The sequence below is a fragment of the Cupriavidus gilardii genome (assembly GCF_008801915.1).
Classification (GTDB): Bacteria; Pseudomonadota; Gammaproteobacteria; order Burkholderiales; family Burkholderiaceae; genus Cupriavidus; species Cupriavidus gilardii.
The window spans coordinates 56,917-113,670 of sequence record NZ_VZOV01000005.1 but is presented as its reverse complement, the minus strand read 5'-3'; the positions used below and the strand labels follow the sequence as shown (position 1 = coordinate 113,670).

General features: G+C 67.6%; 49 protein-coding genes. 12 read left to right on the top strand and 37 right to left on the bottom strand.

All coding sequences use genetic code 11. The annotated features are described in order from the left end of the window. Positions 1–67: 67 nt before the first annotated feature. The 4 genes from ku (at position 68) to F7Q96_RS09080 (ending at position 4,198) form a co-directional block, all read left to right on the top strand. The gene (gene ku / locus F7Q96_RS09095) at positions 68–949 is read left to right on the top strand and encodes a non-homologous end joining protein Ku (protein WP_053823792.1); all 882 of its coding nucleotides are present in this window, start codon (positions 68–70) and stop codon (positions 947–949) included. Continuing rightward, positions 946–1,809: a tetratricopeptide repeat protein gene (locus F7Q96_RS09090; protein ID WP_053823791.1), complete on the top strand. Its 864-nt coding sequence runs from the start codon at positions 946–948 to the stop codon at positions 1,807–1,809. The genes ku and F7Q96_RS09090 overlap by 4 nt, the downstream gene beginning before the upstream one ends. A gap of 839 nt (positions 1,810–2,648) precedes the next feature. Next, a complete protein-coding gene (locus tag F7Q96_RS09085; protein WP_151022514.1) occupies positions 2,649–3,509 on the top strand; it encodes a DUF342 domain-containing protein in 861 nt (286 codons plus the stop codon). Between the two features lie 17 nt (positions 3,510–3,526). Further along, entirely contained in the window at positions 3,527–4,198 is a 672-nt protein-coding gene (locus tag F7Q96_RS09080) for an N-acetyltransferase (RefSeq protein ID WP_226995076.1), read from the top strand. Positions 4,199–4,252: 54 nt separating this feature from the next. Here the strand turns inward: F7Q96_RS09080 and F7Q96_RS09075 are convergent, their stop codons facing one another. The 3 genes from F7Q96_RS09075 to hppD form a co-directional block, all read right to left on the bottom strand. After that, positions 4,253–5,455, bottom strand: coding sequence for an amino acid aminotransferase (locus tag F7Q96_RS09075; RefSeq protein ID WP_053823788.1), 1,203 nt, complete (start codon positions 5,453–5,455; stop codon positions 4,253–4,255). A 104-nt stretch (positions 5,456–5,559) separates the two neighbouring features. Beyond that, a complete protein-coding gene (locus tag F7Q96_RS09070) occupies positions 5,560–6,945 on the bottom strand; it encodes an amino acid permease (protein WP_053823787.1) in 1,386 nt (461 codons plus the stop codon). Between the two features lie 196 nt (positions 6,946–7,141). Beyond that, positions 7,142–8,215: a 4-hydroxyphenylpyruvate dioxygenase gene (gene hppD / locus F7Q96_RS09065; RefSeq protein ID WP_053823786.1), complete on the bottom strand. Its 1,074-nt coding sequence runs from the start codon at positions 8,213–8,215 to the stop codon at positions 7,142–7,144. A 262-nt stretch (positions 8,216–8,477) separates the two neighbouring features. On the opposite strand from hppD, the gene F7Q96_RS09060 reads away from it, so the two are divergent. Both F7Q96_RS09060 and F7Q96_RS09055 read left to right on the top strand, forming a co-directional pair. Further along, positions 8,478–8,951 (top strand): Lrp/AsnC family transcriptional regulator, encoded by a 474-nt coding sequence (locus F7Q96_RS09060; protein WP_006576330.1) that lies wholly within the window; start codon positions 8,478–8,480, stop codon positions 8,949–8,951. Between the two features lie 169 nt (positions 8,952–9,120). Next, a complete protein-coding gene (locus F7Q96_RS09055; RefSeq protein WP_053823785.1) occupies positions 9,121–9,819 on the top strand; it encodes an SDR family NAD(P)-dependent oxidoreductase in 699 nt (232 codons plus the stop codon). Between the two features lie 35 nt (positions 9,820–9,854). Here F7Q96_RS09055 and F7Q96_RS09050 read toward each other — a convergent pair whose 3' ends face one another. The 3 genes from F7Q96_RS09050 to F7Q96_RS09040 form a co-directional block, all read right to left on the bottom strand. Next, positions 9,855–10,805 (bottom strand): tripartite tricarboxylate transporter substrate binding protein, encoded by a 951-nt coding sequence (locus tag F7Q96_RS09050; protein ID WP_053823784.1) that lies wholly within the window; start codon positions 10,803–10,805, stop codon positions 9,855–9,857. Positions 10,806–10,866: 61 nt separating this feature from the next. Continuing rightward, positions 10,867–11,763 (bottom strand): isocitrate lyase/PEP mutase family protein, encoded by an 897-nt coding sequence (locus tag F7Q96_RS09045; protein ID WP_053823783.1) that lies wholly within the window; start codon positions 11,761–11,763, stop codon positions 10,867–10,869. Continuing rightward, a complete protein-coding gene (locus tag F7Q96_RS09040) occupies positions 11,760–12,941 on the bottom strand; it encodes a TauD/TfdA family dioxygenase (protein WP_053823782.1) in 1,182 nt (393 codons plus the stop codon). Before F7Q96_RS09040 ends, F7Q96_RS09045 begins: the two co-directional genes overlap by 4 nt. Before the next feature lie 103 nt (positions 12,942–13,044). Here F7Q96_RS09040 and F7Q96_RS09035 point away from each other — a divergent pair, with 103 nt between their 5' ends. Then, positions 13,045–13,941 carry a LysR family transcriptional regulator gene (locus F7Q96_RS09035; RefSeq protein WP_053823781.1) on the top strand — a complete coding sequence of 299 codons (897 nt, stop codon included), beginning with the start codon at positions 13,045–13,047 and terminating at the stop codon, positions 13,939–13,941. 28 nt (positions 13,942–13,969) lie between these two features. On the opposite strand, the gene F7Q96_RS09030 is transcribed toward F7Q96_RS09035, so the two are convergent. The 15 genes from F7Q96_RS09030 to tcuA form a co-directional block, all read right to left on the bottom strand. Further along, entirely contained in the window at positions 13,970–14,905 is a 936-nt protein-coding gene (locus F7Q96_RS09030) for a LysR family transcriptional regulator (protein ID WP_151022557.1), read from the bottom strand. Positions 14,906–14,965: 60 nt separating this feature from the next. Next, positions 14,966–15,499: a DoxX family protein gene (locus tag F7Q96_RS09025; protein ID WP_053823780.1), complete on the bottom strand. Its 534-nt coding sequence runs from the start codon at positions 15,497–15,499 to the stop codon at positions 14,966–14,968. A 14-nt stretch (positions 15,500–15,513) separates the two neighbouring features. After that, positions 15,514–17,682, bottom strand: a complete 2,169-nt coding sequence (locus F7Q96_RS09020; protein ID WP_151022512.1) for a xanthine dehydrogenase family protein molybdopterin-binding subunit — start codon at positions 17,680–17,682, stop codon at positions 15,514–15,516. Continuing rightward, entirely contained in the window at positions 17,679–18,146 is a 468-nt protein-coding gene (locus F7Q96_RS09015; RefSeq protein WP_344233078.1) for a (2Fe-2S)-binding protein, read from the bottom strand. The genes F7Q96_RS09020 and F7Q96_RS09015 overlap by 4 nt, the downstream gene beginning before the upstream one ends. 212 nt (positions 18,147–18,358) lie before the next feature. Next, on the bottom strand, positions 18,359–21,523 hold the full coding sequence (locus F7Q96_RS09010) for a CusA/CzcA family heavy metal efflux RND transporter (RefSeq protein ID WP_053823779.1): 3,165 nt from the start codon (positions 21,521–21,523) through the stop codon (positions 18,359–18,361). A gap of 14 nt (positions 21,524–21,537) precedes the next feature. Further along, positions 21,538–22,776 (bottom strand): efflux RND transporter periplasmic adaptor subunit, encoded by a 1,239-nt coding sequence (locus F7Q96_RS09005; protein WP_151022508.1) that lies wholly within the window; start codon positions 22,774–22,776, stop codon positions 21,538–21,540. Between the two features lie 18 nt (positions 22,777–22,794). Beyond that, on the bottom strand, positions 22,795–24,087 hold the full coding sequence (locus F7Q96_RS09000; RefSeq protein WP_151022506.1) for a TolC family protein: 1,293 nt from the start codon (positions 24,085–24,087) through the stop codon (positions 22,795–22,797). Between the two features lie 80 nt (positions 24,088–24,167). After that, entirely contained in the window at positions 24,168–24,602 is a 435-nt protein-coding gene (locus F7Q96_RS08995) for a cobalt-zinc-cadmium resistance protein (protein ID WP_151022504.1), read from the bottom strand. A gap of 97 nt (positions 24,603–24,699) precedes the next feature. After that, positions 24,700–25,707 carry a D-2-hydroxyacid dehydrogenase gene (locus F7Q96_RS08990; RefSeq protein ID WP_151022502.1) on the bottom strand — a complete coding sequence of 336 codons (1,008 nt, stop codon included), beginning with the start codon at positions 25,705–25,707 and terminating at the stop codon, positions 24,700–24,702. Between the two features lie 25 nt (positions 25,708–25,732). Next, positions 25,733–26,713: a Bug family tripartite tricarboxylate transporter substrate binding protein gene (locus F7Q96_RS08985; protein WP_053823777.1), complete on the bottom strand. Its 981-nt coding sequence runs from the start codon at positions 26,711–26,713 to the stop codon at positions 25,733–25,735. Between the two features lie 30 nt (positions 26,714–26,743). After that, the gene (locus F7Q96_RS08980; RefSeq protein ID WP_053823776.1) at positions 26,744–27,637 is read right to left on the bottom strand and encodes an amidohydrolase family protein; all 894 of its coding nucleotides are present in this window, start codon (positions 27,635–27,637) and stop codon (positions 26,744–26,746) included. Positions 27,638–27,671: 34 nt separating this feature from the next. Beyond that, positions 27,672–28,649 (bottom strand): Bug family tripartite tricarboxylate transporter substrate binding protein, encoded by a 978-nt coding sequence (locus F7Q96_RS08975; RefSeq protein ID WP_244959181.1) that lies wholly within the window; start codon positions 28,647–28,649, stop codon positions 27,672–27,674. Between the two features lie 45 nt (positions 28,650–28,694). Next, positions 28,695–29,483: a class II aldolase/adducin family protein gene (locus F7Q96_RS08970; RefSeq protein ID WP_053823775.1), complete on the bottom strand. Its 789-nt coding sequence runs from the start codon at positions 29,481–29,483 to the stop codon at positions 28,695–28,697. Between the two features lie 32 nt (positions 29,484–29,515). Next, positions 29,516–30,688 carry a tricarballylate utilization 4Fe-4S protein TcuB gene (tcuB, locus tag F7Q96_RS08965; protein ID WP_053823774.1) on the bottom strand — a complete coding sequence of 391 codons (1,173 nt, stop codon included), beginning with the start codon at positions 30,686–30,688 and terminating at the stop codon, positions 29,516–29,518. After that, complete coding sequence (tcuA, locus tag F7Q96_RS08960; RefSeq protein ID WP_053823773.1) at positions 30,675–32,117, bottom strand: FAD-dependent tricarballylate dehydrogenase TcuA; 1,443 nt, start codon at positions 32,115–32,117, stop codon at positions 30,675–30,677. Before tcuA ends, tcuB begins: the two co-directional genes overlap by 14 nt. Positions 32,118–32,506: 389 nt before the next feature. Here tcuA and F7Q96_RS08955 point away from each other — a divergent pair, with 389 nt between their 5' ends. Both F7Q96_RS08955 and F7Q96_RS08950 read left to right on the top strand, forming a co-directional pair. Next, entirely contained in the window at positions 32,507–34,687 is a 2,181-nt protein-coding gene (locus F7Q96_RS08955) for a DUF6351 family protein (protein ID WP_144425940.1), read from the top strand. A gap of 158 nt (positions 34,688–34,845) precedes the next feature. Next, on the top strand, positions 34,846–35,769 hold the full coding sequence (locus F7Q96_RS08950) for a tripartite tricarboxylate transporter substrate binding protein (RefSeq protein WP_170265857.1): 924 nt from the start codon (positions 34,846–34,848) through the stop codon (positions 35,767–35,769). Between the two features lie 107 nt (positions 35,770–35,876). Here the strand turns inward: F7Q96_RS08950 and pcaD are convergent, their stop codons facing one another. The 7 genes from pcaD to F7Q96_RS08915 form a co-directional block, all read right to left on the bottom strand. Beyond that, positions 35,877–36,659 (bottom strand): 3-oxoadipate enol-lactonase, encoded by a 783-nt coding sequence (gene pcaD, locus F7Q96_RS08945; protein WP_006576473.1) that lies wholly within the window; start codon positions 36,657–36,659, stop codon positions 35,877–35,879. A gap of 138 nt (positions 36,660–36,797) precedes the next feature. Then, the gene (catC, locus tag F7Q96_RS08940) at positions 36,798–37,082 is read right to left on the bottom strand and encodes a muconolactone Delta-isomerase (RefSeq protein WP_006576472.1); all 285 of its coding nucleotides are present in this window, start codon (positions 37,080–37,082) and stop codon (positions 36,798–36,800) included. 45 nt (positions 37,083–37,127) lie between these two features. Beyond that, positions 37,128–38,183 carry a cyclase family protein gene (locus tag F7Q96_RS08935; protein WP_053823770.1) on the bottom strand — a complete coding sequence of 352 codons (1,056 nt, stop codon included), beginning with the start codon at positions 38,181–38,183 and terminating at the stop codon, positions 37,128–37,130. A gap of 78 nt (positions 38,184–38,261) precedes the next feature. Continuing rightward, positions 38,262–38,558, bottom strand: a complete 297-nt coding sequence (locus tag F7Q96_RS08930) for a YciI family protein (protein WP_053824597.1) — start codon at positions 38,556–38,558, stop codon at positions 38,262–38,264. Between the two features lie 55 nt (positions 38,559–38,613). After that, the gene (locus tag F7Q96_RS08925) at positions 38,614–39,957 is read right to left on the bottom strand and encodes a short-chain fatty acid transporter (protein ID WP_053823769.1); all 1,344 of its coding nucleotides are present in this window, start codon (positions 39,955–39,957) and stop codon (positions 38,614–38,616) included. 300 nt (positions 39,958–40,257) lie between these two features. Next, positions 40,258–41,169 carry an IclR family transcriptional regulator gene (locus F7Q96_RS08920; RefSeq protein ID WP_226995058.1) on the bottom strand — a complete coding sequence of 304 codons (912 nt, stop codon included), beginning with the start codon at positions 41,167–41,169 and terminating at the stop codon, positions 40,258–40,260. After that, a complete protein-coding gene (locus F7Q96_RS08915) occupies positions 41,166–41,951 on the bottom strand; it encodes an IclR family transcriptional regulator (RefSeq protein WP_053823768.1) in 786 nt (261 codons plus the stop codon). The genes F7Q96_RS08920 and F7Q96_RS08915 overlap by 4 nt, the downstream gene beginning before the upstream one ends. Before the next feature lie 229 nt (positions 41,952–42,180). Between F7Q96_RS08915 and F7Q96_RS08910 the strand changes: the two genes are divergently transcribed. Next, complete coding sequence (locus F7Q96_RS08910; protein ID WP_053823767.1) at positions 42,181–43,335, top strand: acyl-CoA dehydrogenase family protein; 1,155 nt, start codon at positions 42,181–42,183, stop codon at positions 43,333–43,335. 39 nt (positions 43,336–43,374) lie between these two features. Beyond that, positions 43,375–44,352, top strand: a complete 978-nt coding sequence (locus F7Q96_RS08905; protein ID WP_053823766.1) for a Bug family tripartite tricarboxylate transporter substrate binding protein — start codon at positions 43,375–43,377, stop codon at positions 44,350–44,352. Between the two features lie 232 nt (positions 44,353–44,584). Here F7Q96_RS08905 and F7Q96_RS08900 read toward each other — a convergent pair whose 3' ends face one another. Next, positions 44,585–45,022, bottom strand: coding sequence for a PRC-barrel domain-containing protein (locus tag F7Q96_RS08900; protein WP_053824595.1), 438 nt, complete (start codon positions 45,020–45,022; stop codon positions 44,585–44,587). Positions 45,023–45,190: 168 nt separating this feature from the next. Here F7Q96_RS08900 and F7Q96_RS08895 point away from each other — a divergent pair, with 168 nt between their 5' ends. Beyond that, positions 45,191–46,795, top strand: a complete 1,605-nt coding sequence (locus F7Q96_RS08895; protein ID WP_053823765.1) for an alkaline phosphatase D family protein — start codon at positions 45,191–45,193, stop codon at positions 46,793–46,795. A 194-nt stretch (positions 46,796–46,989) separates the two neighbouring features. Here F7Q96_RS08895 and F7Q96_RS08890 read toward each other — a convergent pair whose 3' ends face one another. From F7Q96_RS08890 to F7Q96_RS08855, 8 genes are all read right to left on the bottom strand, one after another. Further along, positions 46,990–47,820 carry a M55 family metallopeptidase gene (locus F7Q96_RS08890; protein ID WP_053823764.1) on the bottom strand — a complete coding sequence of 277 codons (831 nt, stop codon included), beginning with the start codon at positions 47,818–47,820 and terminating at the stop codon, positions 46,990–46,992. Between the two features lie 40 nt (positions 47,821–47,860). After that, positions 47,861–48,922 (bottom strand): DmpA family aminopeptidase, encoded by a 1,062-nt coding sequence (locus tag F7Q96_RS08885; RefSeq protein WP_053823763.1) that lies wholly within the window; start codon positions 48,920–48,922, stop codon positions 47,861–47,863. Positions 48,923–48,937: 15 nt separating this feature from the next. Next, positions 48,938–49,861 carry a glutathione ABC transporter permease GsiD gene (gene gsiD, locus F7Q96_RS08880; protein WP_053823762.1) on the bottom strand — a complete coding sequence of 308 codons (924 nt, stop codon included), beginning with the start codon at positions 49,859–49,861 and terminating at the stop codon, positions 48,938–48,940. Between the two features lie 8 nt (positions 49,862–49,869). Continuing rightward, the gene (gene gsiC, locus F7Q96_RS08875; RefSeq protein ID WP_053823761.1) at positions 49,870–50,790 is read right to left on the bottom strand and encodes a glutathione ABC transporter permease GsiC; all 921 of its coding nucleotides are present in this window, start codon (positions 50,788–50,790) and stop codon (positions 49,870–49,872) included. A gap of 168 nt (positions 50,791–50,958) precedes the next feature. Next, positions 50,959–52,515, bottom strand: coding sequence for a glutathione ABC transporter substrate-binding protein GsiB (gene gsiB, locus F7Q96_RS08870; RefSeq protein ID WP_053823760.1), 1,557 nt, complete (start codon positions 52,513–52,515; stop codon positions 50,959–50,961). A gap of 114 nt (positions 52,516–52,629) precedes the next feature. Next, positions 52,630–54,540 (bottom strand): dipeptide ABC transporter ATP-binding protein, encoded by a 1,911-nt coding sequence (locus tag F7Q96_RS08865; protein ID WP_053824594.1) that lies wholly within the window; start codon positions 54,538–54,540, stop codon positions 52,630–52,632. A gap of 31 nt (positions 54,541–54,571) precedes the next feature. Then, a complete protein-coding gene (locus F7Q96_RS08860) occupies positions 54,572–55,576 on the bottom strand; it encodes an isoaspartyl peptidase/L-asparaginase family protein (RefSeq protein ID WP_053823759.1) in 1,005 nt (334 codons plus the stop codon). A 49-nt stretch (positions 55,577–55,625) separates the two neighbouring features. Then, positions 55,626–56,651, bottom strand: coding sequence for a MurR/RpiR family transcriptional regulator (locus F7Q96_RS08855; protein WP_082371722.1), 1,026 nt, complete (start codon positions 56,649–56,651; stop codon positions 55,626–55,628). Positions 56,652–56,754: the final 103 nt, after the last annotated feature.

Genomic DNA, 56,754 nt, shown 5'->3' with positions numbered 1-56,754 from the left:
GTCCGTGTCGTCTATTCTTTAGCAATGTGCTAAATCCTTTAGCAATGCGAACCCGAAAGGTGACGACATGGCCGCACGCTCCATTGCCTCCCTCTCGCTGAGCTTCGGCTTGGTTTCCATCCCGGTCCGAGTCTTTTCGGCGACCGAAAGCAAGTCTGGCGTCGGTTTCAACCTGCTGCACAAGGGCTGCGGCTCGCGGCTGCGGCAGCAGTACGTGTGCCAGCGCGAAGGCGTGGTGGTCGAACGCGCCGACATGGTCAAGGGCTACGAGTTCGAGAAGGACCGCTACGTCGTCTTCACGCCCGAGGAGCTCGATGCGCTGGAGACCGGGGCGCGCCACACGATCGACATCGTCGCCTTCATGCCGACCGGCGCCATCGATCCGATCTATTTCGACAAGGCCTACTATCTGGCCCCCGACAAGCGCGGCGCCAAGCCGTACAGCCTGCTGACGGAGGCGATGCGCAAGACCGGGACCTGTGCGCTGGCCACCTGGGTGTGGAAAGGCAAGCAGTACATGGTGCAGGTGCGCGCCAACGACGACGGCCTGGTGCTGCAGCAATTGCTCTATGCGGACGAGGTCCGCTCGATGGCCGATCTGAACGTCGAGCGCACCGACATCCGTCCCGCCGAACTGACGCTGGCCGAGCAGCTGATCGAGCAGAGCACGGTCGAGGCCTACGACCCCGCGGCGTATCAGGACGAGGAGAAGCAGCGCGTGCTGGCCGAGATCGACAAGAAGATCGAGGGCAAGAAGATCACGGTATCGGCGACGGCCGAGCGGCCCAGCGAGGGCGGCGAGGTGATCGACCTGATGGCGGCGCTGAAGGCGAGCCTGAGCAAATCGCAGGCTGCGGCGAAGAAGCCCGCCCGCGAGGCGGCGCCGCGCAAGGGCGCCAGGCGCGCCGCGGAGCCCGCGACCCCGATCCGACGTACCGCCAGGAAATGAGCGCGGTCGGCAAGGACAGCTTCACGCTGAAGGACATCGAAGGCAAGTTCGGCGTCTCGCGCGGGACGGTGGCGAGCCTGACACGCGCGGGTTTGCTGGAACCGGCCAAGGGCAGCCGCGGCGAACGCAAATACTCGTTCCAGGACGTGGTGCTGATCCGCACCGCGGATTCGCTGAAGAAGGCGAATGTCCCGCCGCGCCGCGTCACTCGTGCGTTGCAGCGATTGAAGGCATGGTCGCAGGACCGGCCGCTGTCGGGGGTCCGTGTTGCGGCGGTCGGCAATGGCGTGGTCGTCTCGGAAGCGCATCGCCAGTGGGAGGTGGAAACCGGCCAGCTGGTGATGGAGCTGCAGCCGAGCCGGTCGCAGCCGGGCGCGGTGCTGTCGATCCAGTCGGCGAGGAAGGCGGAGGACCGCGCGGACGACCGCGCCGACGTTGGGACCGATGCCGGCACCGACGCGGGCACGTGGTTCCAGCTCGGCTGCCAGCTCGAAGCGCAGGACATGCGCGAGGCCGAGCAGGCCTACCGCCGCGCGATCGCGATCGCGCCCGACTACACCGATCCCTACCTGAACCTCGGCTGCCTGCTGACCGAGGCCGGGCGCGTGCAGGAGGCCGAATCGCTGTATCGGGACGCGGTCGCCGCCATCGGCGACGAACCCCTGCTCCATTTCAATCTCGGCGTCACGCTCGAAGATCTGGAGCGATACGAGGACGCACTGCGCAGCTATCACCGCTGCATCGATATCGCGCCCGACATGGCCGACGCGCATTTCAACGCGGCCCGCCTGCACGAGCAACTGGGCGACGCGCATCGCGCGATCCGGCATTTCAATCAGTACCGGAAGTACTGCCGCTGAGGTCCTGTTGCCGGTGCGTGGTGCGCCGCAAGGTTGAGACTTCTCGACGGCTATGGGATACTTGCCCCGCTTTCGCCCCTTTTTTCAGGGCCGATGGAGCAAACGCTCCACCGAAAGCCCGCCATTCGCGCCTGCGTCTGGCCAATCTTCCTTCCTTCAAATTCGCGACCGAATGCAAACTGTCCTGCGCCGCACCGCCCTTTACCAGCATGCCCTGCGTGCTGTGGCGGCACGCGCGTACGGCGACGCTTGCGGCTTTGCCGCGCGCCAGGCCATGGTCGCCCGCACATCCCATATTCCCGCCGTGCTTCTCTCAGCCGTGCGGGGAGACAGGGACTAAGCCACACCACAGTCCCACACCGGTCTCCCTGGCACGGCACATTGCCCGGGGATCGCCATCCATCGATGGCGGTCCACTGTTCAACGTGCAAATGGGAGAGCGCATGTCCGCCAAGACCAAAAAATCCGCCGCCGTCTATTACCGGGCCGTGCTTGCCATGGCCGGGATTGCCGCGCTTTATCTGGCGGTTGAATTTCTCGTGCTGAATCCGCTGTAGGCGGTTTGGGCGTGTTGCCCTCTCCCCCAGCCCTCTCCCGCGAGCGGGAGAGGGAGCAGGTCGTCGCGGCTTCGAAGGCGTACGCGCTCGTGCTCGCTGACGGCTCCCTCTCCCGCTTGCGGGAGAGGGAGCAGGCCGTCGCGGCATCGATCCCCTACGCACCCGTGCTCGCTGATGGCTCCCCTCTCCCGCTTGCGGGAGAGGGGGTGGGGGAGAGGGCAACTCCTACCGCCTGCTGCACGCCAGCCCTCCCTTTCACCGACTACCGAGGTCCCGATGTCCATGGAACTCACCCAGAATTTCGTCAAGGCGAAACGCCCCTGCGCGGACGGCTACAAATGGTTCCTGCGCAACCGGCATGACGGCAGCGATTACCAGCGGCTGCTCGATGCGCTTGTCGATGCCGGCCGCGTCGGCGACGCGTGCTGGCTGCTGGACCAGTTCGGTCCCACCGATGCCGTGCTGACGCTCGATGCGCTGAACGCCGGCGCGCTGGTCTTCGCCGGCACGCTGGTCGTGCGCGGCGCCATCGACGTCGATTCGGTAGTCCGGGCCGGACGCACGATCCGCGCCGGCGGCGGCATCCGCGCCGGCACCGCGATCATCGCCGGTGAAGATATCGATTGCGCGGGCAATCTGTACAGCGGCGGCGCCATCGAAGCCGGCGGCGACATCAAGGCCGCATGGGGCATCGACGTCGCGACCTTCCTCGATGCCAAGGGCAGCGTGCGCGCGGGCTGGGACATCAGCGCCGGCGAACACATCCACGTCGGCCGCAACCTGCGCGCGGGCGACAGCATCGCCGCGCAGCACGCGATCCGCTGCGGCGGCACGCTGAAGGCCGACGGCGATCTGCAGGGCCACGGCATCAGCGCCGGACAGGGCATCGAGGCCGGCGGCGCGATCCGCAGCAGCCACCATATCGAAGCCGGCTGGGGCATCAAGGCAACCGGGTCGATCGTCGCCGATAGCGCGATCAAGGCCGGCGAAGGCGTGCAGACCGACGAAGAGATCATCACCGGACCGGGATACGGCATTCATGCGGGACTGAACGTGCGGATCGATATCTGGGACGTCAGCGCGCGCATCGTTGCCCGCAGCAAGCCGCAGAACCTGGTCAGCGGCGCCTGGCAAACCGGTTGAGCACCGCCATGTCATCGATGCTGACTCACGCGGCAATGGGCGCTGCTTCATGGCACGACGCCCCGCTTCGGCGGCTCCCGAGCCGCCCTGCCCTCGCCCGCCTGCTGCGCGCCATCGAACTGCGCATCGACGTCGAGCACGCGCCCGATGCGCTCGAGGCCGAATTGCAGGCGCTGTACGACCGGCTCTACCTGCCCGGCGACTGCCTGCACGGCATCGCGGCCACGCCATCCGCGCAGCCGGGCCTGGTCCTGCGCTACCGCGAGGCCGATGGCGAGTATTACTTCTACGTGGAAGACACCGTGCGGCGCCGGCTTGCCGGCTATACGGTCTTCAACCGGCTGGTCGAGCTGGACCGCCGCGCCGACCGCCATCTGCGCGCACCGCATTCGAAATTCGCCCCGCCCTACCAGCGCCGCGGCCTGGCCTCGGCGATCTATCGTTCGTATCTGGACGCGGGACACTGCCTGATCACCGGCGCACGGCAATCGCCCGGCGCGCATGCGCTATGGGAGGCCCTGGCACACAACTACGAGCGCGGCTATGTCGATCTGCGCAGCAAGACGCTGTGCTATCTGGGACCGGAGGTCTACGAACCGGTGCTCAGCGAACTGCATACCCGGATGGTGCTGCTGGGAAGAGGATGGACAATTCCGGCGCTGGCTTCCGCGACCGGGATGGTGATGTAAACGAAGAAGGGCCAGCGCACTTCCGTACGCTGGCCCTTCCCTGGCGCTGCAGGATCAGCCCTTCGCCCCCATCACGCCGGCGATCGCCTTCGCGACCACCGCCACGTTGCCGTGGTTCAGGCCGGCGACGCACATGCGGCCCGAGCGCACCAGATAGACGCCATGCTCGGCGCGCAGCGTGTCGACCTGCTCGGCCGACAGGCCGGTGTAGGTGAACATGCCGCGCTGCGCGAGATAGCGCGACAGGTCCGCACCGCCGGCCAGGCGCTGCAGATTGTCGTGGATCGCCGTGCGCATTGCCGCGATGCGGTCGCGCATGGCGGCCAGTTCGGCCTCCCACGACTGGCGCAGCGCCGGGGTCGTCAGCACCTTGCCGACGATGCGCGCGCCGTGCGTCGGCGGGTTGCTGTAGTTGGCGCGCACCGCGCCGGTCAGCTGGCCCAGCACGCGGCCGGCTTCCTCGGCGTTCGCGCAGACCACCGACAGGCCGCCGCAGCGTTCGCCGTACAGCGAGAAGTTCTTCGAAAACGAATTGGCCACCAGGCACGGCACGCCTTCGCGCACGAGCTCGTGGATCACGAAGGCATCGTCGTCCAGGCTGGTGCCGAAGCCCTGGTAGGCCATGTCGACGAACGGCAGCAGGCCGCGCGACTTGACCACGGCGATGACCTCGCGCCATTGCGATTCGTTCAGGTCCACGCCGGTCGGGTTGTGGCAGCAGGCGTGCAGCAGCACCACATGACCCTTCGGCACCTGGCGCAGCGCATCGATCATCGCGTCGAAGCGCAGCCCGCCGGTGGCGTCGTCATAGTAGGGATAGCTGTTGACCTGGAAGCCGGCGCGCTCGAACACCACGCGATGGTTGTCCCAGCTCGGATCGCTGATCCAGACCTGCGCCTCGGGGAAATAGCGCTTCAGGAAGTCGGCGCCGACGCGCAGCGCGCCCGAGCCGCCCAGCGTCTGGATCGTGGCCACACGGTTCTCGGCCAGCGCGGCGCTGTCCGCGCCGAATACCAGCTGCTGCACGGCCTGGCGATAGCCGGGGATGCCGGCCATCGGCAGATACGGGCGCGGCCCCTGGTCGGCGACCAGCGCGGCTTCGGCCTCGCGCACCGCGGCCATCAGCGGCAGGCGGCCTTCGTCGTCGAAGCAGACGCCGATCGTCAGGTTGACCTTGTCCTGACGCGGGTCTTGCGCGAAGTTCTCGTTCAGGGACAGGATGGGGTCGCCAGGGTAGGCGTCGATATGAGCAAACATGAAAACCTCAGGCCAGATTGAGACCGATGCAAATTCAGTGATGACGCGCGGCGTGGCTAGCGGCGCCGGGCGCCGCTCGCATTGCCGTCACCGCCATTACTGGTTCAGCGTACCGGCGCGCCTTGCGGCAGCGCCTGCGCGGCGTCCTTGTTCCGCAGCCGGTAGCACACTGCCAGCACACCGAGCCATACCGGGATCAGATAGACCGAGAGGCGCAGGTCCGGCGTCAGATACATGATCACCAGGATGCCGGCCATGAAGACCAGGCACAGATAATTGGTCAGCGGATAGCCGAAGCTCTGGAAGCGCGTGGTCACGCCGGCGCTGCGCTTGTGGGCGCGGAACTTCAGATGGATCACGCTGATCATCGCCCAGTTGATGATCAGGGCCGACACCACCAAGCCCATCAGCAGCTGGAACGCCTTGCCGGGAATCAGGTAGTTGATCAGCACGCAGACCGCGGTGGCGGCCGCCGAGGCGCCCAGCGCCACGACCGGAATACCGCGCCGATTGACCTTCAGCAGCGCCTTGGGCGCGTTGCCCTGGCGCGCCAGGCCGAACAACATGCGGCTGTTGCAGTAAACCCCGCTATTGTAGACCGACAGCGCCGCGGTCAGCACCACCACGTTCAGCACGTTGGCGACCCAGTTGCTGTTCAGCGCATGGAAGATCAGCACGAAGGGGCTGCCGCCGCTGGCGACGTTTTCCCACGGATACAGCGACAGCAGCACGCCGAGCGCGCCGACATAGAAGATCAGGATGCGATAGATGACCTGGTTGGTCGCCTTGGGGATGGTCTTCTCCGGCGAATCGGCTTCGGCAGCGGTAATGCCCACCAGTTCGAGGCCGCCGAACGAGAACATGATCACCGCCATCGCCATCACCAGGCCGGACACGCCGTTCGGGAAGAAGCCGCCGTGCTGCCACAGGTTGGCCACCGTGGCTTGCGGGCCGGCCTCGCCGGACACCAGCAGATAACCGCCGAAGCCGATCATGCCGATGATCGCCGCGACCTTGATGATCGAGAACCAGAACTCGGCCTCGCCGAACGATTTGACGCTGGCCAGGTTGACCGCGTTGATGATCAGGAAGAAGGCCAGTGCCGACGCCCAGGTCGGAATCTCGGGCCACCAGTACTGGACGTAGATGCCGACCGCCGACAGCTCGGCCATGCTGACCAGGATATACAGCACCCAGTAGTTCCAGCCCGACATGAAGCCGGCGAAATTGCCGTAGTACTTGTTGGCGAAATAGCTGAAGGAGCCCGCCACCGGCTCGTCGACCACCATTTCGCCGAGCTGGCGCATGATGAAAAAGGCGACGATGCCGGCGATCGCATAGCCCAGCAATACCGAGGGGCCGGCCATCTTGATGGTCTGGGCGATACCCAGGAACAGGCCCGTGCCGATGGCACCGCCCAGCGCGATCAGCTGGATGTGCCGGTTCTTCAGGCCGCGGTGGAGCGCGCGGTCCGTGTTGTCTGCATGCATGAAGTGTTTCCTCTACCCATTCTTTTGGAATGATAGCCGGGCGCCTCTATCGGACGGGCGCTTATGGCTGTGCGCTGCCGCGGCGCGGGTAGCGCCGGGCAGTCGGTGGATATGACCCTGTGAATAGTCCCGACGCGATCGTCGGGGTCGCTGCCGATCCGCGGAATCAGACCGGCCCGACCGATCGATCAGACGATCAGACGGTCAACACGCCCCGCTCGATCTGGTCGCGCTCGAGCGATTCGAACAGCGCCTTGAAGTTGCCTTCGCCGAAGCCTTCGTCGCCTTCGCGCTGGATGAACTCGAAGAACACGGGGCCGAGCAGCGGCTTGGAGAAGATCTGCAGCAGCAGGCGGCGCTGGCCGCCTTCGGTGGTGCCGTCGAGCAGGATGCCGCGAGCCTGCAGCTGGTCGACCGGCTGGCCATGGCCCGGCAGGCGCTTTTCCAGGTTCTCGTAGTAGTACTGGTTCGGCGCGGTCGCCAGCGGCACGCCCGACATCTGCAGGTTGTCGATGACCTCGATCAGGTTGTCGCACAGGAAGGCGATGTGCTGGATGCCTTCGCCGTTGAACGCCATCAGGAATTCCTCGATCTGGCCGCCGCCCTTCTGCGATTCCTCGTTCAGCGGAATGCGGATCTTGCCGTCCGGCGCGGTCATCGCCTTCGAGGTCAGGCCGGTGTATTCGCCCTTGATGTCGAAGTAGCGGATCTCGCGGAAGTTGAACAGCTTCTCGTAGAAGTCAGCCCAGTACGCCATGCGGCCACGGTAGACGTTGTGCGTCAGGTGGTCGATCAGCTTCAGGCCATGGCCGACCGGGCGGCGGTCCACGCCTTCGACGAATTCGAAGTCGATGTCGTAGATGCTCTTGCCGTCTTCGAAGCGGTCGATCAGGTACAGCGGCGCGCCGCCGATGCCCTTGATCGCCGGCAGGCGCAGCTCCATCGGGCCGGTCGGGATCTCGATCGGCTGGGCGCCGAGCTCGAGCGCACGGGCGTAGGCCTTGTGCGAGTCCTTGACGCGGAACGCCATGCCGCAGGCGCTCGGGCCGTGCTCGGCCGCGAAGTACGCGGCCAGGCTGTTCGGCTCGCGATTGACGATGAAATTGACGTCGCCCTGGCGATACAGCACCACGTCCTTGGAGCGGTGGCGGGCCACCAGCGTGAAGCCCATCTGTTCGAACAGGGGCTCGAGCACGTTCGGCGTCGGCGAGGCGAATTCGACGAATTCAAAGCCCATCAGCTGCATCGGGTTGTCAAAGAGATCGCTCATATCGTCTTCTGGCAAGTGGGTTGTGGGTCCGGGATGCCGGGGCATCCCCCGGGGAAATATTATTTCGGCTTCGCATGCGTCCGGCGGCACTGGCGGGCGTCGGTCCCTGGGGAGCCTCGGCATGTAGCCTGGACAGCCGGTGGCATGCAGCGATGCGATGCAGTTTATATTTCGAGGCGCCAAATTGGATTTCGTTAAAACCACAGGGAAACCCTAGGATGTGAGATAACATTTCATCCATCCGCGCCTTGGAGAAATAAAGATGCATTCGATCGAACTGGACCGTACCGACCGCCGGCTGCTGGACGTTTTGCAGGAGCACGGCCGCGCCTCCAACCTGGAACTGGCCGAGGCGATCAACCTCTCGCCGGCGCAGACTTTGCGGCGCCACCGGCGCCTGGAGGAAAGCGGCATCATCAAGCGCTACGAAGCGCGGCTCGACGGCGCCATGCTCGGCTTCGGCGTGGTGGCCTTCATCCATGTGACGATGGAGCGCGGCCATATCCGCGACCTGTCGAAGTTCAAGGGCTTGGTCACCGAGCTGGCCCAGATCCAGGAGTGCTTCTCCGTGACGGGCGACATCGACTATGTATTGAAGGTGGTCGCGCGCGACCTGAAGTCGCTGTCGGACTTCCTGCTCGATACGCTGATGCGGATTCCGGGCGTCAGCGGCGTGCGCTCCAGCGTCTGTCTCGACGAGATCAAGTGCACCAGCGCCATGCCGCTGGAGCTGTAGGCGGGCCGTCGGCCCCGATATCGGCCCCTGCCGCAATTTTCTGCCGCGACACAGGGTTAGCCCGAGCCGCAATCGCAACATCCTGTTGGGCGCGCCGCCATACACTGGGCGCCGACCGCATCGGCGCCGGGACATCGGCGCCACGCAACGTATATCCAGGAGATCCGACATGGCATTCGACTTCCACGACAAGACCGTCCTCATCACCGGCGCGGCCGGCAACCTCGGCCGCGCCGTCGCCGACGCCTTCGCGCGTGCCGGCGCACGGCTGGTGCTGGTCGACCGCCCCGGCGTCAGCCCCGCCCTTCCGGCCGGCGAGCATCTCGCGGTGGAAGCGGACCTGCTCGACGCCGCCGCGGTCAAGCGCGTGGTCGAACAGGCGATCGGCAGCGCCCGGCGTATCGACGTGGTGTGCAATCTGGCGGGGGGCTTCGGCATGGGCCCGGTCGTCGGCGAAGGCGCCGATGCGCAGTGGGAACGGATGTTCGACCTGAACCTGCGTACCGTGCTGAACGTGTCGCGCGCGGTGGTGCCGCATATGATCGCGGCGGGCGGCGGCAGGATCGTCAATGTCGGCGCGAACTCCTCGGCGCGCGGGCTGGCACAGATGGGCGCCTATTGCGCGTCCAAGGACGCGCTGGCGCGGCTGACCGAGGCGCTGTCGGCCGAGGTGCGCGACCAGGGCATCCATGTCAACGCCGTGCTGCCCAGCGTGCTCGATACCCCGGAAAACCGTGCGGCGATGCCCGACGCCGACGCCTCGCGCTGGGTCGATCCCGCGGCACTGGCCGACGCGATCCTGTTCCTGGCCTCGGACGCCGCCCGCGCGATTCACGGCGCGCTGCTGCCGGTGGTGAACCGGGCCTGAGGCAGGCACAGGCGGCCTCGCGCCGCCCCTCCATCTCAGCTCACACGCGTGCCGGTGACCGCGACGACCTTCGCCCAGCGGGCAATCTCGCTTTGCAGGAAGCGCGTGAATTCGGCGGCATCGCTGCCGACAGGCACCAGCCCCTCGCCCTGCAACCGCTTGCGCATCGCCGGCGAGGCCACCGCAGCCCGCACGGCCTTGCCCAGTTGCGCCACGGCGTCGGCCGGCATGCCTGCCGGCCCCAGCAGCCCGTACCACGAGCTGTAATCAAAGTTCGGCACCACCTCGGCGATCGGCGCAAGCTCCGGCATTGACGGCAGGCGCTGTGCGGTACTGACGCCCAGGCCCTTGATCTTGCCGGCCTGCAGCAGCGGCTGCACCGTCGCCACATTGCCGAGCAGCAGATCGGCCTGACCGGCGACGACGTCGGCCACCGCCGGCGCCGCGCCCTTGTATGGCACGCTGATCATCTCGATACCTGCTTCGCGCTTGAACATTTCGCCGGCAAGATGGTTAGCGCTGCCGACGCCGGCCACCGCCAGGCTCAGCTTGCCCGGCCGCGACTTTGCCAGCGCGATCAGCTCGCGCGCATTGCCAACGCCCAGGTCGGGACGGGACACCAGTACGAGGGGCGAAGTGGCGATCAGCGAGATCGGCGTGAAGTCCTTCAGCGGATCGAACGGCTTCTTGTCGAACAGCGCGGGGTTGATCGCGTGGCTGGTATAGCTGAGCAGCAGCGTGCCGCCGTCGGGGTCGGCCTTGGCCACCGCCATCGCCGCGATATTGCCGGCCGCGCCGCCGCGGTTCTCGACGATGAACGACTGCTTCAGCCGCTGCTCCAGTTCGGCCGCCAGCGCGCGGGCTACCAGATCGGTGCCGCCGCCTGGCGTCGCGCCGACCATCATCCTGGTGACGGCAGCCGCCTGCGCCACCCGGGGCAATATCGCGGCCGCTGCCAGCAGGCCGAGGAAATCGCGTCGTTGCATGGTTGTCTCCCCCTGGGGGTTTTTGTCTGGATATATCGATCGCTCGGCGTGGGGCGGGCGCTCAGTCCTCACCGGCATACCGTCTGCCGGTGTCGAGCAGCTCGGGCGTGCCAATCAGCGCGTTCAACGCATCGAAATCGTTCATTTCGCCGGCGAAGGCACGCGTGGTGCCCGCTGCCTTGAGGCCCGCGAAGTAGCGTTGCAGCTGGCGCGAGGCGAAGCGTACGGTGCCGCCCGGATAGATGACGATGCGATAGCCGCGCCGGCCGAGTTCGGACGCGCTCTGGATCGGGGTCTTGCCGCCTTCGACCATATTGGCGAGCAAGGGAATGCGGGCGGCGAAGCGCTCGCAGACGCGGCCCATGTCCTCGGCCGACACCACCGCCTCGACAAACAACGCATCGACGCCGCAGGCCAGATAGGCCTCGGCCCGCTCGATCGCTGCGTCCAGCCCTTCCACCGCGACCGCATCCGTTCGCGCAAGGATCAGCGTGCCGGCATCGTGCCGCGCATCCAGGGCCGCCCGCAGCTTGCCGCACATCTCGGCGGTCGACACCAGCGACTTGCCTGCCAGATGCCCGCAGCGCTTCGGAAAACCCTGATCCTCCAGCTGGATCATTGCGGCGCCGGCGCGCTCGAACGCCCGTACCGTGCGCTGGGTGTTCAGCGCGTTGCCATAGCCGGTATCGCCATCGACGATGATCGGCAGCGAAACGCGATCGGCGATGCGCGCCAGTACGTCGGCGGTCTCGGTTGCCGTGGTCAGCCCCACGTCGGAGCGGCCCAGCAGTGTGTAGGCGACCGCGCCGCCGGACAGATATAGCGCCTCGAAGCCAGCCTGTTCGGCCAGCAGCGCGGACAGCGCGTCGTAGACGCCCGGCGCCAGCACCGGCTCCGGGCTTCGCAGGCGTTCCTTCAGCGAACGCGACCGGCCGGCTTCCACGATGGTCCTGTTCATGTGGCGGCCACCGCGTTGGTGTAGTTCGCCAGGATGCGGGCCATGTCTTCCTGCCGAACCTGCGGGCGCCATGGCTCGAACAGCATGTTCAGCGCCGCGGCCTGTCGCCTCTCGTAGTCGAGGAAGGCCTGCGTGATCGCGCTGCCGCGCACACCGCCGCGCACCGAGCCGGCGCGCACATCGCCGTAGTACTCCTTCCAGTCGTCCGGCAGCGGCTGCGACCCGGGCACGGCCAGCCACAGCCGAAACAGATGGCGCTTGCGGTCGGGCTCGTCATGGTCTTCGAACGGCGTGCGCGAATGCAGCGTGACGTAGTTGTTCAGCAATTGCATGTCGCCCTGCTCCAGCTCCATCGTGTAGCACAGCAGCTCGCTCGGCATCAGTTCGTCCAGCAGGTCCAGCGCTTCGATCTGCTGCGCCGTCAGACGGGGCAGTTCGGGAAAGTCGCGTTGCGCGGCCGCCGTGTTCTTGCGGTTGGTACGCGCGGCAAAGTACTCGGGGTGGCTGCCGAAGATCGGGCAGCGGTAATACGGCGGCTGGCTGGGATCTTGCGTGCCCTGATAGCTATGGAAGAAGGTCCCCTTCAGCACGGGAATCAGGTCCGGACGCCGACGCTGGACTTCTTCGTACAACGCAATCGAGCTGATCACCTTGCTCGTGCCACCGGCCTTGGCGGTGCGACGGCACAGCAGGCCTACCACATCGCAGGAATCCTGGTGGAAGTCGAGCCCCGCATTGGTGTTGTAGCCGCGGCCGCCCTTGACCTTGTACTCGCCCCCTTCGTTGCGCACATCGTTCATGATCTCGCTGGCGCGGTTCTGCGTGCGGGCCACACCCATATGCAGGCTCATACCCCAGTAAGCCAGCCGTGCCTCCTGCTCGGTCCACTCGTCGACCGGGAAGCCTTTCAGCAGACACATGCCCCAGCGGCCCTGGGTGGTGTCGATGGCTTGCCGCAACACATCGCGCGCGGCGTCGTTCAGCGGGAAATCGGCCTGCTCCATCTCCAGCAGCGGCTTGTTCACCGCCTTGGCGTGGGCCAGCGCCTCGCGCATCCCCTGGACCTGCGCCTCGTTCAAGCGCAGCACCCACGAGCGGTCCTCGCTGGCCTGCCGCGCGGTCCAAGGCTGCGGACGTTGCATATGTTGCGCGGCGTCGGGTACGGCTGTCACTGCCATCGGGGGCTCCTCCACGGGTGGTTCGATACGTTGGAGCTAGTCTAGCGAGACGGCGTATGATGAGAAAAGCGAACTTATTTGAGATGCTTCATAAGGATTTTTGATGAAGATCGAAACCTTCCACACGCTTGCCGCGGTGCTCGAGACCGGAACCTTCGCCGCCGCGGCCCGACAGACCAACGTGACGCCGAGCGCGGTCAGCATGCAGATGAAGCAGCTGGAGCAGTATCTGGGCAGGCCGCTGTTCGATCGCTCGGGGCTGCAGGCACGCCCCAATCGCCTGGCCCATCAGGTTTCCGAAACGATGCAGCAGGCGCTGCAGAACCTGGAGGCCCTGCGCACCGGAAGCAGCCTTGCGGTGGAAGGCGTGGTTCGCCTGGGGATCATCGAATCGTTGCAGCCCGTGCTGCTGCCGGGCATCGTGCGCTTCGTCCGCGAGCGCCATCCTCGGCTGGAGCTGCGTCTGGAGCGCGGCCGCAGCAGTACCCTGACCGCCTCGGTCAAGGCCGGCGAGCTGGATGCGGCGCTGGTCGCGCAGCCGCCCTCGGGCGGGACGGCGCGCTTGCGCTGGACGCCGATGCTGCGCCGCGAACTGGTGCTGATCGCCCCACCCGGCGCGATGGAAAGCAATGTGGCGTCGCTGTTCCGGCTGTACGACTGGATCCGCTATGACCGCAATACCGTGTCGGGCGCGCTGGCCGCGCAGTATGTCGGCAACCATGTGCCCGAGATACGTGGCACGGTGGAATTCGACAGTGCCCCGGCCATCGTTGCCATGGTCAGCGCAGGGCTCGGCGTGTCGATCGTGCAGTCGCCGGATCCGGTGGTGCTGCAGGGATATCCGGTCCGCATCGTCCGGCTCGGCCGGGCGGCGCCGGTGCTGACGCTGTCGATGGTGACCCGCAAGGCCGACGACGACAACCGCTCGGTCGCGGCCGTGCGCGACGCGATGCGGCATACCGCGGTGTCGTTCCAGCGCGCGGTGGCGGCCGCGCATTGATGCGGACCGATGTCCGAAGCCGTCGTGATTACGCCCGCCGCCGCGACGATGCCCCGGCTTGCACCGGTCCGAAGCGCTCTTCATACAGCGCCGACACCCAGTCGACGAAGACCCGTACCCGCGGCGCCAGCTGGCGCTGCGAGGTGTACATGACCGAGATCGGCAGTTCCGGGCACGGCCAGTCCGCCAGCACCTGCACCAGCCGCCCCGCGCGCAGATGTTCCTCGAGGCGGAAGCGCGGCACCTGGATCAGTCCGCAGCCGGCCAGGCCGGCCTGCGTATAGCACTCGGCGTCGCTGACGGTGATCCAGCCGCGCGGCAGATATTCGACTACCTCGCCGTCGGTCCTGACCGTGAACGGGTAGCGGTAGTCGTGATTGCGGGAGAAGAATCCCACGCCCTGGTGCTGCGCGAGTTCATCGGGATGGCGCGGCGTGCCATGCCGCTCCAGATAGGCCGGGCTGGCACAGATGATCTCGGGAAGATTGGCCAGCCGCCGCGCGACCAGCGACGACTCTCGCGGCACGCCGGCCCGCACCACGCAATCGATGCCCTCCCCGACCAGATCGACCAGGCGATCGCCGCTGCTGACCACCAGCTCGATATGCGGATAGCGCCGATGGAAGTCGTCGATCCGCGGCAGGATGATCATCGCCGCGTGGATGCCGTGCAGATCGAGCCGCAGCGTGCCGCGCGGATCCGATACGTGGCTGCTCAGCGAAGTCTCCGCATTTTCGAGCTCTGCCAGCACGCGCTTGCTGCGCGCGTAGAACGCCTGGCCGTCGAGCGTGGGCCGGACCTGGCGCGTGGTGCGTTCGAGCAGCCGGACGCCGAGCCGCGCCTCCAGCTCCTTGATCGCATGCGTCGCGGTCGCGCGCGGAATATTGAGCGCGTTGGCGGCACCGGAAAAGGTGCCCAGTTCCACGATGCGCGTAAACAGTTGCAAGGCGTCGAAGCGGTCCATGCCGTTGGGATCGATCTGCATTGAAGGTCCGGCAGAATTAACAGATCGATCCGCGCCGCGTCAATCCCGCCATGGCGGGCGGGCCCGCATCGCGCCTTGCCCAGCCCGGGACCGGCGGCGCGCCGCCAGTGCCCCGTCCAGCGACCAGGCCCCACCACCGCGTGCCGCGATCAGCAAGGCGACCGACAGCAGCACCAGCGGATATTCCATGCCGCGGTCGATCCAGGCGAAATGCTGGCGGTGGATATAGCAGATCGCGATCATCTGCAGCGTCATCAAGGCGGCCAGCGGCCGGGTGAAAGCACCGGCGATCAGCATCGCGCCACCGAAGGTCTCGAGCACGGCGACGAGCCAGGCCAGCACCGGCGCACCGGGCAGGTGCAGCACTTCGGCGATCAGACGGGTTGCCCCCGCCATCGGGTCGGCCATCGAACCGTGACTGGTGCCCAGCAGCTTGGGCAGGCCGTGCGTCATCATCACGAGGCCGAACACGGTCCGCATCAGCAGGTAGGCCAGCGGGTCGAGCCGGGAGGCCGGCTGGCCGCCAATGACGCCGCCGGGCGCCTGGGCATGCGCAGGAAATTGGTTGGACATGGGAGGCTCCTGGTTCAGGCGGTCGGTCGAGTCCGAGCGCGCGCAGGCAAGGTCAACGGCAGTTCGCGCAGCCTGGCGCCGGTCAGCTGGAACACCGCATTGGCAACGGCCGGTGCGATCGGCGGCGTGCCGGGTTCGCCGGCCCCGCCGGGGCTTTCCCCGCTGTCGACGACATGGACCTCGATCACCGGCATCTCCGCGATCCGCAGCGCGGGGTAGTCGTGGAAGTTGGATTCGCGCACCGCGCCGTCGACGATGGTCACGCGGCCGTGCAGCGCCGCGCTCAGGCCATAGACGATCGCGCTCTCCATCTGCGCGCGCACGTTGTCGGGATTCACCGCCACGCCGCAGTCGATCGCACAGACCACGCGATGGACACGAATCGCGCCGTCGCGCACCGAGACTTCGACGGCCTGCGCCGTCACGCTGCCGAAGCACGCATGCACGGCAATGCCGTGCCCTCGCCCCGATTGCGGCCGGCGTCCCCATCCGAAGCGCTGCGCGGCCAGCTCGAGCACGCGCCGATGGCGCGGTGCGTCGTGCAGCAGGCGGAGGCGATAGGCCACCGGGTCCTGCCCGCTGGCATGCGCCAGTTCGTCGACCATCGACTCCATCGCGAACGCCGCATGGCTGTGTCCCACCGAACGCCAGTACCACACCGGCACCGCGGTGCGCGGGGAATGGGCCACCACGCGGTGCGCGCTGGTGCCCAGCACATAGGGAGAGTCGACCACACCTTCGACAGAAGTCGGATGCACGCCTTCGCGTTCGGGATGGTTCGACTGGCCGGCGATGCCGTGCCGCCACGCCAGTGGCCGGCCATCGCGATCGAGGCCGACGCGGATCCGATGCACGAAGCCGGAGCGGTAGTAGCCGCCGCGGACATCGTCTTCGCGGGACCAGATCGTCTTGACGGGCAGGCCGGCCGCGCGCGCGACATGTGTCGCCTCCGCGACGAAGTCCTGCACCGCCCGCCTCCCGAAGCCGCCCCCCAGAAACGTCGTGTGGATCCGTACCTGTGCAGGCTCGAGCCCGGCGACCTGCGCCACGGTCCGCTGCGCCAGCGTCTGCATCTGCGTGCCGACCCAGACATCGCAGCCATCCGGCGCGATGCGCACGGTGCAATTGAGCGGCTCCATCGGCGTGTGCGCCAGATATGGCAGGCGGTACTCGGCCTCGACCGTGCGATGTGCCTGTGCCATACCGGCGTCGACGTCGCCTGCCTCCAGCGCAATCGGCCCGGGTTCGCGCGCCAGCCGCGCGAAGTCCGCGATCAGCGCGGCGCTGCCCAGCGCCTTGTCGCCACCCTGCCATTCGACCTTCAACGCATCGCGCCCGCGCTTGGCGGCCCAGTAATGGTCCGCCAGCACGGCTACGCCGCTGGGGACGGCCAGCACCTGCCGGACGCCGGGCACGGCGCGCGCAGCGCTGTCGTCGAAGGAGGCCAGCTTCGCGCCGAACACCGGCGCACGCGCGACCACCGCTGTCAGCAGGCCGTCGAGCTTGACGTCGATGCCGAAGCGGGCACGGCCGGTGATCTTGTCGGCGGCATCGAGGCGGCGTGCGCCCTTGCCGATCCACTTCCAATCGCGCGCGTCCTTCAAGCGCAGCGCCTCGGCGGCCGGCACCGGCAGCGCCGCGGCCTCGTGGACCAGTTCGCCGTAGCGCAGGCGCCGGCCGTCATGCAAGACCGCACCGCTGTCGGTGCGCAGCGCGTCCACCGGCACCTGCCAACGCGCCGCGGCCGCCTGCAGCAGCATCGCGCGTGCCGCGGCGCCCGCCTGCCGGTAGCGCAGGAACTCGCTGCGCACGCTGCGCGAGCCGACCGTCCCCTGCATGCCGCCGAGCATCGCGATGCCATAGGCCGGTGCGGCGGGCGCGTGCTCGACGCGAATGCGCATCCAGTCGGCATCGAGCTCGTCGGCGATCAGCAGCGCCAGCGAGGTCCAGACGCCCTGCCCCATCTCCGAATGCGCCAGCAATACCGTCACGCTGTCGTCGGCACCGATGCGAAGGAAGGCGTTGGGTGCCCACGGTACCGGTTCCGCCGCCACGGCGCCTTCGACGGACCCATCCGCCAGCCGGCGCACGGACGGTACGGTAAATCCGATCACCAGCCCGCCGCCGAGCACCGCGCCGGCGGCCAGGAAACGGCGCCGCGAAACGTCGAGCGGGGCCTTCACGATGCCCGCTCCCGCGACAGCTCGGCCGCGCGGTGGACCGCCGCGCGGATGCGCTGGTATGTCCCGCAGCGGCACAGGTTGCCCGACATCGCCGCATCGATGTCCGCGTCCGTCGGCGCCGGGTTCTGCCGCAGCAGCGCGGACGCCGACATGATCTGCCCCGACTGGCAATAGCCGCACTGCACCACATCCAGTTCAGCCCAGGCCCGCTGCACCGGGTGGTCGCCACCAGCCGACAGTCCCTCGATGGTGGTGACTCGCGCTCCCTGGACGGCCGAGACTGGCAACACGCAGCTGCGCTGCGCCACGCCGTCGACATGGACGGTGCAGGCGCCGCACTGCGCCATGCCGCAACCGAACTTGGTGCCCGTCAGACCGGCCGCATCTCGCAGCACCCACAGCAGGGGCATCTCCGGCTCGACCTGCAGATCGTGCTCGGTGTCGTTAATGGTGAGTTTCATGATTGCGTTCTCCGCCGCGGCACCTTGCCGTCGTTGGCGCATTCTGTCGGCTGCGCCGCGGGCCCACAATCCGGCTGCCATTGCCATGTCTATTCAATGGAGACGAACAATGGCCATCGGCCGTCGGATGACGCAGATGTCAGGAAGCGGATATCGGAACGCCGCCGGCGATCGCCGGCGGCATGCACAGAAGGAAGGCGGAGAGCCTTCGGCGCTCAGGCCGGGTGGGACAGGGCCGCGGCCGCCAGGGCCTCATCGCGCCGGTGTGCCAGGCGATACAACACCGGCAGCACCAGCAGCGTCAGCGCCGTCGATGACAGGATGCCGCCGATCACCACGGTCGCGAGCGGACGTTGCACCTCGGCGCCGGTGCCGGTTGCGATCGCCATCGGCACGAAGCCCAGCGAGGCGACCAGTGCCGTCATCAGTACCGGCCGCAGCCGCGTCAGCGCGCCGAGCCGGATCGCCTCGTCGAGGGGCTTGCCCTGTTCGCGCAGCGTGCGGATGAACGACAGCATCACCAGGCCGTTCAGCACCGCGACGCCCGACAGCGCGATAAAGCCGACCGCCGCCGTGATCGACAGCGGCAGGCCGCGCAGCCACAGCGCGAGGATGCCGCCGGTCAGCGCGAACGGAATGCCGGTAAACACCAGCATGCCGTCCTTGATGTTGTTGAACACCACGAACAGCAGCACAAAGACCAGCAGCAAGGCGACCGGCACGACGATCTGCAAGCGCTCGGTGGCGGAGCGCAACTGCTCGTAGGTGCCGCCCCAGCTCATCCAATAGCCGGTGGGCATCCTGACCGCGCTGTCGATCGCCGCCTGCGCTTCGGGCACGAAGCTGCCGATATCGCGGCCCCGGACATTGGCGCTGACGACGACGCGCCGCTTGCCGTTCTCGCGCGATATCTGGTTGGGCCCCGGCGCGATCTCCAGCGTGGCGACCTCGGCCAGCGGGATATAGCTGACCCGCGCATCGGCCCCACCGCCCTTCGGTAATGCGATCGGGAGCCGGCGCAGCGCTTCGATGTCCTGCCGGACCGCGTCGGGCAACCGCACGGTGATGTCGAAGCGGCGATCGCCCTGATAGAAAGTCCCGGCCTCCTTGCCGCCGATGGCGATGGCCACCGCGTCCTGGATATCGGCCAGGTTCAGCCCGTAGCGAGCGGCCTTGTGCCGGTCGATATCGATCGTCAGCATTGGCAGGCCGGTGGTCTGCTCGACCTTGACCTCGGACGCGCCCGGCACGTCGCGCAGCACCGCCGCGATCCGTTCGCCTGTGCGGTCGAGCACCGTCTGATCGTCGCCGAACACCTTGACAGCCACGTCGGAGCGGACACCGGAGATCAGTTCGTTGAAGCGCAGCTGGATCGGCTGCGAGAACTCGTAACGGTTGCCCGGCAGTCTTGCGACCTCCGCCTGCATCGCTTCGAGCAGCGCCTCGCGGGTCCTGACCGGCTTGGGCCACTCCGATTGCGGCTTCAGCATGATGTAGCCATCGGAGATATTGGGCGGCATCGGGTCGGAAGCCACCTCCGCGGTGCCGGTACGCGCGAACACCCGTTCGATCTCGGGGAATTTCGCCATCAGCGTCGTTTCGAGTTGCTTCTGCATCTCGACCGACTGCGACAGGCTGGTGCCGGGAATGCGCAGGGCCTGGATGGCGATATCGCCTTCGTTCAGGTTCGGGATGAACTCGCTGCCCAGGCGCGACGCGATGGCCAGGCACAGCACGACGGCGACGCCGGCCAAGGTCAGCACGACCGGCGCGTTCGCCAGCGACTGCTCCAGCCGGACCGCGTAGCGCCGCTTCGCCCATGCCATCGGCCGGTTTTCCTTCTCGGCGACGCGCTCGCCGATGAACAGCGCGACGGCGGCGGGCACGAACGTCACCGACAGCAGCATCGCGCCCAGCAGGGCCAGCACCACGGTGAAGGCCATCGGGTGGAACATCTTGCCTTCCACGCCGGTCAGCGCAAAGATCGGCAGATAGACGATCATGATGATCAGCTGGCCGAACAGCAGCGGCCGCCGTGCCTCGCGCGCGGCGGCGAACACTTCCTCGAAGCGTTCCGAGCGCGTCAGCGGCCTGCCGCGATGCGCCTGCGCATGGGACAGCCGCCGCACGCAGTTCTCGACGATCACCACCGCGCCGTCGACGATGATGCCGAAGTCCAGTGCGCCCAGGCTCATCAGGTTCGCGCTGACCCTGTAGCCGACCATGCCGGTGAACGTAAACAGCATCGACAACGGAATCACCAGCGCCGTGATGATGGCCGCGCGGATATTGCCGAGAAACACGAACAGCACGACGATCACCAGCACCGCGCCCTCTAGCAGGTTCTTCTTGACGGTGGCGATCGCCTTGTCGACGAGCCGGGTCCGATCGTAGACCGGCACGATGCTGACGCCCTTCGGCAAGGTGCGGTTGATCGCGTCGACCCGCTCGCCGACCGCCTGCGCCACCGCGCGGCTGTTCTCGCCCATCAGCATGAAGACGGTGCCGAGCACCACCTCCTTGCCGTTCTCGGTGGCGGCGCCGCTGCGCAGCTCCCTGCCGATGCCGACCTCGGCGATATCGCGCACGCGAATCGGCTGCCCCTGCGCGCTGCCGACGATCACCTCGCCGATCTCGGCCTCGCTGCGGACCTGCCCCGGTGCGCGCACCAGGTACTGCTCGCCGCTGCGCTCGATATAGCCGGCCCCGACATTGTCGTTGTTGCGATAGAGCGCGCTGACGACGTCGGCCAGCGTCAGGCCATACGAGGCCAGCTTCTCCAGGCTCGGCGCGACCAGGTATTCCTTGTCGAAACCGCCGATCGAGTTGACCTCGGTCACGCCCGGCACATTACGCAGTTGCGGCTTGACGACCCAGTCCTGCAGCTCGCGCAGATCGGTCGGCGTGTAGCGCGAACCGTCCGGCTTGCGCGCGCCCTCCTCGGCCTCGACGGTCCACAGATAGATTTCGCCCAGCCCCGTCGAGATCGGCCCCATGGCCGGCGATACGCCGGCGGGCAGCCTTTCCTTTGCCTCCTGGATCCGCTGGTTGACCAGCTGGCGCGCGAAATGAATGTCCGTGCCTTCGTTGAAGATCACGGTGACCTGCGACAGCCCATAGCGCGACAGCGAGCGGGTCTGCTCGAGGCCGGGCAGGCCCGCCATCGCGGTCTCGATCGGATAGGTGATCCGCTGCTCGGTCTCCAGCGGCGAATAGCCCGGCGCCGAGGTATTGATCTGGACCTGGACATTGGTGATGTCGGGCACGGCGTCGATCGGCAGGCGCGTGTAGCTGTACGCGCCCAATGCCGCCATGCCAAGCACCGCGAGCAGCACCAACCAGCGCTGTGCGATGGCAAAACGGATGACACGTTCGAACATGGCGATCTCCGGTGTCAGTGCTGGTGCCCGGCAGCGTCCTTGCCGAGGTCGGACTTCAAGACGAAGCTGTTGCGGGCGGCATAGCGCGTGCCGGGGCGAAGGCCATCGCGGATCTCGACCAGCCGGCCGTCGCTGCGACCCGGTACGACGCGCTGCGCGACAAAGCCCTTCGGACCGGCAACGAAGACCACGCTGTTGCCGTCGACGTCCTGCACCGCATCGGCCTGTACCGCGACCGGTACCGTAGCCTTGTCGGTCAGCACCTCGACGGTGACGAACAGCCCTGGCCGCCAGGCCAGGTTCGGGTTCTTCAGCGTGATGCGCGCCTTGGCCGTGCGGGTCTGTTCGCCCAGCAGCGAGCCGACATACGAGACCTTCCCTTCCGTCTTGCCCTCGGACGCGGCCGAACGGATCAGCGCCGTCTCGCCGACCCGCACATGCTCCAGGTCCCTGGCCGAGACCACGAATTCGGCCCATACCGTGGACAGGTCCGAGATCGTGAAGATATTGGCGTTGTCAGCCACCGCCTCACCCAGTGTCAGGTGTTTCTCGACGATGACGCCGTCGAATGGCGCGCGCAGCTCGAACTGATTGAGCCGGGCCGACGAGGCCTTCGCACCGACCGCGGTCAATTTCTGCTGCGCATTCTGCACGGCGATGCGGGCCTCCTCCAGCGCCGCCTTGGCCTGCAGATAGTCCTGCTCGGCGGAGATCTTCTCTTCCCACAGCTTGCGTTCGCGCTGATAGGTCGCGCGAGCCAGCTCCATGCGGCGTTGCGCGGCCAGCAGTTCGCTGCGCTGATCCGACAGCGCGGTGCTGGCGATCACCGCCAGCAGCTGCCCCTTCTGGACCGGCTCGCCCAGTGTGGCCGGCACGCTTTCGGCGACGCCGGCCAGACGCGGCACCACATGCGCGGTGCGGTCCTCGTTGAAGCGGATTTCGCCGGGAAACTGCAGGCCCGACTGGATCGTCGCGGGGCCGGCGGTCTCGATCGCGATGCCGGCGCGCTGGATCTGTTCGTCGGTCAGCGCGATGGGGGCGTCGTGGTCGGCATGCCTGTCCGTGGCCGAGGTTGCGGCCGGGGTTGCCGCCGCTGCCGATGCCTGTTCGGCGCCATGCCCATGTGCGTCGCCGTGGTGGCCGTGCGGGTCCGCAGAACCGGCGCGGCCGGACAGCAGCACGGCAGCCGTCGCCAGCGTGCCGGCCGCGAGAATGGCCGCGATGGCGGCCTTTTGCTTCGATGTGATTGCCATGATCGAGATCGGTCCAGATTAACGTCCGATGATGCGGTCGATGGTGGTGGCGGCCTGATAGGCGCGGGCCAGCACGCCGAGGTAGCGAATGCGCGCCTGGAACAGCGTGCGCTGGGCGTCGAGCACGTTCAGGAAGTCGAACTTGCCGGCCTCGAAGCCACGCGTCGCGGCGTCGTAGGCACGCTCGGCCGCGGGCAGTACCGTTTCCTTCAGCGCCTGTGCCGAGCTGCGCGATACGGCCAGCTGGTTGCTCGCCTGTTGCAGTTCGTTGGCCAGACGGATCCGGTTGGCCAGGAATTCGTCCGCGGCCTTGTCGGCGCGCCGGATCGATTCGTACAGATTGCCCTGGCTGCGATCGAACAGCGGCAGCGGGATCGCCACACCGAGCACCGGCATGGTCCGATTGGCCTCGTTGTCGCGCTTGGTGCCGACGCTGACGGTGATGTCCGGATAGCGGCGGCTGCGTTCGACATCGACCAGCGCCTGCCGGCGGCCGACTTCGAGACGGCTCGCCAGCAGCAACGGCGACTCCTCCAGCGCAGCCAGCAGTTGCTCCGGCGCGGGACGCGACGGCAGCGCATCGAGGTCGCCCCGCACTTCGGTGAATTGCGGCGAGGCATTGCCCCACAGCGCGGCCAGTGCCTGCCGGGACGAGTGCAATTCCGCCGTGGCGTCGGCCAGTTCGAGCTCGGCATTGGCCTGCTCCACCGCGGCGCGCGTCTCCTCCAGCGGCGAGACCTTGCCCGCTGCGACACGCCTTGCCGCCGCATCGGCGCCCTTGCGCGCGACGTCGACCGAGGCGGTGGCCAGCCTGACGCGCTCCTGGGCCACCGCCACGCCGAAGAAGGCGGCGATCACCGTGGCACGCAAGTCGGCCCGCGTGCTGCGCCACTGCGCCTGGGCGACGTCGCGGCCCCGCTCGGCCGCGGATATCCGCGCGGCGCGCTTGCCGCCCAGTTCGATCGGCAGGTTGAGCTGCGCCGTGGTGGCACGCGTTTCGCGCCGCGTGTCCTCCATGGCGACCGCCACTTCGGGATTGGGAAACGTCCGCGCCTGCCGGATCGCGCCTTCGGTGGCGTCGATCTCCCTGGCTGCGGCGGAAAGAGAGAAATTGCCGGCCGCGGCCAGCGCCAGCGCCGTCTCGAGCGTCAGCGGCTCAGCGGCCTCGCGTGGCCACGCAGAACGTTCCGGCGTCGGCAGCGGTGGCTGCTGGAACGGCTCAGCGTGTGGCTCTGGGTATGGCTGTGCCCCAGCCTGGCCGGGACCGCAAAGAATGGCCGCCATGCACAGCGGCACGAGGTATCGTCGCATCGAATTGCACCTGGAAAAGACACCAAGGGAACTCGGCGAGACGGAAAATCAGGAAGGAATCGATCCGGTCGTCTCGCCGCTCAAGCGAGACGAAGCCACTGCGGGCGATCGGGGGCGCGGGGATGGAGCGAGGTGTAGCGGAAATCGTGCGTCACCACCGCGGTCCGCGGCAGGCGCAACACCGGCACGTCGGTCGGTTCGGGACGCGCGAACGGCAGCGAGGCCAGATGGCAGGTGCCGCAGTCGGGATCGAACAGGCCTTTTGCGTCGGTATGGTCTTTGGCGTCGGACTTGATGGCGGCCTTGGTAGCGGCCTCGATGGCGGCCTTGTCGGGGGCCCTGGTGCCGGCGTTGTAAGCCTCGGCCTTGCCGTCGCCCCGATGCTGGTGCTGATGATGGCCCAGATGCCATTGCGCCGCCGGCCGCTGTTCGTGCCCGCAATAGGCGGCGGCCGCGGCCCAGACGGACTGGAGCGGCAACAGCATGACCAGCAGGATCAGGAAAAAACGGCGCATCGACGATCGGAACAGAACTGGGCGGCCGGCGCTGCGATGCTGTCTGCAACGCGGCATGCCGGAACGCGGCACAGTGTACCCCAAAGCCGCAGCGCGGCTAAAGCCGGGCGTCGGGATCGCCGTGCACTGCCCAGGCGCGCAGCTTGCCAAGAAAGATATCGACGACCCTGGCCGCGTTGCCATCGGAGAAGCCGGCGCTGTGTGGCGTCACGATGACGTTGGGCATGTCCCACAGCGGCGAATCCGTTGGCAGGGGCTCGTGGGCGAACACATCGAGATAGGCGCCGGCCAGGCTGCCCTCGCGCAGCGCCGCGATCAGGGCCGGCTCGTCGACGACTTCGCCGCGTGCGACGTTGACGAGGTGCGCGCCCTGCGGCAGCCGGGTCAGCGCTTCGGCGCCGATCAGGCCGCGGGTGTCTTCGGTCAATGGACATGCCAGCACCAGCCAGTCGGTGCGCGGCAGCACCTCGCCCAGCGTCCGGTATGTCACGGTCTGATAGTCCGGGCCGGCGGAGTCGGGACGTTGCCGCACCGCCACCACGCGCATGCCTAGCGCGTGCAGCACCGCGCCGATCTGCTGGCCGATCGGTCCCCAGCCGACGATGGTCGCCGTCCGTCCATGCAGATCGCGCGGCATGCCGGTCGCAATCAGCGGCGCCCATTGCCGTTCGCGCTGCGCCGCCAGCATCCGCGGGAAATGTCGAGCCAGCGCCAGCAACCCGGCCAGCGCGGTCTGCGCCACCACGCTGGCATTGGCCCCCGATGACGTGGTGACCTTGACCCCCCGTTCGCGCAACTGAACATAGACCGGGCGGTCGGCGCCGGCGGAATGCACATGGGTCCAGCGCAGCGACGGCGCTTCCAGCAGCGCGGTATAGAAGCGCTGCGTCGACGGCAATACCTCGTGCTTGGTCGACAGGCCGGTGACGTCGCGCGAGACGAACGCAATATCGGCATCGATCGCGCGGGTATCGTCGATGGCGGGCGCCAGCACCGCGGTCCACGGACGGTCCTGCAGCACCGCGGCGATGGCGTCGCCATGGGCCCGCAGGGCCGGCTCGGACAACAGGATGCGCAAGGGCGCGGGACGCGAGGAAACGGTCATGGTGTCGAGATATCCAGCCAGGGCGTCAGTCTACCGAAGCGCCCGAGGCGCGCACGACGGCCTTCCACTTCTCGTATTCGGCGCGCGTGAACTTGCCGAACTGCTGCGGCGAGCCGCCGACCGGATCGGCGCCCTCACGGATCATCTGTGCCTGAAGCGACGGCAGCACCTCGTTGACCGCCTGGTTGATCTTCATCACGACGTCCTGCGGCGTGCCCTTGGGCGCAAAGAAGCCGAACCACGAGCCGGCCTCGAAGCCGGGGAAGCCCTTCTCCGCGACCGTCGGCAGGTCGGGCAGCGAGCGCGAACGCCTGGCGCTGGTCACCGCGAGCGCCCGCAGCTTGCCGCTCTGGATATGCGAGATCACGGACGGGATGGTCGCGAACATGAACTGCACGCGGGCGGACAGCAGGTCGTTCAGCGCATCGGCGCCCTTGTAGGGAATATGCGTGGCCGGCGCGCCGACCCGCTCGGTCAGCATGAAGCCCGACAGATGCGACGACGTGCCGACGCCGGTCGAGCTGTAGTTGAGCTTGCCGGGATTGGCCTTCAGGTAGGCGACGAACTCTTCCAGGTTCTTGACCGGCAACGAGGGATGGACCACCAGCACGTTCGGCACATCGGCGATCTGCACGACCGGCACCAGATCGGTCAGCGGGTCATAGCTCAGCCGCTTGTACAACGTCTGGTTGATCGAGATCGGCCCGACCGAATTCACCAGCAGCGTATAGCCGTCCGCCGGCGCGCGGACGACGAATTCCGTGCCGATATTGCCGCCGGCGCCGGGACGGTTGTCGACGACGAACGACTGCTTGAAACGCTGCGCCAGCTGCTGGCTGACATTGCGCGCCAGGATGTCGGTGGTGCCGCCCGGGGTGAAGGCCACCACCACGCGCACCGGCTTGGCGGGATAGCCGGCCGCATGGACCTGCGGGGCCAGGACCGCGGTGGCGGCGATCATCGCTGGCACGACGGCGCGGACCATCGGTTTGGTGAAACGGAACATCGTTGTCTCCTCGTTGCTTGTTGTGTGGGCCTAGAAGCCGTAAAGCCGCGCCGGATTGGCGACCAGCACGCGTTCGCGCGCCGCGGCGTCGGGCAGCCAGCGCGCCAGCAGGTTGAACAGCACGCCGTCGTCAGGCATCAGGTGCGGTTCGAAGTAATTGATGTGCGGCCAGTCGGAGCCCCAGACCACCTGGTCGGGATTGGCCTTCAGCAACGCCGTGGCGAACGGGTCGACCTCGCGGTAAGGCGCACCGCCGGGATTGAGCCGATCGGCGCCGGAGATCTTGGTCCACGCCACGCCGTCGGCGAGCATCGCGCACAGGGTCTGGAAGCCGGGATCGCCGACCCCGCGCGCGGTCGACATGCGGCCCATGTGGTCGACCACCAGCGGCAGGCGAAGCGCCTTCAGCCGCGGGCCGAGTTCGACCAGGTCCGGCGCGTGAATCCAGATCTGCGCGTGCCAGCCGCGTTCGCGCAGGCGCGGCGCCATCGCCTCGAGCACGTCGATGCCGACGCCGTTGCGGTACACCGCATGGCCATCGACCCGATACAGATTGATCCGCACGCCCCGTACGCCGGCTTCGTGCCAGGTGTCGAGCTCCTCTTCGGTGGTATCGGCGGCCGGCACGGCGATGCCGCGCAGCCGCGCCGGATAGCGCCGCAGCGCGTCGAGGACCACGGCGTTGCCGGGACCGGTGCCGCTGGCGCTGGCGGTCACCAGCACGCCCCGCGTCAGGCCCAGCGCATCGAGATGCGCGATGAACGCCTCGGCCGGACAGGCCGCCGGCGTATAGCTGCGATCGTCAGCCAGGGGAAAGCGCTCGAACGGGCCGAAGACATGGGCGTGGCTGTCACAGGCGCCGGGCGGCGCCCGGAAGACCGGCGGCGTGATGCGTTCAAGGGCAGGAAGGCAGGGGCGTGTCATGACAGCAGCTCTGAATACGGATGGATGCGGGCGCTCATTCGGCAGCCTTCAGCCGGCCGGCGGACGCCAGCGTCTGGGCACGCACGTCCTCCCGCTGCAGCAACGTCGACAGTTCCTGCGGCGACGATGGATGGGCCACGCTTCCGACCGTCAGCAGCCGGCTCTTCACCGCCCCTTCGGCCAGCGCCTTGCGCAGCGCAGCGTTGATGGCGTCGACCACCCCGGCCGGCGTGCCCGCCGGCGCCAGCAGTCCGGTCGCGGTGGTCGCTTCGAAGTTGGCCAGGCCCGCCTCGCGCAGCGTCGGCACCTTGGGCAAGGCCCCATCGCGCTCGCGCGACATCACGGCCAGCGCGCGCAGCGCACCGGACTGGATATGCGGGGCCGAGCTGGTCAGCTGGTCCACCACCATGTCGATCTGCCCGCCCATCAGGTCGACCAGCGCCGGCGCCGATCCCTTGTACGGCACCTGATTGAGGCGGATGCCGGCCGCGTCTTCCAGTTGCAGCATCGCCATATGGTTGGTCGTGCCCGGACCGGCATGGCCGGCGGCAAGCTTGCCCGCATTGCTCTTCGCGTACGCCAGCAGCGACTGGATATCGCGGAAGCGCTTGTCGTCGCCCTTGACCACCACCACCAGCGCGGTGGTCGACACCAGGCCGACCGGATGGAAGCTGGCCAGCTTGAAGCTGGTTTTCGTCATCCGCGGCAGCACCACGATCGCGTTGGGCGTGGTGACCAGCAGCGTGCTGCCGTCGGGCTCGGCCCGCGACACCAGCGTGGCGCCGATCACGCCGCCGGCGCCGGGCCGGTTGTCGACGATCACGTTGCGGCCCAGGCCCTGCTCCAGCGCCGGCGCGATCGCGCGCGCGACGACGTCCAGATTGCCGCCGGGCGCAAACGGCACGACCAGGGTCACCGGCTTGTTGGGCAGCGACTGCGCACGCGCGGCGCGCATCACCATCGGGGCGGCGCCAAGCGCCAGCATCTGCGCCAGCAGGCGTCTGCGGTTCATCGTGGTCTCCATCCTGCGAAGTTGTTCTTGTGGGGTGCGCCGCGCTCAGTCGCGGTAGCTCGGATCGATCCGGTCGAGCTTGCGCAGCAGCGCCGGCCACTCCATCACGCCATAGGGGCGCCGCGTGCCGGGTTGATAGTTGTTCCAGGTGGCCTCGAGCACGTCCTGACCGACTTGCCGCAGCGGCGTGTTGCACGACATCGCACCGATCTGCGCGCGGCAGGCCAGTTCGAGCCGGTGCATCCAGTTGAAGGCCTCGCCGACGGTATTGCCGACGGTCAGCGCGCCGTGATTGCGCAGGATCAGCGCCTCGCTGTTGCCCAGGTCCTCGATCAGCGAGGCCTGCTCGGCGGTATCGAGCACCACGCCCTGGTAGTCGTGGTAGCCGATCTTCAGGAAGCGCATCGCGGTCTGCGTGATCGGCAGCAGCCCGCATTCCAGCGCCGATACCGCCATCGACGCCCAGCTGTGGGTGTGGATCACGCAGGCGACTTCGGGACGCGCCTCGTGCACGGCGCTGTGAATCACATACCCTGCTTTGTTGATGCCGTAGTTCAACGCGCCGAAATCGGGCCTGGACAGGATGTTGCCGTCGTGATCGACCTTGATCAGGCTCGATGCCGTGATCTCCTCGTACATCATGCCGTAGGCGTTGATCAGGAAGGCGTTCTCCTCGTCGGGCACGCGCACCGAGATATGGTTGGCCATCATGTCGGCCATGCCGTAGAGCTCCACCAGCCGGTAGCAGGCCGCCAGATCGACGCGGGCCTGCCATTCGGCTTCGCTGCAACGGTCGCGCATCGACGGGATGTTCAACACGCCAGGTTTGGTCATGGTCTCTCTCTCCTTGTGTTCGTTCGCCGGAATCAGTCCGACCCCAGGGCCAGATCGCTGGGCCGGCGTTTTTCGATATGCCATTTCAGCAGCGCGGCGCTGCGATAGATGCCGTGCGCGAACTTGCCATACGGCAGCGTCAGGAACAGCGCCATCACGATGCCCAGATGGACCGCCAGCAGCGCCGCCATCGCGCCGGTATCGCGCCAGGCCAGCAACGCCAGGCCGCTTGCGCTGGTCAGGAACAGCAGCGCGATGAAGCCGCGGTCCATCGGACGCTGGTCCGGATCGCCAGTGCGCGGATCGCGGCGCAGATTCAACCACAGCAGTCCGGCCGGGCCGATCAGCAGGCCGATGCCGCCCAGCGTGCCGAGCACCACCGGCAGGCTGGTATACGCATACGGCGCATGCAGGCCCAGCGCATAGTGGTAGAAGGTCGCCACCGTCGTCGCCGCAAAGCACAGCATGAAGCCGTAGAAGGTGAAATGGTGGAAGCGCCGGCGCGCCAGCGTGAAGGCGTCGTCCTCGTTGTTGCAGCCCTCGCCATGGCCGCCGTCGAGATAGCGCAGGCGCAGCGCGTCGCCGGCGGCGCCGGTGGCAGCCGCCGCGCGTGATTCTCCCGGCCGCGTGCCCGGTGAGACCTGCCGCCAGAACCGCGTCACGCCCACGCCGAGCGCGAGGATTGCGAACAGGAAGACGAGGCCGAACATCGCCGCGAGCAGGTTGTGCGGAAAGATCGCGTAGAAATTGCCGGCCATCGGCGCGTGCCACAGGCCGCCGCCCATCGCCACCGCCATCAGCAGGAACAGCGCGAGGCCCGCGGCCAGCGCCAATGACGTGGCCAGCCCGGCGCGGCGATACAAGCCGCCCAGCGCGGCCGGAAACGCGTAGTCGCCATAGGTCTGCACACGGACCTTGGCCATCGCCTGCGGAATATTGACCGCGAACTCGTGCGGCGGCGCGTACTGGCACGCATGGAAGCAGGCGCCGCAGTTGTGGCACAGGTTCGACAGATAGTGGATGTCGGCCTTGCCGAATTCCAGCCGGCGGGTCATCGCCGGGAACACCGCGCAGAAGCCCTCGCAATAGCGGCAGGCATTGCAGATCTGCAGCGTTCGCGCGACTTCGTGTTCGTCGGCGGTCAGCGGCAGCGCGGCCTGCGCCAACGCCGCCGCCTCGCGCGTCAGCGCTTCAAGATGTTGCATGTTGCTGTTCCAGAGATTCGGTACGAACCGGCGCGGCGGCGCCCCGTTGCGCGGCGGCGGCCTGCGCGGCCTGCGTGCCGGCGATGCGGCCGAACGCGGTGCCGATCGACATGCCGACGCCGGCGGTATAGCCCTTGCCGAGCACGTTGCCGGCCATCATTTCGCCGGCCACGAACAGATTGGGGCTCGGCTTGCCGCCGAAGTGCACCGCGGCCTTGTCGTCGACCTTCAGGCCGAGATAGGTAAACGTGATGCCCGGCCGCAGCGCATAGCCGTAGAACGGCGGCGTGTCGATCGGGCGGGCCCAATGCGTTTTCGCTGGCGTCAGGCCCTCGGTATGGCAGTCGTCGAGCACCGTATGGTCGAAGGTGCCGACGCGGCAGGCCGCGTTGTAGTCGCCGACGGTGCGCATGAAGGTCGCCTCGTCGAGCCCGAGCTTGCGCGCCAGCTCCGGCAGCGTGCGGGCCGTGACGCCGGGAAAGACCGGCGGCATGAAGCGCCCGATCGCCTTCGCATCGATGATCGAGTAGCCGATCTGCCCGGGCTGCTGCGCCACCAGGCGGCCCCAGATCGCATAGCGCTTGGGCCAGAAGTCCTCGCCTTCGTCGTAGAAGCGCTCGGCGTTGGCGTTGAGCACCACGCCCAGCGACACGCAGTCGATGCGCGTGCAGATGCCGCCGTCGTACAGCGGCGCCCGCGCGTCGATCGCCACGCAGTGCGATTGCGACGGATCGCCGATGGCGTCCGCGCCGGCGTCGATCATGTACTTGAGCAGCACGCCCTGATTGAAGCGCGTGCCGCGGATCAGGAAATTGTCGGCGGGCCATTCGCCCCGCTCGTTCTGGCCCCAGGCCTCGCGCAGCCACTCGCGGTTCGATTCGAAGCCGCCGGCCGCGAGCACGCAGGCGCGCGCCTGGATGCGCTCGCTGCCAATGCGAGCGGCAACGAAGCGGTCGCCGTCGAGCTCGATCGCGTCGACCGGCGCCTCGTAGCGGATCTGCACGCCGAGCCTCTCCGCGCTGCGGTAGTAGGCATTGACCAGCGCCTTGCCGCCGCCCATGAAGAAGGCATTGGTGCGCGCGACATGCAGCGCGCCCGACAGCGGCGGCTGGAAGCGGACGCCATGGCGGCGCATCCAGTCGCGGCAGTTCGACGACGCGCGGATCACCAGGCGGGCCAGGTGCTCGTCGGTGATGCCGCCGGTCACCTTCAGCAGGTCCTGCCAGTACTCCTCTTCGGGATAGGCGTCGACGAGCACGTCCTGCGGTGCGTCGTGCATGCAGCGCAGATTGCGCGTGTGCTGCGAATTGCCGCCACGCCATTCGCGCGGCGCGGCCTCGAGCAGCAGCACGGATGCGCCGGCTTCGCGCGCCATCAGCGCGGCGCACAGGGCGGCGTTGCCGCCGCCAATGACCAGGACGTCGATCATGCGGCGTCCTCGAACGAGGGCATGGGGAAGAAAGGCACGGTTCGGTCTTGTCGATGTTTGACGCGACTGTACCGATACCTTGCGGCCCTGCTAAGGCGCCGGACGGAATGGGGGCTTCACGATTCGTGAAGGGTGCGGCGGGAAGGCACTGGCGGCCGTCTCGCATCCGGGCTCGGGGGTGCGGGAGCGCCATGTACCGTCCCGGATATCCGCTGTTGGTCAGCTTTCCTCGACATTGTATTTGGCGGGACCGGACACTAAGCTCGTCGTACGCATGCATGTCGGCGCAAGCCCCGAGCGGCTTGCAACCCTCCACGACTCACCATGAAAGAGGAGTCGACGACATGAACATCCTACGGCGATGGCCCAGGATGGCGCTCGCATGCGCCATGCTTGCGGCCCTGACGGCATGCGGCGGCGGCCACGACGATGACGACGGCCCCGAAGCGGCACCGACCATCCAGCTGCTTTCCTCCTCCCCCGACCACGTGACCGGCGGCAACGCGTTGATCGATATCACCGTGCCGCGCCAGATCAAGCTGGACCGCCGCCCGCTGCGGATCGAGCTCAACGGCAACGACATCACACGGGAATTCCGTCCGCTGCTGGACGACCTTCGCCACCTGCAGGCCGTCGTGACCGGTCTGCGCGATGGCGACAATACGCTGACGGCCAAGATCGGCCGCGAAACGGCCACGCTGAAGATGACCAACTACCCGATCACCGGGCCGGTGATTTCGGGGCCGTGGCAAACGCCGTTTATCTGCCAGACCGAAAGCTTCGTGCTGCCGGACGGCTCGCGCCTCGGTCCGCCGCTCGATGCCAATTGCAGCGTGGCCACGCGCGTGCATTACCTCTACCAGAAGAACACCGGCGGCGCGCTGGTGCCGATGCCGAGCACGACGTCGCTGCCCGCCGATGTCGCCAGCACGACCACGCTGGATGGCCAGACCGTGCCGTTCGTGGTACGCGTGGAAACCGGCACGGTCAATCGCGGCATCTATCAGAACGCGGTGCTGCACGATCCCACCAGGGAGCCGGCCCCCACCCCGCTGAAACCGCCGAAGGCGTGGAACAAGCGGCTGATCGCGGTCGAGGGCTTCGGCTGTCCCGGCGGCTGGTACATCCAGGGCGCGGCGCAGGGCAATATTTCGGTGGCCGGCTTCGACTTCACGCTGCTCAATGTCAGGCGGCTCGGCGAGGGCTACGCCACGTTCGCCAATACGCTGCAGCACGCGTCGAACAACTGCAACGCGGTGCTGGCCAGCGAGGCGGCGATGATGTCCAAGGAGGCCGTGATCGAGACCTTCGGCGTGCCGGTCTTTACCGTCAGCGCCGGCTGCTCGGGTGGGTCCTACGGCAGCTCGCAGCCCGCCGACCGCATTCCCGGCCTGTTCGACGGCGTGCTGATCGCCTGTACCTTCCCCGACCCGCTGTCGATCGCGCTGTCGGGCTCGGATGGTCACCTGATCACGCATTACCTGATGGGCAATCCGAACGCGCTGACGGATGCGCAGATCGCCGCGGTCACCGGCTACAAGAGCCGCAAGGCCTTCGAGGATGCCGCCAATCAGGCCGGACGTACCGATCCGGTGCCGGCACGGCAGGACTTCCCCGGCTACAACTCGGGCGTCTTCAATCCCGCCGTGCCGCAGGAGCTGCGCTATCACCCGGTCAATAACCCGACCGGTGCGCGCCCGACCGTCTACGACGCCGCCAGGAATATCTACGGCATCGACAAGGCCACCGGCTTCGCGCTGCGTCCGTTCGACAATGTCGGCGTGCAATACGGGCTGGCGGCGCTGAACGGCGGCGCGATCACCGTCGATCAGTTCCTCGACCTGAACGAGAAGGTGGGCGGCTACGACCAGGATGCGAACTACGTTCCGGCCCGCTCGCTCGGCGATCTCGGCGCGATCCTGCGCGCACAGCAATCCGGCCTGCAACTGGGCGGCAACGGCGGCCTGGCCACGATTCCCGTGTTCGACGTGACCGGGACCTATAACGAGGACACGGCCTACCACTACCAGTGGTTCCATTTCGCGCAGCGCGAACGGATGCTGAAGGCCAACGGCGATACCGCCAACCACGTGATGTGGCGCGGCAACCCGGTGCCGGCCGATAACGCGTGGGACACCTTCATCCGCTGGGTCGCGGCCTACAAGGACGACAAGTCGCCGGCCTCGCAGAAGCAACGGGTGGTCGCTCACAAGCCCCAGAACGCAGTCGACGGCTGCTGGCGGTCCCAGACCGATTTCGTCGCCGAGCCGCAGACCTTGAGCAGCACGCCGGACACGACCTGCAATTCGCTGTTCCCATCGTGGACCGCGCCCCGCATCGCCGCCGGCGGCCCGGTCTCGGCCGACGTGATGAAATGCGCGTTGAAGCCCGTCAATCCCGCCGACTACAGCGTGCCGCTCACGCCCGACCAGCTGAACCGTCTGCGCGCGATCTTCCCGACCGGCGTCTGCGACTGGACCAAGCCTGGGGTCAACCAGACGGGCGTGGTGCCGAACGGATCGTTCGGCCCGTCGCCGGTGAATCTGGTGTTCGATATGACGAAGTCGTAGGGCTGGCGGACGGCTTGTGGCTCTTGTGGGTCCTTTCGATGGTGAAATGAGGCACGGGGTGCTATCGTCGGCACCTGGCATCCCGTGCCCTAACTCGACACTGTTGGAAGGAGACAACCTTGAAGCCACGCATCACGTGCCTGGCGGCGATTGCCTTGATGGCGACCGCCGCCGCGGCACACGCCGCCTACCCTGAACGCCCGATCAAGCTGATCGTGCCCTTTCCGCCCGGTCAGGCGACCGACATCTTTGCGCGGGCGCTCGGCGAGCGGCTCGGCAAGCAGCTTGGGCAGTCGGTGGTGGTGGAAAACCGTGCGGGCGCCGGCAGCAATATCGGCATGGAACTGGCTGCTCGCGCCGCGCCCGACGGCTATACGCTGGTGATGGCCGGCAGCGCGATGGCAATCAACCAGACGCTGTACGCGTCGATCGGCTACGATCCGCGCCGCGATTTCCAGGCGATTTCGGGCGTGTTCTCGGTGCCGCTGGTGTTCCTGTCGACGCCCGCGTCGGGCATCACGTCGCTGCGCGATCTGGTCGGCAAGGCCAAGGCGGCGCCGGGCAAGCTCAGCTACGCGAGCGCCGGCATCGGCGGCACGCAGCATCTGTCCGCCGAGATGCTGAAGGCGCGCGCCGGCATCTTCATGGTCCATATCCCGTACAAGGGTAGCGGCCCCGCGCAGGCGGACTTCCTCGGCAACCAGATTCCGGTGATGGTCGACTCGATCACCGCGGCCTTGCCGCTGATCCAGTCGAAGAAGGCCGTGCCGCTGGCCGTGACCGCGGGCAAGCGCGTGCCGCAGCTGCCGAACGTGCCGACCGTGCAGGAGCAAGGCGTGCCCGACTTCGAGGCACTGGGTTGGGCGGTGCTGATGGCGCCGGCCGGCACGCCGCCGGCCATCGTGTCGCAGCTCAATGCGGAAACGGTGAAGGCGCTGCAATCGCCGGAGCTGCAGAAGTTCATCGTCGACCGCGGCTCGGAGCCGATGCCGATGTCGCCGGAGCAGACCGCGCGGTTTGTCGACAGCGAGATCCGCAAATGGTCGACGGTGGTCAAGCGTTCCGGCGCGAAGGTCGACTGAGCCTGCCCGTCGCCACTACGAACGCGGCGCCGGCGGCCGCTGAAGCCACCGAGTCCCCGCCTTCGCGGGGACGACGGTGAACCGTCGGCGCCGTACCCCCGTTACGCTCAGGCCGCGGTCAGAAAATCGACGACCGCCTGCGTGAAGCGCTCCACCTGCTGCAGATTCGACAGGTGGGCCGCCTCCAGTTCGACATAGGACGCGCCCGGAATCGTCTCGGCCATATAGCGGCCATCGGCCGGCGGCGTCGGAATATCGCCGGAGCCTGCGATCACCAGCGTCGGCACCGCGATCCGATGGATCTCGGCGCGCAGGTCGTTGTCGCGGATCGCGCGGCAATTGGCGGCATAGCCCGCCGCGTCCGTCGCGCTCAGCATGGCGCGCAATTGCTGCACCAGCTCCGGATGCGCGGCGGCGAAGTCCGGGGTCAGCCACCGGTCGACGACCGCGGCCGCGATCGATCCCACGCCATCGCGCTCGACCGCCGCGGCGCGGTTGGTCCAGTTCTCCGGCGGGCCGATGTAGGCCGCGGTATTGCACAGCACCAGCTTGCCGAGCCGCTTCGCGTGGTTCAGGCCCAGCCACATGCCCGTGATGCCCCCCATCGACAGCCCACAGAAATGCGCGCGCTCGATGCGCAGCGCATCGAGCAGCGCGATCACGTCGCCACCGAGCTGGGCGACCGTATAGGGGCCGGCAGGCACCGACGAGCGGCCGTGGCCGCGCGTGTCGTAGCGCAGCACGCGGAAATGCTGCGTGAAGGCCGCGATCTGCGGCTGCCACATATCGAAGTTGGTGCCCAGCGAATTGGACAGCACGAGCACCGGCAGGCTCGGGTCGCCATCGAGCTGGTAGTGGAGGCGGACGTCGGAAAGGTCGGCGAAGGGCATGGCGGAAGCGGTTCTCAGCGGTTGACGGCGGTACTCAGCGATCCTCGCCGGTACCGGGTAGTGCTCGGCAGTACTCGGGACGAGGATCGATCGATGCCCCGCGCGGCGCGGCATGCGCCGCGCGGAGCGGCACAGGCATCAATTCTGCGCGATCGCGGAACCGTGCTGCGCCAGCGGCGTGACCTTCATCTCCATGAACGGATACAGCGGCAGCGAGGTCAGCAGCGTGTGCAGCTCGTCGTTGTCCTTGACGTCGAAGATGCTGACGTTGGCGTACTGGCCCACCACGCGCCACAGGTGGCGCCACTTGCCTTCGCGCTGCAGCTGTTGCGACAGCGCCTTCTCGTCGGCCTTGAGCTTTTCGACGGCTTGCGGGTCGGCAGATTGGGGAATGCGGACGGTCATTTCAACCATGAACAGCATGGCGATCTCCTTGTTGTGGCAGTACGGTGAATGGGGTAAGCGAGGTCATACCGTGGCGATCGGCGTCACGGGCGAGCCCATCGCGCCGGGCAGGCGCAACGGCGGCGCAGTCAGGAAAAAGCGCGAGCGCCGCTCGGCGCGCAGGCAGGCGGCAAGCTCGCGCAGATACCACAGCTCGCCCAGCGGCAGGCCGAGCTTGAACAGGCAGTGATGATGCAGCGGCAGCATCGGCACCGCCCGCTGCCCCGGCTCCGGCGGCCGTGCCGGGAAGCGTTCGACCGCGTAGTTGTCGGCGGCCAGCGCGGCGATGCCCGCCTCGGTGATCCATTGCAGCAGCCGCTCGTCGCGGCCGTCGAGCGCGCAGCAGCTGTGATGCAGCGCATGCGCATCGGGCCTGCCGCCCATCTCCAGCACCATCTCGGCGAAGCCGGTGCGCAGCACCAGGATGTCGCCGGTCTCGACGGCGACCCGATCGGCGTCCATCACGCGCATCAGGTCGTCGTAGCCGACGGTGCGGAACTCGCGGCCGAAGTGCTCGGCCAGATCGACCAGCACGCCGCGGCCCTGCACACCATGTACGGCCAGTGTCTCGATGCCGAGCGCGTCGGCGTGGCTGTGGTCATGTCCGCACGGATGCGCGGCGAAATCGTCGGCCTCGGCATAGTCCACCGGTCCGACGATCTCGGCGTTGGGCCGGAAGCCGTTGTAGTAGACGCGTTCGGCCACGCCGTCGCCGTCGGCATCGAACAGCGCGCCGACATGGGCCAGTGAATCCCATTGCGTCGAATACTGCAAGGACAGCAGCACCTGGTCGTCGCTGAGCACGTCGAGCGCATTGGCGTCGACCTTGGCCAGCGGGAAATTGACGTAGGGAATGTCGTCGCGATAGGTTGGCCGCAGCACCGGCGGATGCCGGCGCACGTTCAGCGCATTGCCGCCCGGCAGATCGAGGGGCAGCGACAGGCAGAACGTGCGGCCGCTGCGAATCTCCTGCGCGGCGGCGCGGACCTTGTCCGCGGTGATCAGATTCAGACGGCCGAGCTGGTCGTCCGGGCCGAAATCGCCCCAGTTGGAGCCTTCCGGTCGTTGTTTCCATCGCATCGGGGATAGCCTCCGGCACGGACGCGCCGCGGTGCCAGCGCCGATGCGCCGGCCCGCGCGGTCCGATCGATCGGGATGTCAGAGACAGCAGACGCCGTCGAGATAGGCCTTGCGCCAGCGCGTGATCCGCACTTCGGCGAACAGGCCCGCCTTGTGGAACGGATCGGCCTCGATCAGCGCCTGCGCGGCCTCGCGGCTATCGACATCGACGATATAGACACCGCCGCCGGCATCGCTGCCATCGTCGTTCAGCTTGGCGCCGCAGGCGAGCAGCAGCGACTTGTTGGCTTCGAGAAAGTCCAGATGCGCCGGCCGCTGGGCCTTGCGCACGTGCTGGTGGTCGGGCTTGTCGAACGTCTCGATGATGTACGGCATGGTGTCTCCTGTGTTGTTGTCGGGAAAGCGTTGATCGATGATCAACCGGGGATCGTCAGATCTGCGCGCCCCACGCCAGCAGGGCGACGATGTAGATCAGGCCGACCCAGAACATCATGATCACGGTGTAGCCCATCACGTCCTTGAGCTTCAGCTTCGACAGCGCCAGCGCCGGCAGAATCCAGAACGGCTGCACCAGGTCGTTCCAGGCGTTGCCCAGCATCACCGACATCGAGGTCTGCGCGACCGAACTGCCGATGGCCTTGGCCGCATCGATCATGAACGGACCCTGGATGACCCAGTGCCCGCCGCCCGACGGCGCGAAGAAGTTGATGAAGAACGAGCTGACCAGGCCCCAGAACGGCAGCGTCTGCGGCGTCGCGATATCGACGAACACGCGCGAGATCGTGTCGACCAGGCCCGATCCGGCCATCACCGCCATGATGCCGGCATAGAACGGATACTGCAGGATGATGCCCGAAATCGTCTTGATGCCCTCGTTCAGCCTGGCCACGTAGTTGGCCGGCGTGCCGAGCAGCAGCACGCCGATGAACAGGATCAGGAAGTTGATCAGATTCAGGTCCAGCGTGCCGCCCTGCGTGAAATACAGCCCCGCATAAGCCAGCCCGCAGACACCGATCACCAGGCTCAGCAGCCGGCTGTTGTTCATCCGCGTGGCCAGCGTGTTCTCCAGCCCCATGCTGTGGCCGCCGGCTGCGCCGCCCTGCTCCCCGCGCGTTTCGGCTTCGACGTTGATTTCGGTGACGTCCTTGGGGTCGCGCGGGTGCAGCATCGCGTTGAGCAGCGGCAGCGTGATGATCACCGCCAGGCTGGTCAGCAGCATCGGCGTCGAGAAGATCGTGTCCTTCAGCGCGATCACGCCCATCAGCTTTTCCATCGGATGGCCCGGCGTGGAGATCAGCACCGGAATGCTGGCCGACAGGCCGAGGCCGTACAGCGTGAAGCCGCTGTACGCCGCCGCGATGATCAGCGGATAGTGGACGCCCTTGACCTTCAACGCGAGCTTGCGCGCGACGATGCCGCCGATCACCAGCCCGAAGCCCCAGTTCAGGTAGCTGCCGATGCCGCCGACCAGCGTGGCGACGATCACCGCGCCGCGCGGCGTGGCCACGCGTTCGACGATGCGATCGAGAAAACGGTCGACCAGCGGCGCCGTGGCCAGCACGTAGCCCATCGCCAGGATCACCGCCATCTGCGTGGTGAACGCCAGCAGGTTCCAGAAGCCCTTGCCCCATTCGAGGATCACCGCCGGCGCGGCCTGTCCTTGCACCAGCATGGCCATCGCCATGCTGAGCAGCGTCAGTCCGATGGCGAAAACGAAGGGGTCCGGCAAATACCGGCGCATCAGTTCGGTAAAGAACCCGGCGACCTTGCTCAAGATCTGTCTCCCAAAAACATGCCCAATGGCATCTCGAATTGCCGCATTTCGAACTAACGTTCTACATACGAACACATTGGCTATAGGGAGGCGATCGTAGAGGCGTGTTTGCGCAAGGTCAAGTCAATGAATGGGCTTATTGAATCGGATTCCGCAATAACGCGGCCATCACAGATCCGCTGCGTCATTGCTGCGATGCAGAATAAAAACGCGGTGCCCGGCGCCCCGGCCATGCCCATTTGAAAGCCCACGCTTGCCGCGCTGCAGCAGGCCCGACCACGAAACGGAATTCGTTGCGGCCTATCGCAACCCCAGCATTCGTTCGATATCGAGCATCAACGCCCGCAACTGCGGCCCGGCCTGCTTCTCGATCGCCGCGAAGCTGCCCTGCCCGACCGGCACGCCGCAGTTCAGCACGAACAGCTGCGAGCCGACCGGCTGGCACATCGGCACCGCGAAGCCGTAGACTTCGGGCCGCCATTCGGCGCGGTTCGAGCAGTACCCTTGCCGCTCCAGATCGCGGCGAGCGTCCGCCAGCCGCGGTTGGGCGTAGGCAAAGGCTTTCGGATCCTGCAGCCGCAGCCGGTTGAGCACCGCATCGCGTTCGTTCGCCGGCGCGCGGCACAGCCAGGCGCGGCCGATGGCGGTGGTCAGCATCGGCAGCGCGGCGCCGATCTCCGGCGTCACGATCAGGCTGTCTGTCGAGCGCGCGGTCTCGACATAGATCATCTGCGTGCGGTCGCGGATGCCCAGCGACACGGCGCCGCACAGCCGGTCGGCCAGCGCCTTCATCATTGGCCGCGCCAGCTGACGCAGATGCATGCTGGCCAGCAGCGGATAACCCATCGACAGCACCGCCGCACCGAGCCGGTATTTGCGCAGCACGGTGTCGTGGCGCAGATAGCCCAGCGCCGTCAGCGTATGCGTCAAGCGGGCCACGGTGGTCTTCGACAGCCCGGTACGCTCGGCGAAATCGCGATTGCCGAGCATCGCATCGCCGCTGTCGAAGGCCAGCAGGATGTCGACGCCGTTGGCCAGCGTCGTGGCGAACTGCCGGTCCTTGTCGGCCGGCTCGCTCGAACGCGGCCGAGACTGGGCGGTGCTGGCCCGGGAACCAGGGCGCGAACCGGGATGTGAACCGGAGCGCGAGTCGGCGCGCGAGTCGGCGCGCGAGTCGGCGCGCGAGTCGGAGCGCGAGTCGGAACGCGTCATCGGCTCTTCCTCAATGCGGCCTCGACCTTGCCCACCATCTTCAGCAAGCGCGGCCCCATCTGCCGCTCGAGCTTGCGCGGCGTCATCCGCCCGCCCAACACGCCGCAGTTGAACACCATGACCTCGCCATCGATACGCGTCGGCAGCGGCGCCGCCACCGCGTGAATATCGCTCTGCCATTCGCCGCGTGAGGTGCAGAAACCGAACTCGGCGATCTCCTGCCGTGCGTGTTCGAGCGAAGGCGCCTGACGCCGGAACTGCGCCGGGTCGGCCTTGCGCAATGCCGTCAGTACCGGTCCGCTCTCGTGCGGTGATACATGGCACAGCCAGGCTCGGCCGATCGCCGTGAGCAGCATCGGCAGCGTCGCACCGATATCCGGCCGAAACGCCAGCGCATCGTGGCCGCGGCTCGTCTCGACATAGACCATCTGCGTGCGGTCGCGCAGGCCCAGCGACACGGATCCATCGATCTCGTCGGCCAGCTGCTTCATCAGCGGCCGCGCCAATTGGCGGACGCGAAGCGTGGCCAGCAGCGGGTAGCCCAGTGCCAGCGTGGTCGATCCGAGCCGGTAGCGGCGCAGTTGCGCGTCATAGCGCAGCAGGCCGCGTGCGGCCAGCGTGTAGGTCAGCCGGCTGACCGTCGCCGGCGACAGGCCGGTGCGCTCGGCCAGTTCCTTGTTGCTGAGCACGCTGTCGCCAATGCCGAAGCACTGCAGCAGCGACAGCCCGTGCGCGAGCGTAGTGGCGAACGCTGGATCGGGATGATGGGGGCGAGAGGCCATTGGAGGCGGCGGTTCGAGATGCATGAAAGCCAGAGGCGGCACGCCGCGCGCAGCGCCTCGCTGGCATCGATCATAACGCGCCCGGCCGCCGTCACGGCGCCCGCTTGTTCAAGATAGCGAAACAACGATCCACTATTTCGCCCGCCATTGCTACGCTGCCTCTCCATCCGATGCCGATCCACGGGCATGTCCCGCGGTCCACCGCCAACCGAAACAGGAAGCCGTAGCGATGATCCGAGACCCCGACACCTATCCCGCATTCCTGGCGCAACTGCGCCGCTTCGTGCAGCAGCGCCTGGTGCCGCGCGAGGCCGAGGTGGCATCGCGCGACGAAGTGCCGGCCGACCTGGTCGAAGAGATGGCCGACATCGGGCTGTTCGGCTTTTCGATTCCGGAGGCCTATGGCGGCGCCGGCATGACGACCGAGGAGCTGGTGCTGGCCGCGATCGAACTGTCGCAATGCTCGGTGGCCTTCCGCGCGCGTGTCGGTACCAATACCGGCATCGGCTCGGAAGCGCTGGTCGCCGACGGCACGCCCGAGCAGAAGCAGCGCTATCTGCCGCGCCTGGCCAGCGGCGAGATCACCGGCTCGTTCGCGCTGACCGAGCCCGAGGCCGGGTCGGACGCGACGGCGCTGACCACGTCGGCGCGCCGCGAGGGCGACCACTATGTGATCAACGGCACCAAATGCTTCATCACCAATGCGCCGATCGCGGGCCTGTTCACGGTGATGGCGCGCACCGATCCCGATACCACCGGCGCCTCCGGCATCTCGGCCTTCCTGGTCGAGCGCGATACGCCTGGCCTGAGCACCGGGCCGGCCTACCGCAAGATGGGCCAGGAAGGCTCGCCGGTGTCCGAGGTGCATTTCGAGAATTGCCGCGTGCCAGCCGCGAATCTGATCGGCGGGGTCGAAGGACAGGGCTTCCGTACGGCGATGAAGGTGCTGAACAAGCAGCGCATTCATCTGTCGGCGCTGTGCATCGGCCCGGCCATCCGCATGCTCGACGATGCGATCCGCTTCGTCAGCACGCGCAAGCAGTTCGGCGAACCCTTGTCGAGCTTCCAGCTGGTGCAGGCGATGATCGCCGACTGCCAGACCGAGATCCACGCGGCCCGCGCGCTGGTGCTCGAGACTGCGCGCCAGCGCGACCGCGGCGAGGACGTGACGATGCAGGCATCGATCTGCAAGTACTTCGCCTCGGAGATGTGCGGGCGCGTTGCCGACCGCTGCGTGCAGATGTTCGGCGGCTACGGCTATATCGCCGACTACGGCATCGAACGCTTCTATCGCGACGTGCGGCTGTTCCGCCTGTACGAGGGCACCAGCCAGATCCACCAGCTCAATATCGCCAAGCGCACGCTGGCGCAGGCCGGCGCCTGACCTTCGCGCCGCAGCCGATAAAACACAACAGGAGACACCATGTTCAAGACCCTTGTCGCCACGATGGCGCTGGCGGTCGGCGCCGCCACGCTCGTCGGCGCCGCGCGCGCCGAAGCGCCCTACCCCAGCAAGCCGATCCGGCTGGTGGTGCCGTTCGCACCGGGCGGTTCGTCCGATATCCTGGCGCGCCTGCTCGCCGATCGCCTGAAGAGCGAACTGGGCCAGGTGGTGGTGGTCGAGAACAAGCCCGGTGCCGGCGGCAATATCGCCGGCGAGAGCGTCGCCCGCGCGGCGCCGGACGGCCACACGCTGCTGCTGGCCGCCGCCGGACCGACGGTGATCAATCCGAGCCTGTACAGCAAGATGCCGTTCGATCCGGCGCGCGATCTCGCTCCGATCACGGTGCTGGCGCGCGAGCACAACCTGATGGCGGTGAAGGCGCAGTTGCCGGTGCGCAACCTGTCCGAGTTCCTGGCCTATGCGCGCAGCCATCCGGGCAAGCTGTCGTTCGGCTCGCCGGGCAACGGCACCGTCGCGCATCTTGGCGGCGAACTGCTGAACCGCACCGCCGGGCTGAAGATGCAGCACGTGCCGTACAAGGGCAGCGGCCCGGCGGTCGCCGACCTGATGGCCGGCCATATCGACCTGATGATCGACAACATGCCGGCGCTGCTGGCCCAGGTGCAAGGCGGCAAGCTGCGGCCGATCGCGGTCGCCAGCGACAAGCGCGCCGCCGCGCTGCCCGATGTGCCGACGTTCGACGAGGCCGGCGTCAAGGGCTATCTGGTCACCGCATGGAAGGGTCTGATGGCGCCGGCCGGCACGCCCAAGCCCGTCATCACGAAGCTGCACGAGGCCTGCGCCCGCATCCTCGCCACGCCGGAAATGCGCAAGCGCGTGATCGAACTCGGCGCGGAACCGGTCGGCAACAGCCCCGAGGCGTTTGCCGCGCAGATCCGCAGCGAGACGGCCTGGTGGGCCGCGCAAGTCAAGGCGACCGGCACACGGCTCGATTGATGCCGATTGACGGCAACATCGCTGACAAGCACCGACTATGCATGACGCGGGCCGCCCTGTGACGCCAGGCAACTGGCCGCGTTGCGCGGCCAGACCGTCATCCAGCGGGGACCGCCAACCGCGCGGAGCGTTGCGCCTGCGGCCCCATCGGCCATTGCGTAATTACATGCCGCTGTAAGAACGACGCGCCCGCATCGGTGGCATCGACCGCACGCGGTGCGCGCCGCCTGACTCACAGCGTGCCGCCGCCGGACAGCCAGTACGGCTCGCGCTCGTAGTACTGGTGCAGCTGCGTACCCCACTGCGGGTCCGCCATGCGCGGCCATTGGTCCTTGTTGAAGCCGGGCGCCGATTTGATCCGATCGGCCGTGATGCCGAGGCGGAAGCATTTCTGGTCGGTATCCATGACCAGCGCATTCCACGGGATCGCGTGCAGCGTGTCGCCGATGCCCAGAAAGCCGCCGGTTTTCAGCACGGCATAGGCAATGCGGCCGCGCGGCACATCGAGCATGATTTCGCTGATCTCGCCGACATGCTCGCCGTCGGACGAATAGACATTGGTGTCCTCGAGGCTGGATGCCGCCATCACTTCCGGGCCGGGGCCTTCGCCGACGCCCGATCCTACGATGCTGGCACCGCCCTGATTCGTGCCGGGTTGCGAGGGATTCATCGCCGTCTCCTTGATGGTGGTAAGCGGAAACCGGTGTTTCGCAACGACCATGCCATCCCGCCTTGATCCGCCTGTCACGACGGGGCGCCGGCTTTCATCATTCTTTCGCAATCGCCGGCTAAGGTCCTGCCTTTCCCTTCCCCACACCCGAAAGGCAAGAGGCAGGACATGACCCGATCCCCCTACCCCCGTCGACGTTTCCTGATCCACACCGGCGCGCTCGGCCTCGGCACCAGCCTTGGCCTGACCGCCTGCGGCTCCGACGACTCGCCCGAGGCGCCGGCGGTCATCGTGCCCGACAGCGAGCGGCCCAGGCTGCCGTACGGCATCCAGATCGGCGATGTGGGCGGCGGACGCGCGGTGGTCTGGGCGCGCGCCGACCGGCCCGCGCAACTGCGCGTGGAGTACGACACCACCGACAGCTTCCGCAATCCGCGCAAGGTGCTGGGCCCGACGGTCAGCGCCGCCTCCGATTTCACCGGCCGCGTGGAACTGACCGGCCTGCCGGCCGGCGAATCGATCTTCCTGCGCGTCGCCTATGACAGCATCGACAATCCGCGCGCGACCGGCGTCGCCGTGCCGGGCCAGTTCCGCACGGTTCCGCGTACCGACGCCAACCGCCCGGTGCGCTTCGTCTGGGGCGGCGACGTCGCCGGCCAGGGCTGGGGCATCAACACCGAATTCGGCGGCATGAGGATCTTCGAAGCGATGCGCCGCCGCGAGCCGGACTTCTTCCTGCACAGCGGCGACACCATCTACGCCGACGGCCCGATCCTGGCGGAAACCACCGCGGAAAACGGCCGGATCTGGAAGAACCTGGTGACGCCCGAGGTCGCCAAGGTCGCCGAGACGCTGGACGAATACCGCGGCCGCTATCGCTACAACCTGATGGACGAGAACGTGCGGCGCTTCTCGGCCGAGGTGCCGCAGATCTGGCAATGGGACGACCACGAGGTCACCAACAACTGGTCGCCGACCAAGGATCTGAGCGCGGACGCGCGCTACACCGAGAAGAACATCGCCACGCTGGTCGCCCGCGCCACGCAGGCATTCCGCGAATATGCGCCGATGCGGATCGGCAGCACCGCGGCGGAGCAGACGCTCTATCGCAAGGTCTCGTACGGCCCGCTGCTCGACGTGTTCGTGCTGGACATGCGCACGTATCGCGGCGGCAATACGGCCAACCTGCAGACCACCGAGAACGGCGACACGGTGTTCCTCGGCAACGAGCAGATCGAGTGGCTGGTCAATGGTGTGAAGCAGTCGCAGGCCACCTGGAAGATCATCGCCGCCGACATGCCGATCGGCCTGTGGGTGCCGGACGGCAAGGACGCGGCCGGCAACGCCCGCTGGGAGGCGATCGCCAATGGCAACGACGGCGCCGCGCTGGGCCGCGAGCTGGAAACGGCGCGACTGCTGCGCGCGATCAAGGGCGTGCCCAATGTGGTCTGGCTGACGGCCGACGTGCATTATTGCGCCGCGCACTACTACGACCCGTCGAAGGCCCAGTTCACCGACTTCTCGCCGTTCTGGGAATTCGTCGCCGGGCCGCTGAACGCCGGCACCTTCGGGCCAAATCAGCTCGACGCCACCTTCGGCCCGCAACTGGTGTTCCAGAAGGCGCCGCCTGCCGGCCAGGCCAACCTGTCCCCCTACTCGGGCTTTCAGTTCTTCGGCGAGGTCAATATCGATCCGTCGACGAAGGCCCTGACGGTGGATCTGCGCGATCTGGACGGGGTCAGCGTCTTCAGCAAGACGTTGCCGGTGGCTTGAGGCTGCGGGCGCTGGCGGACCGCCGACACTGATTGTTGCCGGCGGTGTTCTCCGTCTCGCTCATGGGAAGAGAGAGGTGTTTTTTCAAGCGTTGGCCGCATAACGACCGTTGATTGCCCTCTCCCTCCCCCTCCCGCTTGCGGGAGAGGGAGAGAAGACCGACGCTTGCGATACGCGTATACGGCGGTTCGCCGCTAACGCAGCATGAACGACATCGCCGACAGGCAATTGAGCATGCGCACGGCGTCGGTCACGCTGGCCGCATCGAAGCTCAGCGTGACGCCGTCGAGCCGCTGCAGCGTGGGCCATTGGCAGAACAGGTCGGCATGCGCGGGCGTCAGCGTCCGCAATCGGCAGTTCACCGGGCCCGCGATGGTGAACGGCCGAACCGCCGCCGGCTCGGTCCGCAGCGCGCGCACCGCGGCTTGCGCCGCCGCGCCGATCGCCTCGCAGGCGGCGGCCGGCGTCATCGACTCTCCACTGCCCTGCCCCTGCGCACGTTTGGTGGCGACAAAGCGAACCCACGGCATCAGCGCCGACGTCTCCTCGACGAACACATCGTCGCCGCTCGCCATCAGCACCGGCACACCGGCCTCGCCGGCGAGCGCGGCATATAGTCCCGCTTCGCCGAGTTCGATGCCGTTGAGGCTGACGCCGGCAAACGCACCGCTGTTGATCGTATGCGCCAGGATGCCGCGCCCTTGCGCGCGACCGTGATAGCCGATCATCAGCACGCCGTCGCAGCCCTGCTCGATGCCGCTCATCATGCCGGCGTAACGCGGCTTGCCGAGCACGAGCCGCACGCGCGGGTCCAGCAGGTCCGGCAGCAGGTTGCGGAAGCCGCCGTGCGAGTCGTTGACCCAGACGGCCTCGGCCCCGGCAGCGAAGGCGCCGCGCGCCGCGGCGTCGGCCTCGCGCGTCATCCAGGCGCGCGCGCGCTCGTACTCGCCATTGCCCGGACGCGTCTGCTCGGGATGGAAGACGCCGGCGACGCCCTCGATATCGGTGGAAATCAGGATCTTCATGGGATTGGCGCGTGCCCAACGCATGGTCGGCGCACGCGGTTCAGTCGGCAGTATTCAGTTCCGGCATCAGCGCCAGCAGGCCGCGGCGGCAATGGCCATCGCGGCCGCTGACGGTCTCGGCATGCCACAGCGCATGCACGATGGCCTGCTCGACGCTGTCGGCCGCGGCATGGAACAGCGGATCCAGCGCGGTCTCGTGGACCATCGCGACGGCGGGCATCGGCGCGGCGGCGTCGTGCGGCACGGTGTAGGCGGTGCTGAAGGCCAGCGCGATATCGCCGGAGCCATGGCCGTAGACCGAGCCGGTGCGTGCCAGCCCGGCCCCCGCCCGCCGCGCCAGCCGTCCCAGCTGGCGGGAATCGAGCGGCGCATCGGTGGCGACGATCATGATGATCGAGCCCTTCTCCGGCCCGGCGTCGGCCGCCGCGAGTGCGGCAAGCCGTTGCACCAATGCCGGACCGATTCGGTTGCCGGCCACCGTCAGCATTGCAGGCGTGCCGTAGTTGGCCAGCACCAGCGCGCCCACGCGATAAGCCCCCGCAATACGCGACGCCGTGCCGATGCCGCCCTTGACGCCGAACGCCGACATGCCGCGCCCGGCCCCGACCGCGCCCTGCGCCACCTCGACGCCGGCCGCGGCGCAGGCCTGCAGATAGTGCGTTTCGCCGACGGCCATCGCCTGGATGTCGTTCAGATAGCCGTCATTGCATTCGAACACGAGCGGATTGACGGTGGGCCAGGCGCGGCCGATCTCGGCGTGCGCGGCGATCGCCTGCCGGATCTGCGCCTGCGCCACCGCGCCGACAGCAAAGGTATTGGTCAGCGCGATCGGCGTCTCCAGCACGCCCAGTTCGTCGACCTGGACCAGGCCGATGCTCTTGCCGAAGCCGTTGAGTACCGCGGCCGCGGCCGGCACCTTGTCCAGATACGGATCGCCGGCGTTCGGCAACAGCACGGTGACGCCGGTCTGCACCGCGCCGTCGGCCAGCGTGCAATGGCCGACGCGCACGCCCGGCACATCGGTGATCGCATTGCGCGCGCCGGCCGGCAGTTCGCCGATATGCGGCGGCGCGCCTGGCGCCGCGGACGATTCGTGCGGCATCGCGAAGGTCCTCCGTCAGCGGCGATCGATCTTCGGGTCCAGCGCGTCGCGCAGCCCGTCGCCGAGCAGGTTGAACGCAAGCACCGTCAGGAAGATCGCCAGGCTGGGGAAGATCGCCACATGCGGAGCGGTGACCATGTCGGCGCGGGCTTCGTTCAGCATTGCGCCCCACTCGGGCGTCGGCGGCTGCGCGCCCAGGCCGAGGAAGGACAGACTGGCCGCGGTGATGATCGAGGTACCGATCCGCATCGAGAAATAGACGACGATCGACGAGATCGTGCCCGGCAGGATATGCCGCATCAGGATGGTCCAGTCGGACGCGCCGATGCTGCGCGCGGCCTCGATATAGGTCAGGCGCTTGAGCATCAGCGTGTTGCCGCGCACCAGCCGCGCGAACGCCGGGATGCTGAAGATCGCCACCGCGACGATCACGTTGACCATGCCGTTGCCCAGGATCGCGACGATGCCGATCGCCAGCAGGATGCCCGGGAATGCGAACAGCACGTCGGAGATCCGCATCACGATCCGGTCCCACCAGCCCTCGTAGTAGCCGGCCAGCAAGCCCAGCAGCGTGCCGACGATGGCGCCGACGATCACGGAGAAAAAGCCCGCCGCCAGCGAGATCCGCGTGCCGGCCAGGATGCGGCTGAAGATGTCCCGGCCCAGCGAATCGACGCCGAACCAGTGCGCCGCCGACGGCCCGGCGTTCAGCGCGTCATAGTCGAAGTAGTTCTCGGGATCGTAGGGCACCAGCTGCGGCGACAGCACGGCGACGATCACCAGCAGGATCACGAACACGCCGGCGGCCAGCGCCAGATGCTGGCGGCGGAACTTGCGCCAGAACTCGCTCCACGGCGTGCGGACGGGCTCGGCCTGCGCCGCCGCGCCCTTCACGCCCGCCGAGGCGGCCTCGTTGGCCACGGTCAATAGCTCGGTCATGGACGGCCTCACTTGTAGCGGATGGTGGGATTGATCACCGTGTACAGCAGATCCACCACCAGATTGATCAGGATGAATTCCAGCGAGAACAGCAGCACCTCGGCCTGGATCACCGGGTAGTCCCGCATCTCGACGGCGTCGACCAGCAGCCGGCCGAGACCGGGCCAGTTGAACACCTTCTCGACGACGATCGAGCCGCCCAGCAGAAAGCCGAATTGCAGCCCCATCATCGTGACGACCGGGATCATCGCGTTGCGCAGGCAGTGCTTGGCGACCACCAGCGACTCGCGCACGCCCTTGGCGCGTGCCGTGCGCACGTAGTCTTCCTGCAGCACCTCGACGAACGAGGCCCGCGTGAAGCGCGCCATCACCGCGGCCACCGCCGCGCCAAGCGTCAGCGACGGCAGGATGTAGTGCTTCCAGCTTTCGGCCCCGATCGACGGCAGCCAGCCGAGCTGGACCGAGAAGATCTCCATCAGCAGCATGCCGAGCGCGAAGGCCGGGAACGAGATGCCCGACACCGCCAGCGTCATGCCGATGCGGTCGGGCCAGCGATTGCGCCAGACCGCGGAGCCGATGCCGATCAGCATGCCGAACACCACGGCCCACAGCATCGAGGCGACGGTCAGCCACAGCGTCGGGAAGAAGCGGTCGCCGATCTCCTCGCTGACCGGACGCTTGGTGCGCAGCGAGGTGCCGAATTCCCCTTGCAACGCATTGCCGAAGAAGGTGACGAACTGCTCGTACAGCGGCTTGTCGAGGCCCAGATCCTTGCGCACCAGTTCGACGGTCGCGGCATCGGCCTCGGGCCCGGCGGCAAGCCGCGCCGGATCGCCGGGCAGCAGATGCACGAACAGGAAGACCAGCACCGCGACGATCAGCATCGTCGGCACCACGCCCAGCACGCGCTTCAGAAAGTAATTCAACATGACGACTCCAGACCCGCGGCTTTTCGCCGGCTTCCATCCTGTCGCCCTGCGCGAAAGCGGGGGCCCAGCGGCTTCAATGCACCCCTGCATGTTGCAAGCCGCTGGGTCCCCGCCTGCGCGGGGACGACGTACACCTCGACGGAACGCTGACGACCGCGGGCGCGACGCTTACTTGATATCGATGTTCTCGAACTCGAACGAGCCGTCGGGCATCACGTAGGCGCCGCTCAGCCGCTTGCTGCGGGCATACAGCACCTGCTCGGTCACCAGGAAGGCCCACGGCGCGTCCTTCCAGATGCGCTGCTGCGCGTCCTTGTACAGCCGCGCCTTCTCGTTGCGGTCGGTGGTGCGCAGCGCGCCGGCGATATCGGCATCGACCTGCTCGTTCTTGTAGTACGCCGTGTTCAGCAGCTTCGGCGGCATCGATTCGGATGCCAGCAGCGGACGCAGCGCCCAGTCGGACTCGCCGGTCGACGACGACCAGCCGACGTAGTAGATGCGCACGCCGGCGTCTTCCGGCTTGGGCACGCTCTCGACCTTCTCGACGCGCTGGCCGGCCTCGAGCGCCTGCACCGAGGCCTTGATGCCGACCTGCTGCAGCTGCTGCTGCACGAACTGGATCACCTTCTGCGCGGTGGTGTGGTTATAGGCGGACCACAGCGTGGTTTCGAAGCCGTTCGGATAGCCGGCCTCCTTCAGCAGCGCACGCGCCTTGGCCGGATCGTACGGCCACGGACCCAGCTTCTCCGCGAAGTCGACGCCCGGCGGCACCACGCCCTCGGCCGGCACCGCATAGCCGGCGAACGCCACCTTGGCCAGCGCCTGCTTGTTGATCGCGTAGTTGATCGCCTGGCGCACCTTGGGGTCGTTGAACGGCTTGACCATCGTATTGAGCGACAGATAGCGCTGGATGATCGACGGCGCGGCGATCAGGTCGACCTTCGGGCTGGCCTTGAGCACCGCGGCCTGCTCGAACGGAATGCTGAACGCGAAGTCGGCCTCGCCGGTCTGCATGATTGCCGAGCGGCTGTTGTTGTCGACCACCGGCTTCCAGGTGATGGTGTCGATCTTCGGCAGACCGCTCTTCCAGTAGCCGGCGAACTTCTTGCCGCGCAGGTGATCGGGCTGCTTCCACTCGACGAATTCGAAGGGACCGGTGCCGACCGGATGGAAGGCGATGTCCTTGCCGTATTTCTTCAACGCGGTCGGCGAGATCATCACCGCCGACGGGTGCGCCAGCACGTTGATGAACGGCGAGAACGGCTCCTTCAGCGTGATCTTGACCGTCGTCGGGTCGACCACGTCGGTGCGCGCGACGCGGTTGAACAGTGTGTAGCGCTTGAGCTTGTTGGCCGGGTCCGTGACGCGGTCCAGGTTGGCCTTGACCGCGGTGGCGTCGAAGCTGGTGCCGTCGTGGAACTTGACGCCCTTCTTGACCTTGATCGTGTAGACCAGTCCATCCTTGCTGACGTCATAGCTGTCGGCCAGCACGTTGACGAGCTTCATGTCCTTGTCCAGGCCGAACAGGCCCTGGTAGAAGGTCTTCGATACCGCCTGCGACAGCGTGTCGTTCGAATCGTAGGGATCGAGCGTGGTGAAGGTCGAGGCCACGGCCATCACCGCATCCTTGGCGGCGAAGGCCGGTCCGGCCGCGAACGCGGCCATCAGCAGACCGCCGGCAAACAGGCGCGCCGCGCCACGTCGGGACAAACTGGCTGGGATCATTGTCGATTCTCCTTGGTAAGACTGGCAGGGTGATCGGGCTGGACCGGCTCTTGGTGGCCTTGCCGCCCGGGTTGACTCAACAGGTGCACTCAGTCGGCGCGTTCAGCCGCGCGATCAATAGGCGCCGCCGACCGCGTGCCGGGCGACGAAGTGGTCCGGCGCGACGGCGACCAGCGGCTGTACCACCGGCTCGTCGCCGATCGCGCGGATCGGGCTCGGCAGCTCCTCGATCCGCGGCTCCCGCCGCAGATGGCGGCGCGCCGGGTCGGCCACCGGCACCGCGGACATCAGCTTCTTCGTATAGGGATGCTGCGGGTTCTCGAAGATCGCGCGGCGCGGGCCGATCTCGACGATCTGGCCCAGATACATCACCGCGACCCGATGGCTGATGCGCTCGACCACCGCCATATCGTGCGAGATGAACAGGAAGGCGATGCCCATCTCGCGCTGCAGGTCCAGCATCAGATTGACGATCTGCGCCTGGATCGAGACGTCCAGCGCCGACACCGACTCGTCGGCGATCACCACCTTCGGGTTCAGCGCCAGCGCGCGCGCGATGCAGATGCGCTGGCGCTGGCCGCCCGAGAATTCGTGTGGGTAGCGCGCGGCATGGGCCGGCGACAGGCCGACCTTGTCCAGCAGCCAGGCCACGCGCTGCTCGGCCTCCTTGCCGCTGGCGACCTTGTGCACCAGCAGCGGCTCCATGATCGAATAGCCGACCGGCACACGCGGATCGAGCGAGGCGAACGGGTCCTGGAAAATGAACTGGATATTGCGGCGCAGGCTTTGCAGCGCGGGCCCGGACAGTTCGCCGATGTTCTGCCCGGCGAACTCGATGGTGCCGCTCTGGCTCTCGACCAGACGCAGCAGCGAGCGGCCCGTCGTCGATTTGCCGCAACCCGACTCGCCGACCAGTGCCAGCGTCTCGCCGGGATACAGATCGAAGCTGACGCGCTCGACCGCGTGCACGCGGCGCGTCGGCCGTCCGAACAGGCCGCCCGGCACGTCGAAGCGGGTCACCAGGTCGCGCACGCGCAGGATCGGCTGGGCCGAGGCATCGGGACGCGTCGCCGCGGCCGGCGTATCGCTGCGGCCATCGGCGCTCGCCTGCCCCTCACCGCCTTCGACACGCACCAGCGGAAACTTGGCCGGCAGGTCGGTGCCAGCCATTGCGCCGAGCTTGGGCACCGCGGACAGCAGTGCGCGCGTGTAGGGATGCGCGGGCCGCGCGAACACGGTCGGCGCGTCCCCCTCCTCGACCTTCTCGCCGCGATACATCACCAGCACGCGGTCCGCCATTTCGGCCACGACGCCCATGTCGTGGGTGATGAACAGCACGCCCATCTGCATTTCCGCCTGCAGGTTGCGGATCAGCTGCAGGATCTCGGCCTGGATGGTGACGTCCAACGCGGTGGTGGGCTCGTCGGCGATCAGCAGCGCCGGCCGGCACGACAGCGCCATCGCGATCATCACGCGCTGGCGCATGCCGCCGGACAGCTGATGCGGATAGCGGTCCAGCACGCGGCGCGCCTCGGGAATGCGCACCAGCTCCAGCATCCGCAACGCCTCGGCGCGGGCCGCCGCGCCGCTCTTGTTCTGATGCAGCCGGATCGATTCCGCGATCTGCTCGCCGACCGGGAACACCGGGTTCAGCGAGGTCATCGGCTCCTGGAAGATCATCGCGATATCGGCGCCGCGAATGCCGCGCATCGTGCCGCCATCGGCCTTGGCGAGATCGAGCACGTCGCCGCCGCGCCGGCGCAGCATCATGCTGCCGCTGGCAAGGCGTCCGCCGCCATGTTCGACCAGGCGCATCAGCGCCAGCGAGGTCACCGATTTGCCGGAACCCGACTCGCCGACCACGGCCAGCGTCTCGCCGCGGTCGATATGGAAGGACAGGCCGCGCACGGCTTCGACGGTGCGTTCGGACGTGGCAAAGCGCACCGTCAGGTCGTTGACGGAGACGACGCGCTGCTGCGGCAGCAGCAGGCTGGATGCGGTAGACACGGAAGTCGATGTGGCCATGGAGTGTTCCTCGAAACCTGCGGGCATGGGGTCAGCGGTAGATCGCCACGTGGATCGGCTCGCCGACGCGCGCATGGCCGCGGTACATGCCTTCGGTATTGAACGGCAGCGCGACATTGCCGGCCGCGTCGATCGCCACCAGCCCGCCCCGGCCCTGGATCGCCGGCAGGCTCTGCATCACCACGGCATGCGTTGCCGCTTCCAGCGAGCTGCCGGCATAGCGCATCCGCGCCGAGATGTCGTAAGCAGCCACCGCGCGGATGAACATCTCGCCGGTACCGGTGGTGGACACCGCCACCAGTTCGTCGGCATAGCAGCCGGCGCCGATCACCGGCGTATCGCCGACGCGGCCGAGCTGCTTGTTGGTGATGCCGCCGGTGGACGTGGCCGCGGCAAGCCTGCCCTGGCTGTCGAGCGCGACCGCGCCGACAGTGCCGAACTTGGTACCCGGATCGAGGGGCTCGCCGCCCGCCTCGTCGGCGCTGGCCCGTGCGGCGAGCGCGGCGGCATCGTGATCCAGCAGGGCCATGCCGTTGCCCGCGCGGGCGCGTTGCCATTGCGCGTGGCGCTCCGGCGTGTAGTAGTAGTCCGCTTCGACCAGCGGCAGGCCCTGTGCCTGCGCGAACGCCTCCGCGCCATCGGCGGCGAACAGCACATGCTCGCTGCGTTCCATCACGGCGCGCGCCGCCAGCACCGGATTGCGCAGCCGCTTGACACAGGCGACCGCGCCCGCGTCGCGCGTGGCGCCGTCCATCACCGCGGCGTCGAGCTCATAGGTGCCCGCGTTGGTCAGCACGGCGCCCTTGCCGGCATTGAACAGCGGGGAGTCCTCGAGCAGCCGCACCGCTTCGGTCACCGCATCGACGGCGCTGGCGCCATCGGCCAGCAGGCGCTGGCCGGCGCGCAAGGCCTGTTCGAGCGCGGCGATGTACTGCGCTTCCTTGTCCGCGTCCATCGCGGCGCGGGTAATGGTGCCGGCCCCGCCATGGATGGCGATCACGGGTGTGGGCTTGGAGGTCGATCGGTCTACGTTCATATTGCTTGGTCGGCCTGCGCGGCAGGCAACTCGGGAAGGCTTGGGAGCGTTATTCGGTGCCGGTGTCCGGACGCCGGCGCCGTGGCGCCTTGCCGGACCCCGGACGGGGCCGGGACTGCGTGTCGCCGGCCGCGGCGGTGCGGCCGGAGTCGCCGCGCGCGTGAGTCTGATGCAGCCAGGGCAGCACGAATTCGGTCATGTCGGCGGCGGCCTTGACCGAACCGGTGGCGCGGTGCGCGACCGCACCGCACAGCGCCTCGATCATCGCCAGCACCGCCGCGTCGGAGTTGGCCGACAACTGCCGGCCGGCGCTGACATACAGCGCGATATCGGCAAACGGCGCCAGCGGCGAGGTCGGGCCGTCGGTCAGCGCCAGAATGCGTGCGCCGTGGGCCCGGGCCCGCTCGGTCAGCGCGACGCTGTCATAGACATAGCGGGGAAAGGCGATCGGAATCACCAGGTCGCGGCTGGTCAGCTTGAACAGCTGCCGCGCCGCGGTCGACGCGCCGCCGACGCCCGCGACCGTGATTACCGTGCGGCAGTACATGTCGAGCCCATGCTGCAGCAGCCCGGCCAGATAGCCGCTCGCGCCGAAGCCGAGCACATAGACATGCTCGGCCTCGAGAATTGCCGTCACCGCGCGTTCGCACGCATCGGCATCGAGCGCGCGGCGCGTGGCCTGCAGGTTGCGCTCGTTCTCTTCCAGCGAGGCAGCGATGATCTCGGTGATCGTCGCCGGGCGCTCCAGTTCGGTGCGCAGCTTCTCCACCGGCGCCAGCGTGGCCTCGAACCCGCGCACCAGTTCGGCGCGAAATTGCGGGTACCCGTCGAAGCCCAGCGCATGCGCGAAGCGGTTTGCCGTCGCCACCGACACCTGCACCGCCTGCGCAAACTCGTCGATCCGCATCGTCGCCGCGCGGAACGGGTTGGCCAGCACGTAGTCCGCCATGCGCTGGTGCGCCGGCGTCAGCGACGGGAATACCTTCGCAATGCGCTGGGAGACGGTGGTCTCGGGCGCCGGGTCTGGCACGGAATCGGCCGGCCTGGCAGCCGGGTCCGAACGGGAAACGGTCATGGCTCTGCGGTGGACCGGACGCAAATTGGTGCATCCGGCGAACTGCTATCGATGTAAACAAATTTACACGCAATAGCTGTGCCATGAAAATAGAGTTTACGAG

What these genes read in the sequence shown, in the direction of transcription:
- F7Q96_RS08915 (WP_053823768.1), bottom strand. Translation starts at nt 41,951, where the DNA reads ATGGCCTCTCGCCCCCATCATCCCGATCCAGCGTTCGCCACTACGCTC.
- F7Q96_RS08950 (WP_170265857.1), top strand. Translation starts at nt 34,846, where the DNA reads ATGGCGACCGCCGCCGCGGCACACGCCGCCTACCCTGAACGCCCGATC.
- F7Q96_RS08970 (WP_053823775.1), bottom strand. Translation starts at nt 29,483, where the DNA reads ATGACCAAACCTGGCGTGTTGAACATCCCGTCGATGCGCGACCGTTGC.
- F7Q96_RS09045 (WP_053823783.1), bottom strand. Translation starts at nt 11,763, where the DNA reads ATGAACAGGACCATCGTGGAAGCCGGCCGGTCGCGTTCGCTGAAGGAA.
- F7Q96_RS08910 (WP_053823767.1), top strand. Translation starts at nt 42,181, where the DNA reads ATGATCCGAGACCCCGACACCTATCCCGCATTCCTGGCGCAACTGCGC.
- F7Q96_RS08905 (WP_053823766.1), top strand. Translation starts at nt 43,375, where the DNA reads ATGTTCAAGACCCTTGTCGCCACGATGGCGCTGGCGGTCGGCGCCGCC.
- F7Q96_RS09050 (WP_053823784.1), bottom strand. Translation starts at nt 10,805, where the DNA reads ATGCAACGACGCGATTTCCTCGGCCTGCTGGCAGCGGCCGCGATATTG.
- F7Q96_RS09010 (WP_053823779.1), bottom strand. Translation starts at nt 21,523, where the DNA reads ATGTTCGAACGTGTCATCCGTTTTGCCATCGCACAGCGCTGGTTGGTG.
- F7Q96_RS08955 (WP_144425940.1), top strand. Translation starts at nt 32,507, where the DNA reads ATGCTTGCGGCCCTGACGGCATGCGGCGGCGGCCACGACGATGACGAC.
- F7Q96_RS08995 (WP_151022504.1), bottom strand. Translation starts at nt 24,602, where the DNA reads ATGCGCCGTTTTTTCCTGATCCTGCTGGTCATGCTGTTGCCGCTCCAG.
- tcuA (WP_053823773.1), bottom strand. Translation starts at nt 32,117, where the DNA reads ATGATCGACGTCCTGGTCATTGGCGGCGGCAACGCCGCCCTGTGCGCC.
- F7Q96_RS08890 (WP_053823764.1), bottom strand. Translation starts at nt 47,820, where the DNA reads ATGAAGATCCTGATTTCCACCGATATCGAGGGCGTCGCCGGCGTCTTC.
- F7Q96_RS09025 (WP_053823780.1), bottom strand. Translation starts at nt 15,499, where the DNA reads ATGTCCAACCAATTTCCTGCGCATGCCCAGGCGCCCGGCGGCGTCATT.
- F7Q96_RS09070 (WP_053823787.1), bottom strand. Translation starts at nt 6,945, where the DNA reads ATGCATGCAGACAACACGGACCGCGCGCTCCACCGCGGCCTGAAGAAC.
- F7Q96_RS09030 (WP_151022557.1), bottom strand. Translation starts at nt 14,905, where the DNA reads ATGGACCGCTTCGACGCCTTGCAACTGTTTACGCGCATCGTGGAACTG.
- F7Q96_RS08860 (WP_053823759.1), bottom strand. Translation starts at nt 55,576, where the DNA reads ATGAACGTAGACCGATCGACCTCCAAGCCCACACCCGTGATCGCCATC.
- hppD (WP_053823786.1), bottom strand. Translation starts at nt 8,215, where the DNA reads ATGAGCGATCTCTTTGACAACCCGATGCAGCTGATGGGCTTTGAATTC.
- catC (WP_006576472.1), bottom strand. Translation starts at nt 37,082, where the DNA reads ATGCTGTTCATGGTTGAAATGACCGTCCGCATTCCCCAATCTGCCGAC.
- F7Q96_RS08935 (WP_053823770.1), bottom strand. Translation starts at nt 38,183, where the DNA reads ATGCGATGGAAACAACGACCGGAAGGCTCCAACTGGGGCGATTTCGGC.
- F7Q96_RS08975 (WP_244959181.1), bottom strand. Translation starts at nt 28,649, where the DNA reads ATGAACCGCAGACGCCTGCTGGCGCAGATGCTGGCGCTTGGCGCCGCC.
- F7Q96_RS08885 (WP_053823763.1), bottom strand. Translation starts at nt 48,922, where the DNA reads ATGCCGCACGAATCGTCCGCGGCGCCAGGCGCGCCGCCGCATATCGGC.
- F7Q96_RS09000 (WP_151022506.1), bottom strand. Translation starts at nt 24,087, where the DNA reads ATGCGACGATACCTCGTGCCGCTGTGCATGGCGGCCATTCTTTGCGGT.
- F7Q96_RS08920 (WP_226995058.1), bottom strand. Translation starts at nt 41,169, where the DNA reads ATGACGCGTTCCGACTCGCGCTCCGACTCGCGCGCCGACTCGCGCGCC.
- gsiD (WP_053823762.1), bottom strand. Translation starts at nt 49,861, where the DNA reads ATGACCGAGCTATTGACCGTGGCCAACGAGGCCGCCTCGGCGGGCGTG.
- F7Q96_RS08985 (WP_053823777.1), bottom strand. Translation starts at nt 26,713, where the DNA reads ATGTTCCGTTTCACCAAACCGATGGTCCGCGCCGTCGTGCCAGCGATG.
- gsiC (WP_053823761.1), bottom strand. Translation starts at nt 50,790, where the DNA reads ATGTTGAATTACTTTCTGAAGCGCGTGCTGGGCGTGGTGCCGACGATG.
- gsiB (WP_053823760.1), bottom strand. Translation starts at nt 52,515, where the DNA reads ATGATCCCAGCCAGTTTGTCCCGACGTGGCGCGGCGCGCCTGTTTGCC.
- F7Q96_RS09005 (WP_151022508.1), bottom strand. Translation starts at nt 22,776, where the DNA reads ATGGCAATCACATCGAAGCAAAAGGCCGCCATCGCGGCCATTCTCGCG.
- F7Q96_RS09055 (WP_053823785.1), top strand. Translation starts at nt 9,121, where the DNA reads ATGGCATTCGACTTCCACGACAAGACCGTCCTCATCACCGGCGCGGCC.
- F7Q96_RS09080 (WP_226995076.1), top strand. Translation starts at nt 3,527, where the DNA reads ATGCTGACTCACGCGGCAATGGGCGCTGCTTCATGGCACGACGCCCCG.
- F7Q96_RS09075 (WP_053823788.1), bottom strand. Translation starts at nt 5,455, where the DNA reads ATGTTTGCTCATATCGACGCCTACCCTGGCGACCCCATCCTGTCCCTG.
- F7Q96_RS08980 (WP_053823776.1), bottom strand. Translation starts at nt 27,637, where the DNA reads ATGACACGCCCCTGCCTTCCTGCCCTTGAACGCATCACGCCGCCGGTC.
- F7Q96_RS08900 (WP_053824595.1), bottom strand. Translation starts at nt 45,022, where the DNA reads ATGAATCCCTCGCAACCCGGCACGAATCAGGGCGGTGCCAGCATCGTA.
- F7Q96_RS08930 (WP_053824597.1), bottom strand. Translation starts at nt 38,558, where the DNA reads ATGCCGTACATCATCGAGACGTTCGACAAGCCCGACCACCAGCACGTG.
- F7Q96_RS09090 (WP_053823791.1), top strand. Translation starts at nt 946, where the DNA reads ATGAGCGCGGTCGGCAAGGACAGCTTCACGCTGAAGGACATCGAAGGC.
- tcuB (WP_053823774.1), bottom strand. Translation starts at nt 30,688, where the DNA reads ATGCAACATCTTGAAGCGCTGACGCGCGAGGCGGCGGCGTTGGCGCAG.
- F7Q96_RS09060 (WP_006576330.1), top strand. Translation starts at nt 8,478, where the DNA reads ATGCATTCGATCGAACTGGACCGTACCGACCGCCGGCTGCTGGACGTT.
- F7Q96_RS09085 (WP_151022514.1), top strand. Translation starts at nt 2,649, where the DNA reads ATGGAACTCACCCAGAATTTCGTCAAGGCGAAACGCCCCTGCGCGGAC.
- F7Q96_RS08865 (WP_053824594.1), bottom strand. Translation starts at nt 54,540, where the DNA reads ATGGCCACATCGACTTCCGTGTCTACCGCATCCAGCCTGCTGCTGCCG.
- F7Q96_RS09035 (WP_053823781.1), top strand. Translation starts at nt 13,045, where the DNA reads ATGAAGATCGAAACCTTCCACACGCTTGCCGCGGTGCTCGAGACCGGA.
- F7Q96_RS08895 (WP_053823765.1), top strand. Translation starts at nt 45,191, where the DNA reads ATGACCCGATCCCCCTACCCCCGTCGACGTTTCCTGATCCACACCGGC.
- F7Q96_RS08855 (WP_082371722.1), bottom strand. Translation starts at nt 56,651, where the DNA reads ATGACCGTTTCCCGTTCGGACCCGGCTGCCAGGCCGGCCGATTCCGTG.
- F7Q96_RS09040 (WP_053823782.1), bottom strand. Translation starts at nt 12,941, where the DNA reads ATGGCAGTGACAGCCGTACCCGACGCCGCGCAACATATGCAACGTCCG.
- F7Q96_RS08990 (WP_151022502.1), bottom strand. Translation starts at nt 25,707, where the DNA reads ATGACCGTTTCCTCGCGTCCCGCGCCCTTGCGCATCCTGTTGTCCGAG.
- ku (WP_053823792.1), top strand. Translation starts at nt 68, where the DNA reads ATGGCCGCACGCTCCATTGCCTCCCTCTCGCTGAGCTTCGGCTTGGTT.
- pcaD (WP_006576473.1), bottom strand. Translation starts at nt 36,659, where the DNA reads ATGCCCTTCGCCGACCTTTCCGACGTCCGCCTCCACTACCAGCTCGAT.